Annotated in this window: 62 protein-coding genes, 2 tRNA genes and 2 pseudogenes (2 of these 66 only partly in view); 35 read left to right on the plus strand and 31 right to left on the minus strand. The window is 41.5% G+C overall.

The genetic code is table 11. The annotated features are described in order from the left end of the window. From nrfD to DPV92_RS05300, 3 genes are all read left to right on the plus strand, one after another. A protein-coding gene (gene nrfD / locus DPV92_RS05290) for a cytochrome c nitrite reductase subunit NrfD (RefSeq protein WP_111353987.1) crosses the window boundary here: on the plus strand, positions 1-743 show its 3' portion. The gene continues 223 nt to the left of window position 1, outside the view; only the last 743 of its 966 coding nucleotides appear in the window; its start codon lies off the left edge, out of view; its stop codon occupies positions 741-743. 192 nt (positions 744-935) lie between these two features. Next, on the plus strand, positions 936-2,573 hold the full coding sequence (gene pyrG, locus DPV92_RS05295; protein ID WP_111353988.1) for a glutamine hydrolyzing CTP synthase: 1,638 nt from the start codon (positions 936-938) through the stop codon (positions 2,571-2,573). 195 nt (positions 2,574-2,768) lie between these two features. Further along, positions 2,769-4,724 carry a site-specific recombinase gene (locus DPV92_RS05300; RefSeq protein ID WP_111353989.1) on the plus strand — a complete coding sequence of 652 codons (1,956 nt, stop codon included), beginning with the start codon at positions 2,769-2,771 and terminating at the stop codon, positions 4,722-4,724. Between the two features lie 71 nt (positions 4,725-4,795). On the opposite strand, the gene DPV92_RS05305 is transcribed toward DPV92_RS05300, so the two are convergent. The 9 genes from DPV92_RS05305 to DPV92_RS05345 all read right to left on the minus strand — a co-directional run bounded on the left by DPV92_RS05305 (position 4,796) and on the right by DPV92_RS05345 (position 13,253). Then, positions 4,796-5,536 carry a YebC/PmpR family DNA-binding transcriptional regulator gene (locus tag DPV92_RS05305; RefSeq protein ID WP_111353990.1) on the minus strand — a complete coding sequence of 247 codons (741 nt, stop codon included), beginning with the start codon at positions 5,534-5,536 and terminating at the stop codon, positions 4,796-4,798. A gap of 107 nt (positions 5,537-5,643) precedes the next feature. Further along, the gene (gene nudB, locus DPV92_RS05310) at positions 5,644-6,084 is read right to left on the minus strand and encodes a dihydroneopterin triphosphate diphosphatase (RefSeq protein WP_111353991.1); all 441 of its coding nucleotides are present in this window, start codon (positions 6,082-6,084) and stop codon (positions 5,644-5,646) included. A 110-nt stretch (positions 6,085-6,194) separates the two neighbouring features. Continuing rightward, positions 6,195-7,571 (minus strand): argininosuccinate lyase, encoded by a 1,377-nt coding sequence (gene argH / locus DPV92_RS05315; RefSeq protein ID WP_111353992.1) that lies wholly within the window; start codon positions 7,569-7,571, stop codon positions 6,195-6,197. Between the two features lie 161 nt (positions 7,572-7,732). Further along, positions 7,733-8,362: an MBL fold metallo-hydrolase gene (locus DPV92_RS05320; RefSeq protein WP_111353993.1), complete on the minus strand. Its 630-nt coding sequence runs from the start codon at positions 8,360-8,362 to the stop codon at positions 7,733-7,735. A 29-nt stretch (positions 8,363-8,391) separates the two neighbouring features. Next, positions 8,392-9,081, minus strand: coding sequence for a nicotinamide riboside transporter PnuC (gene pnuC / locus DPV92_RS05325; RefSeq protein ID WP_005707850.1), 690 nt, complete (start codon positions 9,079-9,081; stop codon positions 8,392-8,394). Positions 9,082-9,198: 117 nt separating this feature from the next. Further along, complete coding sequence (locus DPV92_RS05330; RefSeq protein WP_005707854.1) at positions 9,199-9,822, minus strand: YfgM family protein; 624 nt, start codon at positions 9,820-9,822, stop codon at positions 9,199-9,201. 13 nt (positions 9,823-9,835) lie between these two features. Beyond that, positions 9,836-11,107, minus strand: coding sequence for a histidine--tRNA ligase (gene hisS / locus DPV92_RS05335; protein ID WP_111353994.1), 1,272 nt, complete (start codon positions 11,105-11,107; stop codon positions 9,836-9,838). Between the two features lie 33 nt (positions 11,108-11,140). Further along, entirely contained in the window at positions 11,141-12,256 is a 1,116-nt protein-coding gene (gene ispG / locus DPV92_RS05340; RefSeq protein ID WP_111353995.1) for a flavodoxin-dependent (E)-4-hydroxy-3-methylbut-2-enyl-diphosphate synthase, read from the minus strand. A gap of 13 nt (positions 12,257-12,269) precedes the next feature. After that, positions 12,270-13,253, minus strand: coding sequence for a RodZ domain-containing protein (locus DPV92_RS05345; protein WP_111353996.1), 984 nt, complete (start codon positions 13,251-13,253; stop codon positions 12,270-12,272). Between the two features lie 223 nt (positions 13,254-13,476). Between DPV92_RS05345 and DPV92_RS05350 the strand changes: the two genes are divergently transcribed. Next, complete coding sequence (locus DPV92_RS05350) at positions 13,477-15,042, plus strand: SulP family inorganic anion transporter (RefSeq protein ID WP_111353997.1); 1,566 nt, start codon at positions 13,477-13,479, stop codon at positions 15,040-15,042. 40 nt (positions 15,043-15,082) lie between these two features. Here DPV92_RS05350 and DPV92_RS05355 read toward each other — a convergent pair whose 3' ends face one another. Both DPV92_RS05355 and DPV92_RS05360 read right to left on the minus strand, forming a co-directional pair. After that, positions 15,083-15,430 carry a RidA family protein gene (locus DPV92_RS05355; protein ID WP_111353998.1) on the minus strand — a complete coding sequence of 116 codons (348 nt, stop codon included), beginning with the start codon at positions 15,428-15,430 and terminating at the stop codon, positions 15,083-15,085. 77 nt (positions 15,431-15,507) lie between these two features. After that, the gene (locus DPV92_RS05360) at positions 15,508-16,560 is read right to left on the minus strand and encodes a branched-chain amino acid aminotransferase (RefSeq protein WP_263969927.1); all 1,053 of its coding nucleotides are present in this window, start codon (positions 16,558-16,560) and stop codon (positions 15,508-15,510) included. 309 nt (positions 16,561-16,869) lie between these two features. Between DPV92_RS05360 and DPV92_RS05365 the strand changes: the two genes are divergently transcribed. The 5 genes from DPV92_RS05365 (at position 16,870) to DPV92_RS05385 (ending at position 21,273) form a co-directional block, all read left to right on the plus strand. Continuing rightward, positions 16,870-18,030 (plus strand): bifunctional tRNA (adenosine(37)-C2)-methyltransferase TrmG/ribosomal RNA large subunit methyltransferase RlmN, encoded by a 1,161-nt coding sequence (locus tag DPV92_RS05365; RefSeq protein WP_111354000.1) that lies wholly within the window; start codon positions 16,870-16,872, stop codon positions 18,028-18,030. Positions 18,031-18,086: 56 nt separating this feature from the next. Beyond that, positions 18,087-18,626, plus strand: a complete 540-nt coding sequence (gene pilW, locus DPV92_RS05370; protein ID WP_111354001.1) for a type IV pilus biogenesis/stability protein PilW — start codon at positions 18,087-18,089, stop codon at positions 18,624-18,626. Positions 18,627-18,641: 15 nt separating this feature from the next. Next, positions 18,642-20,969: a Tex family protein gene (locus tag DPV92_RS05375; RefSeq protein WP_111354002.1), complete on the plus strand. Its 2,328-nt coding sequence runs from the start codon at positions 18,642-18,644 to the stop codon at positions 20,967-20,969. A gap of 102 nt (positions 20,970-21,071) precedes the next feature. Next, positions 21,072-21,148, plus strand: a tRNA-Asp gene (locus DPV92_RS05380). A gap of 48 nt (positions 21,149-21,196) precedes the next feature. Then, positions 21,197-21,273: transfer RNA gene (locus DPV92_RS05385), tRNA-Asp, on the plus strand. A gap of 96 nt (positions 21,274-21,369) precedes the next feature. Here DPV92_RS05385 and DPV92_RS05390 read toward each other — a convergent pair. After that, the gene (locus DPV92_RS05390; RefSeq protein WP_111354003.1) at positions 21,370-21,744 is read right to left on the minus strand and encodes a SufE family protein; all 375 of its coding nucleotides are present in this window, start codon (positions 21,742-21,744) and stop codon (positions 21,370-21,372) included. A gap of 118 nt (positions 21,745-21,862) precedes the next feature. Between DPV92_RS05390 and clpP the strand changes: the two genes are divergently transcribed. From clpP to DPV92_RS09850, 5 genes are all read left to right on the plus strand, one after another. Next, positions 21,863-22,456, plus strand: a complete 594-nt coding sequence (gene clpP / locus DPV92_RS05395; RefSeq protein ID WP_111354004.1) for an ATP-dependent Clp endopeptidase proteolytic subunit ClpP — start codon at positions 21,863-21,865, stop codon at positions 22,454-22,456. Then, positions 22,456-23,700 (plus strand): ATP-dependent protease ATP-binding subunit ClpX, encoded by a 1,245-nt coding sequence (gene clpX / locus DPV92_RS05400; RefSeq protein WP_111354005.1) that lies wholly within the window; start codon positions 22,456-22,458, stop codon positions 23,698-23,700. Before clpP ends, clpX begins: the two co-directional genes overlap by 1 nt. A 79-nt stretch (positions 23,701-23,779) precedes the next feature. Then, positions 23,780-24,130: a DsrE/DsrF/TusD sulfur relay family protein gene (locus DPV92_RS05405; RefSeq protein WP_111354006.1), complete on the plus strand. Its 351-nt coding sequence runs from the start codon at positions 23,780-23,782 to the stop codon at positions 24,128-24,130. Next, the gene (locus tag DPV92_RS05410) at positions 24,130-25,317 is read left to right on the plus strand and encodes a BaiN/RdsA family NAD(P)/FAD-dependent oxidoreductase (RefSeq protein WP_111354007.1); all 1,188 of its coding nucleotides are present in this window, start codon (positions 24,130-24,132) and stop codon (positions 25,315-25,317) included. Before DPV92_RS05405 ends, DPV92_RS05410 begins: the two co-directional genes overlap by 1 nt. Positions 25,318-25,340: 23 nt before the next feature. Next, a complete protein-coding gene (locus tag DPV92_RS09850; protein ID WP_192574182.1) occupies positions 25,341-25,505 on the plus strand; it encodes a hypothetical protein in 165 nt (54 codons plus the stop codon). Positions 25,506-25,745: 240 nt separating this feature from the next. On the opposite strand, the gene DPV92_RS10000 is transcribed toward DPV92_RS09850, so the two are convergent. From DPV92_RS10000 to DPV92_RS09975, 5 genes are all read right to left on the minus strand, one after another. Further along, positions 25,746-25,856 (minus strand): helix-turn-helix domain-containing protein, encoded by a 111-nt coding sequence (locus DPV92_RS10000; RefSeq protein ID WP_318655605.1) that lies wholly within the window; start codon positions 25,854-25,856, stop codon positions 25,746-25,748. Between the two features lie 8 nt (positions 25,857-25,864). After that, entirely contained in the window at positions 25,865-26,389 is a 525-nt protein-coding gene (locus DPV92_RS05420) for a DUF1523 family protein (RefSeq protein WP_111354008.1), read from the minus strand. Positions 26,390-26,397: 8 nt separating this feature from the next. Next, positions 26,398-27,186, minus strand: coding sequence for a TatD family hydrolase (locus DPV92_RS05425; protein ID WP_111354009.1), 789 nt, complete (start codon positions 27,184-27,186; stop codon positions 26,398-26,400). Between the two features lie 67 nt (positions 27,187-27,253). Next, on the minus strand, positions 27,254-27,754 hold the full coding sequence (gene rraA, locus DPV92_RS05430; protein ID WP_111354010.1) for a ribonuclease E activity regulator RraA: 501 nt from the start codon (positions 27,752-27,754) through the stop codon (positions 27,254-27,256). A 104-nt stretch (positions 27,755-27,858) separates the two neighbouring features. After that, entirely contained in the window at positions 27,859-27,993 is a 135-nt protein-coding gene (locus DPV92_RS09975; RefSeq protein ID WP_263969925.1) for a hypothetical protein, read from the minus strand. 388 nt (positions 27,994-28,381) lie between these two features. Between DPV92_RS09975 and DPV92_RS05440 the strand changes: the two are divergent. Then, positions 28,382-28,654: pseudogene (locus tag DPV92_RS05440) on the plus strand (MerR family DNA-binding protein); the annotation flags it as partial. A gap of 102 nt (positions 28,655-28,756) precedes the next feature. Here DPV92_RS05440 and DPV92_RS10065 read toward each other — a convergent pair. Then, positions 28,757-28,888, minus strand: a pseudogene (locus DPV92_RS10065) (alpha/beta hydrolase); the annotation flags it as partial. Between the two features lie 238 nt (positions 28,889-29,126). Between DPV92_RS10065 and DPV92_RS05450 the strand changes: the two are divergent. The 16 genes from DPV92_RS05450 (at position 29,127) to qseC (ending at position 41,762) form a co-directional block, all read left to right on the plus strand. Then, positions 29,127-29,303 (plus strand): type 2 periplasmic-binding domain-containing protein, encoded by a 177-nt coding sequence (locus DPV92_RS05450; RefSeq protein WP_192574184.1) that lies wholly within the window; start codon positions 29,127-29,129, stop codon positions 29,301-29,303. Between the two features lie 355 nt (positions 29,304-29,658). Next, positions 29,659-31,005: an ATP-dependent RNA helicase SrmB gene (gene srmB, locus DPV92_RS05455; RefSeq protein ID WP_111354013.1), complete on the plus strand. Its 1,347-nt coding sequence runs from the start codon at positions 29,659-29,661 to the stop codon at positions 31,003-31,005. A gap of 42 nt (positions 31,006-31,047) precedes the next feature. Further along, complete coding sequence (locus tag DPV92_RS05460) at positions 31,048-31,617, plus strand: DUF805 domain-containing protein (RefSeq protein ID WP_111354014.1); 570 nt, start codon at positions 31,048-31,050, stop codon at positions 31,615-31,617. Positions 31,618-31,739: 122 nt separating this feature from the next. Continuing rightward, on the plus strand, positions 31,740-32,324 hold the full coding sequence (pth, locus tag DPV92_RS05465; protein ID WP_111354015.1) for an aminoacyl-tRNA hydrolase: 585 nt from the start codon (positions 31,740-31,742) through the stop codon (positions 32,322-32,324). Between the two features lie 87 nt (positions 32,325-32,411). Next, positions 32,412-33,503, plus strand: coding sequence for a redox-regulated ATPase YchF (gene ychF / locus DPV92_RS05470; RefSeq protein WP_005706109.1), 1,092 nt, complete (start codon positions 32,412-32,414; stop codon positions 33,501-33,503). Between the two features lie 143 nt (positions 33,504-33,646). After that, on the plus strand, positions 33,647-34,660 hold the full coding sequence (gene truD, locus DPV92_RS05475) for a tRNA pseudouridine(13) synthase TruD (protein WP_111354016.1): 1,014 nt from the start codon (positions 33,647-33,649) through the stop codon (positions 34,658-34,660). 7 nt (positions 34,661-34,667) lie between these two features. Continuing rightward, positions 34,668-35,444: a 5'/3'-nucleotidase SurE gene (gene surE, locus DPV92_RS05480; RefSeq protein ID WP_111354017.1), complete on the plus strand. Its 777-nt coding sequence runs from the start codon at positions 34,668-34,670 to the stop codon at positions 35,442-35,444. Between the two features lie 27 nt (positions 35,445-35,471). After that, the gene (locus DPV92_RS05485) at positions 35,472-36,056 is read left to right on the plus strand and encodes a YqaA family protein (protein WP_111354018.1); all 585 of its coding nucleotides are present in this window, start codon (positions 35,472-35,474) and stop codon (positions 36,054-36,056) included. 14 nt (positions 36,057-36,070) lie between these two features. Then, a complete protein-coding gene (locus DPV92_RS05490; protein WP_111354019.1) occupies positions 36,071-36,562 on the plus strand; it encodes a LysM peptidoglycan-binding domain-containing protein in 492 nt (163 codons plus the stop codon). Positions 36,563-36,574: 12 nt separating this feature from the next. Further along, a complete protein-coding gene (locus DPV92_RS05495; protein ID WP_404810742.1) occupies positions 36,575-36,772 on the plus strand; it encodes a hypothetical protein in 198 nt (65 codons plus the stop codon). Between the two features lie 32 nt (positions 36,773-36,804). Further along, positions 36,805-38,034 (plus strand): murein hydrolase activator NlpD, encoded by a 1,230-nt coding sequence (gene nlpD / locus DPV92_RS05500; RefSeq protein WP_111354021.1) that lies wholly within the window; start codon positions 36,805-36,807, stop codon positions 38,032-38,034. Positions 38,035-38,114: 80 nt separating this feature from the next. Next, entirely contained in the window at positions 38,115-38,699 is a 585-nt protein-coding gene (locus tag DPV92_RS05505; RefSeq protein ID WP_111354022.1) for a DNA-3-methyladenine glycosylase I, read from the plus strand. A 129-nt stretch (positions 38,700-38,828) separates the two neighbouring features. Next, complete coding sequence (locus DPV92_RS05510) at positions 38,829-39,197, plus strand: YgiW/YdeI family stress tolerance OB fold protein (protein WP_111354023.1); 369 nt, start codon at positions 38,829-38,831, stop codon at positions 39,195-39,197. 80 nt (positions 39,198-39,277) lie between these two features. Further along, positions 39,278-39,646, plus strand: coding sequence for a YgiW/YdeI family stress tolerance OB fold protein (locus tag DPV92_RS05515; protein WP_111354024.1), 369 nt, complete (start codon positions 39,278-39,280; stop codon positions 39,644-39,646). A gap of 69 nt (positions 39,647-39,715) precedes the next feature. Beyond that, the gene (locus DPV92_RS05520; protein WP_111354025.1) at positions 39,716-40,375 is read left to right on the plus strand and encodes a response regulator; all 660 of its coding nucleotides are present in this window, start codon (positions 39,716-39,718) and stop codon (positions 40,373-40,375) included. 31 nt (positions 40,376-40,406) lie between these two features. Further along, complete coding sequence (gene qseC / locus DPV92_RS05525; protein WP_111354086.1) at positions 40,407-41,762, plus strand: quorum sensing histidine kinase QseC; 1,356 nt, start codon at positions 40,407-40,409, stop codon at positions 41,760-41,762. A gap of 45 nt (positions 41,763-41,807) precedes the next feature. Here qseC and yedF read toward each other — a convergent pair whose 3' ends face one another. The 4 genes from yedF to DPV92_RS05545 form a co-directional block, all read right to left on the minus strand. Continuing rightward, a complete protein-coding gene (gene yedF / locus DPV92_RS05530; RefSeq protein WP_111354026.1) occupies positions 41,808-42,077 on the minus strand; it encodes a sulfurtransferase-like selenium metabolism protein YedF in 270 nt (89 codons plus the stop codon). Between the two features lie 33 nt (positions 42,078-42,110). After that, positions 42,111-43,328: a selenium metabolism membrane protein YedE/FdhT gene (gene yedE, locus DPV92_RS05535; protein ID WP_111354027.1), complete on the minus strand. Its 1,218-nt coding sequence runs from the start codon at positions 43,326-43,328 to the stop codon at positions 42,111-42,113. 261 nt (positions 43,329-43,589) lie between these two features. After that, positions 43,590-44,006: a hypothetical protein gene (locus tag DPV92_RS05540; protein ID WP_111354028.1), complete on the minus strand. Its 417-nt coding sequence runs from the start codon at positions 44,004-44,006 to the stop codon at positions 43,590-43,592. 208 nt (positions 44,007-44,214) lie between these two features. Next, positions 44,215-44,433 carry a YdcH family protein gene (locus DPV92_RS05545; protein WP_005708313.1) on the minus strand — a complete coding sequence of 73 codons (219 nt, stop codon included), beginning with the start codon at positions 44,431-44,433 and terminating at the stop codon, positions 44,215-44,217. Between the two features lie 181 nt (positions 44,434-44,614). On the opposite strand from DPV92_RS05545, the gene DPV92_RS05550 reads away from it, so the two are divergent. The 3 genes from DPV92_RS05550 to DPV92_RS05560 are packed head-to-tail and all read left to right on the plus strand — an operon-like array spanning position 44,615 to position 47,528. After that, the gene (locus DPV92_RS05550) at positions 44,615-45,550 is read left to right on the plus strand and encodes a hypothetical protein (protein ID WP_111354029.1); all 936 of its coding nucleotides are present in this window, start codon (positions 44,615-44,617) and stop codon (positions 45,548-45,550) included. A 2-nt stretch (positions 45,551-45,552) separates the two neighbouring features. After that, complete coding sequence (gene proC / locus DPV92_RS05555) at positions 45,553-46,371, plus strand: pyrroline-5-carboxylate reductase (protein ID WP_111354030.1); 819 nt, start codon at positions 45,553-45,555, stop codon at positions 46,369-46,371. After that, positions 46,368-47,528, plus strand: coding sequence for a 3-phenylpropionate MFS transporter (locus DPV92_RS05560; protein WP_111354031.1), 1,161 nt, complete (start codon positions 46,368-46,370; stop codon positions 47,526-47,528). Before proC ends, DPV92_RS05560 begins: the two co-directional genes overlap by 4 nt. On the opposite strand, the gene DPV92_RS05565 is transcribed toward DPV92_RS05560, so the two are convergent. The 8 genes from DPV92_RS05565 to DPV92_RS05600 all read right to left on the minus strand — a co-directional run bounded on the left by DPV92_RS05565 (position 47,525) and on the right by DPV92_RS05600 (position 54,862). Then, positions 47,525-48,115: an anthranilate synthase component II gene (locus DPV92_RS05565; protein ID WP_111354032.1), complete on the minus strand. Its 591-nt coding sequence runs from the start codon at positions 48,113-48,115 to the stop codon at positions 47,525-47,527. The genes DPV92_RS05560 and DPV92_RS05565 overlap by 4 nt on opposite strands. A 60-nt stretch (positions 48,116-48,175) precedes the next feature. Beyond that, positions 48,176-48,970, minus strand: coding sequence for a peptide ABC transporter ATP-binding protein (locus DPV92_RS05570; protein ID WP_111354033.1), 795 nt, complete (start codon positions 48,968-48,970; stop codon positions 48,176-48,178). A gap of 168 nt (positions 48,971-49,138) precedes the next feature. Continuing rightward, positions 49,139-50,215 carry a class II fructose-bisphosphate aldolase gene (gene fbaA / locus DPV92_RS05575; protein ID WP_111354034.1) on the minus strand — a complete coding sequence of 359 codons (1,077 nt, stop codon included), beginning with the start codon at positions 50,213-50,215 and terminating at the stop codon, positions 49,139-49,141. A 77-nt stretch (positions 50,216-50,292) separates the two neighbouring features. Next, positions 50,293-51,468, minus strand: a complete 1,176-nt coding sequence (gene pgk / locus DPV92_RS05580; protein WP_005708302.1) for a phosphoglycerate kinase — start codon at positions 51,466-51,468, stop codon at positions 50,293-50,295. Between the two features lie 203 nt (positions 51,469-51,671). Continuing rightward, positions 51,672-52,109, minus strand: coding sequence for a ribosomal protein S18-alanine N-acetyltransferase (gene rimI, locus DPV92_RS05585; protein ID WP_111354035.1), 438 nt, complete (start codon positions 52,107-52,109; stop codon positions 51,672-51,674). A 90-nt stretch (positions 52,110-52,199) separates the two neighbouring features. Continuing rightward, entirely contained in the window at positions 52,200-53,144 is a 945-nt protein-coding gene (gene arcC, locus DPV92_RS05590; RefSeq protein WP_111354036.1) for a carbamate kinase, read from the minus strand. 11 nt (positions 53,145-53,155) lie between these two features. Further along, positions 53,156-54,160, minus strand: a complete 1,005-nt coding sequence (locus DPV92_RS05595; RefSeq protein ID WP_005708293.1) for an ornithine carbamoyltransferase — start codon at positions 54,158-54,160, stop codon at positions 53,156-53,158. 285 nt (positions 54,161-54,445) lie between these two features. After that, the gene (locus DPV92_RS05600; protein WP_111354037.1) at positions 54,446-54,862 is read right to left on the minus strand and encodes a DoxX family protein; all 417 of its coding nucleotides are present in this window, start codon (positions 54,860-54,862) and stop codon (positions 54,446-54,448) included. A 132-nt stretch (positions 54,863-54,994) separates the two neighbouring features. Between DPV92_RS05600 and DPV92_RS05605 the strand changes: the two genes are divergently transcribed. Continuing rightward, positions 54,995-55,885, plus strand: coding sequence for a LysR family transcriptional regulator (locus DPV92_RS05605; protein WP_111354038.1), 891 nt, complete (start codon positions 54,995-54,997; stop codon positions 55,883-55,885). Here DPV92_RS05605 and DPV92_RS05610 read toward each other — a convergent pair. Beyond that, positions 55,882-56,113: the end of a phosphoribosyltransferase family protein gene (locus DPV92_RS05610; RefSeq protein WP_111354039.1), read on the minus strand. 452 nt of this gene lie beyond the right edge of the window; the window shows 232 of its 684 coding nt (coding positions 453-684); the start codon falls outside the window, past its right edge; its stop codon occupies positions 55,882-55,884. The genes DPV92_RS05605 and DPV92_RS05610 overlap by 4 nt on opposite strands.

Genomic DNA, 56,113 nt, shown 5'->3' on the forward strand with positions numbered 1-56,113 from the left:
TAACCAAACCGTGGACATTCTGGAAGCTGATGTTTAACTACAACGGCACTTCTGTGATGTCAATGGGCGTAATGATGTTCCAAGCCTATATGGCTGTATTGGTAGTCTGGATTGCGATTATGTTTAAAGACTGGATCGCAGTACTTATAAATCGTTACTTCCCCGTGTTTAAATTCGTCTTGCCTTGGATTGATTTCGCAGAACGCAAGTTATTAAAACCGATTGAATTTGTACTATTTACCTTAGCTGCAGTGCTTGGTGCTTATACGGGCTTCTTACTTTCGGCGTTAATCAGCTACCCAATGTTGAATAACCCCGTGCTTCCAGCTTTGTTCTTAGCATCGGGTACTTCATCAGGTATCGCAGCCACTTTCTTGATGATTTTAATTGCGGGTAAACTTTCAGGCGAAAGCCGAGAAATTCACTTTATCCACAAATTTGAAGTGCCGATTATGGTTACTGAATTAGGTTTGTTAGTGGCATTCTTCGTAGGCTTGCATTTTGGTGGGGCAGACAAGCAACTTGCCTTACACAACGCAATGACAGGTTTCTGGGGAATGGTGTTCTGGATTGGGGTATTCTTTATCGGTATCTTAATTCCACTTGTTGCCAACCTATTTGGTAACCACGAAGTGAAACACAGCCCGAAATTCATCATTTTGGTCTCTATCTTCGACTTAATCGGAGTGTTCTGCTTACGTTTCTTTATCCTCTATGCGGGACAGTTAACAGTAGCGAGTTAGTTTAAACTCCTTGCTTTCCAAGCGGTCAATTTTGTTAAATTTTTTGCAAAATCGACCGCTTTCACATTTTCTGATAGCAAAAAACGGCTTTTTGCTGTAAACTGTTATCCCGTCCTGATAGTTGGGATTTCATAAAAATGTCAACTTTTCAATTCATTTCCAACCCAATTTTTCATTACAAAGGCAAATAAAATGGCAACGAATTATATTTTTGTGACAGGCGGTGTTGTTTCTTCTTTAGGTAAGGGGATTGCCGCAGCGTCTTTAGCCTCTATTCTTGAAGCTCGTGGTTTGAATGTAACCATTATGAAGCTTGACCCATACATCAACGTAGACCCCGGCACAATGAGCCCAACTCAGCACGGCGAAGTTTTCGTAACAGCAGATGGTGCAGAAACCGACTTAGACTTAGGTCACTACGAGCGTTTCATTCGTTCAAAAATGAGCAAAGCGAACAACTTCACCAGCGGTAAAATTTACTCTGAAGTATTACGCAAGGAGCGTCGCGGCGACTACTTAGGTGCAACTATCCAAGTAATTCCACACATCACTAACGAAATCAAAGAACGTGTAATCGAAGGTGGTAAAGGTCGTGATGTGGTGATTGTTGAAGTGGGCGGTACAGTGGGCGACATCGAATCACTACCATTCTTGGAAGCATTACGCCAATTAGCGGTAGATGTAGGTCGTGAAAAAACTTTATTTATGCACTTAACTTTAGTGCCATATATTCCAACTGCAGGCGAAGTGAAAACCAAACCAACGCAGCATTCTGTGAAAGAATTGCTTTCAATTGGTATTCAGCCAGATGTGTTGATCTGCCGTTCAGATCGTGCGATTCCTTCAAATGAACGCAAAAAAATCGCCTTATTCTGTAACGTGCCAGAGCGTGCGGTAATTTCATTAAAAGATGTAGATTCAATCTACCGCATTCCAGAATTATTAAAATCACAAGGTTTAGATAGCTTTGTGTGCGACCGTTTCCGCTTAGATTGCCCAGAAGCAGATTTATCTGAATGGGAACAAGTGCTTTACCGCCAAGCGAACCCAACGGGCGAAGTGACCATCGGTATGGTGGGTAAATATGTCGAATTGCCAGATGCGTATAAATCTGTAAATGAAGCATTAAAACACGCTGGTTTAATCAATCGCTTAACCGTGAACATTAAATACATTGATTCGCAAGATGTGGAAACCAAAGGCACTAGCGTGCTTGAAGGTGTTGATGCGATTCTGGTTCCAGGTGGTTTCGGCTATCGTGGCGTTGAAGGTAAAATCCGTACCGCGCAATATGCTCGCGAAAACAAAATCCCATATTTAGGTATCTGCTTAGGGATGCAAATTGCATTAATCGAATATGCTCGTAACGTAGCCGGTTTAACCGAAGCAAACTCAAGCGAATTCGACAAAGATTGTCCACAACCTGTAATCGGTTTAATCACTGAATGGCAAGATAAAGATGGCAATGTTGAAACTCGATCCGATGAGTCGGACTTAGGCGGCACAATGCGTTTAGGTGCACAAAAATGCCACTTAATCGAAGGCTCAAAAGCTCGTGAATTATATGGCGCAGAAACCATCGAAGAACGCCATCGTCACCGTTACGAAGTAAACAATACATTACTTCCGCAAATTGAAGCCGCTGGCTTGAAAGTAACTGGTTTATCAGAAGACCGTAAATTAGTGGAAATCATTGAAGTGCCAAATCACCCTTGGTTTGTGGCAGCTCAATTCCACCCAGAATTTACCTCAACACCGCGTGATGGTCACCCGCTTTTTGCAGGTTTTGTAAAAGCAGCGAAAGAGTACCAAGACTCACATAAAGCATAATCCATCAGGGTTGATAAAATGATTAACAAGCGGTTAAATTTGCAAAAGAGATTGTAAATTTGACCGCTTGTTTTTTCTATAGCTTTTATTGCCTATCGCACTAGGCTACGCATAAATCAGCCCTCTTGGGGCTGTACATTACATATCCTAAAGGGATGTAGCTTATGCTTAACTATTACCTACGGAGGAAGAAATTTGAAGAAAAAAAGATATTTATCCGAACAAGAACTTATCCACTTTATCGAACAAAAACTCGCAGAAGATAATATTTTTGAGCTGCTAAAAGGCTTTTTCCATTGGATTCGTTGCGAAGAAAACCGAGAACTACAACTCAAATTTTTAATCACAACATTAAAGAAAAACAAGCCACTTACGCAAAATTTGTCATCACAACTTTGTCGTTGGTTATGCAGCATGCGACTTTATCCGCTATTGATTTCTAACGGTATTTTAAGCCGTGATGGTTTTAGACGCGAATTTCGCTCACGCTTATATGAAAAATTCAATCCTGCCGTGCCAGATGTAAAAGATCTTCGTGATATTTTCTTCATCTTGTTTAACGATAAACACGATGGCGAATGGCTCAACAGCGTACCGTTGCGATATTGGAGCAGCCTTTTCAAACTACTTAATCGTTATACAAGTGAGGGAGAACGTGATCGTGTGGATGCTCATTTGCGGGCGGAAGGCCTATTTTCGATTAAGATGCTTTCGATTTGGATTGCTGCTGAAGAGATGCAGCCTGAACTGATGCGCTTAGATCCAAGTTTAATTGAGGCGGATAGTCCTTTTGTTGCGTTACAAAATGAGGTGATGCTCTGGATTGAAGCACGCCGTCGCAATGAGCTGTTTGATGATGGGCACTTGCAAGTGATGTTTGCCCAAAGTAAGGCATTAATCGACCGCTTGAAGAAAAAAGGGGCAGCGATGGGCTCTTCAATGGAAGTGGCTTATCTGCTTGAACGCTTGGAGCAGACGCTTGAGCGCCTTGCGATGTTGATGGACGTATTTGCTTCTAATCGATTTTTGCCACGCCGAATTTTGCTTTTGGCGGGAAATTTAGCCATTGCTTCTGCAAATAAACACAGCGTCTCCGCGCTTTGGAAGCAGAGCGTGAGTATGCTTTCACGGAGCATCACACAGAACACTAGCGACCACGGTGAGCATTATATTACTCGCACTAAAAGTGAGTATCTTTCGATGTTCTACTCTGCCGCTGGCGGAGGCGTACTGATTGCGTTAATGGCATTGTTCAAAATTTACCTGGGTGGAGTGATTGAAGATAAGATGCTAAAAGGTATTGCCGAAGGGCTGAATTACGGTATTGGTTTTACCCTGATTTTTATGTTGCACTTTACTGTTGCAACCAAGCAGCCCGCAATGACCGCCGCACGATTTGCTGATTTCGTTGGAAAAAATCCGCAAGGGCGAGCCGTGAATATGAAGCTGGCACAATTGCTGATTGATGTATTCCGCTCCCAAAGTATTGCGGTTATTGGCAATGTGACGGTAGCGGTTGGGATTGCTTCACTCATAGCTTATGGCTACCAATATTTTGAAAGTAAGCCATTGCTCGATCAGGCTCAAATCGCTTACCAATTGCACAGTATTGACCCTCTCGGTGGCACACTTTGGTTTGCATCGATAGCAGGTGTTTGGTTGTTCTGTGCAGGTTTAATTTCAGGCTATGTGGATAATCGTTGCAACTATCTGAATCTACGAATGCGACTGCAACATCATCCGTTGTTGGTGAAAATCATGAGCGAACACAAGCGGTCGGTTTTTGCTAATTATATGCATAACAACTATGGCTCGATTGTGGGTAATCTTACCTTCGGGATGCTACTCGGCTTAACAGGCGTTGTGGGCTCTTTGCTCAATCTTCCGCTTGATATTCGCCATATCGCTTTCTCTTCGGCAAATGTGGGATATGCGGTAATGAGTGGTAATTTAGGTTGGGCAATTTTCTGGCAAAGCCTCGGTTTTGTGTTGCTAATTGGCGTGGTTAATCTAGCGGTAAGTTTCTCGTTTACACTTTCATTAGCACTTCGCTCATTAGGTGCGACAGTCGATAGCTGGGAAAGTATCGCTAAATGTGTATGGCAAATCCTTAAACAAAAACCGCTGAGTTTGATTTTGCCGGTACGATAAACGACATAAATTTTCGTTTTACCAAAAATCCCTTTCATCATTTAATGAAAGGGATTTTTTATTATTACACCTTAAAGAAGTGCAGCGACTTCATCGCTGATTTCGCCGTTGTGATAAACGTTTTGTACATCATCACAATCTTCTAGCATCTCAATTAAACGGAGTAATTTTGGTGCCGTTTCTGCATCTAGATCTACTGAAGTGGATGGAATCATTGTGACTTCCGCTTCTTGAATTTTGAAGCCTGCTTTTTCAATGCCGTCACGTACGTTACCTAAATCTTCCCATGCAGTATAGATTTCAAATGAGCCGTCATCTTGTGGTTGAATATCGTCTGCACCAGCTTCGATTGCTGCTTCCGTTAATGCATCTTCATCCGCTTCAGCAATTAAGATTAAACCTTTTTTGCTGAATAAGTAGCCTACCGAACCTTCAGTCCCTAAATTACCACCACATTTGGTGAAGCTTGGGCGAACTTGTGAAATGGTACGGTTTGCGTTGTCGCTTAAACATTCCACCATTACCGCTGTGCCGCCTGGACCGTAACCTTCGTAGATTTTGGTCTCCATATTGGTATCATCGCCACCGCCCACACCACGCTCAATGGCACGGTTAATGGTATCACGTGTCATATTGTTTGATAACGCTTTATCTACTGCTGAACGTAAACGCGGGTTTGCGCCCACATCGCCACCGCCGATTTTTGCTGCAGTAACTAATTCACGGATTAATTTGGTAAAAATTTTACCGCGTTGCGCATCTTGTGCTGCTTTGCGGTGTTTAATGTTAGCCCACTTACTATGACCTGCCATGTGTTTTCCTTCTTGAATTTAAATATAAATAAACGTAGGTGAGCATTCCTGCCCACCATGATAATTTAATTAATTGGTAGGCAGGAATGCCCAACCTACAATTTGTATCAGTATTGAATAATGAACTTCCCAATTGCCTCCGCATTATTCGGAGAAGCGGTTAAATTCTGTGCCTCTTTTGCATCCAACCATTGAAATGCCAAATGCTCGCTTAATTGTGGTTCCATCTCTTCTGGCAACGCCAACAAAAACCAATGCTCGGTATTATGTGTGACATTTGGTGCGTATTTGTAACGAAATTGCGGAAAAATCTCAAATTTCACTGAATGCTGGCAATCCACCAAGGTTAAATTTTGTTCTAAAATATCAATTCCCGTTTCTTCCTTCACTTCGCGCATCGCTGTTTGCAAAGGTTGCTCGCCTTCCTCTATTGTGCCTGTTACGGATTGCCAAAAACTTGGAGCATCTTGGCGTTGTAACATCAACACTCTACTCGTATTTTGAGCATAAATCACAACCAGAACAGAATAAGGATTTTTATATTTCATAAGCGAGAATGCGTCTTTTCTGTGCAAAAGAATGGCGATTTTAGCAAAAAAATTGAGGTTTGATAATAGAAAAATAGGGCGGACTCAAGTCCGCCCTTTGGGTATAAAAATCAACCACCTAAACTCTCTTTCGCTGTTCGAATAGCTTCCGCCACGCATTCAGGATTTACCCCGCCTTTCGCACAACGTTTTTCTAAGCAAGATTCAAGCGAAAGAATTGGGTAAACATCTTCATCAATTACAGCATGGAATTGTTTAAATTCTGCCACAGATAACGCCTCCAATGGCTCGCGTTTGCTAATGGCATATACTACCGCTTCGCCCACAATGTGATGCGCTTCACGGAATGGAATGCCCTTCGCAACCAAATAATCCGCTAATTCAGTTGCATTTGAGTAACCTTGTTGAGCCGCTTCACGCGTACGTTCTACGTTCACGTTAATATCTTCAAGAACAAGTGCCGCAATTTCTAAACACGCCTGCCAGGTTTCCATCGCATCAAAGATACCTTCTTTGTCTTCTTGCATATCTTTGTTATAGGCAAGTGGTAAGCCTTTAAGTGCTGTTAATAAGCCTGTTAATGAACCAAATACACGACCTGATTTACCACGAATAAGTTCACACGCATCAGGGTTTTTCTTCTGTGGCATCAATGAAGAACCTGATGTCACGCGATCAGAAAGTTCTAAGAACGCTGATTCCCCGCTGTTGAAAAAGATTAAATCTTCAGCAAAACGAGAAAGATGCACCATACTGATTGAGGCACTTGAAAGAAGTTCTAACACGTGGTCGCGATCAGAAACCGAATCTAAACTGTTACGTGTGCCAATGCTAAAACCAAGATCTTTTGCCAATGCATCACGATCTACCGCATAAGCTGTGCCAGCCAACGCACCTGAACCCAGTGGGCAAGTGTACATACGTTTGTACGCATCGGTTAAACGACTGTAGTCGCGTTCTAACATCTCAAAATATGCCATACACCAATGTGCAAAAGTGATTGGTTGTGCACGTTGAAGATGGGTGTACCCAGGCATTACCGCGTGTTGATTCGTTTCTGCAGTCAGCACTAATTTCTCTTGTAAATTGCGGATACGCTCTTGCATCACAATTACTTGAGCTTTACACCACATTTTCATATCTACTGCAACTTGGTCATTACGGCTACGCCCTGTATGTAATTTTTTGCCTAAATCGCCTACTTTTTCAATCAGTTTAGATTCTACCCAACTGTGAATATCTTCCGCATCATCTTTTAAAATGATCTCAATTTTCGGCTCAATTTCTGCACGTAATTCTTTCAGTGCCGCCACTAATTGTTGATGCTCTTCTTCCGTTAATACGCCAACCGAAGTAATCGCTTTCGCCCAACCGATGGAACCATCAATATCTTGCAGAGCTAAACGGTAATCAAAACGTAATGAATCGTTGAAAAATTTGAATTTTTGATCTGCTTCCTGTGTAAAACGTCCGCCCCAAAGTGCCATATGTTATTCCTTAAATCTAAAATGAAATTATACTTATAAAAAAATTGGTTCTATTTTGCATAAATATGCAAAAATATTCAATAATTATTTATCTTAAAATGTAAAAAGCGGTCGAGTTCTGCAAATTTTTTGCAAAATTCAACCGCTTATCTAATCTACAATTACTTCAAAAACGGATTGTGCACTTTTTCACGCCCAATTGTTGTGTATGGTCCGTGTCCTGCAATGATGATGAAATCATCATCTAAATCAAACATTTTGGTACGGATGGTTTCAAGCAGTAGGTCAAGGCTACCCATATAAAGGTCAGTTCGTCCAATGCTGTCTTTGAAAAGTACATCTCCAGAAAAGGCGATTTTATTCTCAAAATCGAAGAAGCCAATGTGGCCTGGTGCGTGCCCTGGTAGATGACGAATATCAAAATTTAAACTACCGACACTGATTTTATCGCCCTCTTCTAACCAATGATCTGGCTGAAAACCTTTTACTGGTGGAATACCAAACATTTCACACATTTGAGGCAGTTGTTCAAAGAGCAATTGATCGGCTTTGTGTGAGCCGTAAACTTCTACGCCAAAATGAGCGCGAACTTTTTCAATTGCCATAATGTGATCAAGATGTCCGTGAGTAATTAGTAGTTTTTCTACCTTTAAGCCTTGTGATTCAACAAACTGAATGATTTTGTCCGCATCATCGCCTGCATCGATAATCGCTGCATTTTTGTTATCATCCCAAATAATTGAGCAGTTTTGTTGAAATGGGCTGACGGGGATAATTTGTAAATTAAACATTGAATTTGGCAATCTAATAGAAATGAAATTTAAACACTTGCTTTTTGCAATTTGCTCCAGTTGTAATAACCGTAAAGCGAGTTAAGTAAGTAAGCTGAATACATCACATACATTGAGGTATTTTCTGCCCAAAGTGCAATAGAGATGATGTTAAGCACAATCCAGAGTAGCCATTGCTCGCGGTAGCGTAACACCATCAAGGCTTGTGCTGCAACCACAATAATAGTACTTAAACCATCTAAGCCTGTTGAGCTACCGCCATAATAATTGAGCACCTCAACGAAAAGTAAGGTGCCAATGACAAGGAAAGCAATTAAGCCAATCCAACCGTTCACTGTTAAGGCTTTGGCAATGACCGCATCACTATTTTGCTCTTTTTGCATATTGGCTTTCCATAAGAAATAGCCGATAAATTGAGCAGGAATATAAACATAAAGCGTGGTGTTCATCTCACCCAAGAAATTCGCACCCAGTGAAATATAGAAATAAGTGTAGGCAAAAATCAAACCGAAGAAGTAGTTACTGATCTTCCCTTTACTGACGAAAACATTGCAAATAATGCCTGAAATGCCGGACACCATCCCTAAAATAGAGTCGGGATTGTAAATATAAATACCGATTTGTGCCGCAATAAAAATCAATAACCAAGCCGCTTCAAAAGGTTTCCAGCCACCAAAAAGCTCTTGTTTGGTTTGTTCAAGTAGTTGATTATAATTCATAAGACCTCCAAAAAAGAAATGTAATTAAAACAGTCCCATTATAAATGAAAAAGATAAGCAACATTTAATTTTATTTTTTTAAAAAAAAGAGAGTGTTTGCACAATCTCCTTTACATCTTATAAATTGTTGATTTTTAACTCAATCAACTCACGCTCTTGTCCTGAAGTTTGGGCTTTGAGCTGCTCATAAGCACTTTTTGCCGCTTCTTTGTCGCCTTTAGCCGCTAAGACATCCGCAGCAAAAAGTTGTTTGCGTGCTTGCCACGCTTTATCTTTAACTTGATCTAACTGAGCTAATGCTGCATCAAACTCTTTTAATTGGAAGTTTACTGCAGCTAAACGGAAACGAATTATTGCTTGTAATGAAGGATCTTTTGCTTCATTTAATGCCGCTTCTAATAGGCTTTTCGCTACTGCAAAATCGGCTTTTGCTACGGCATTTTGGGCTTCTTCAAGTTGCATAAAAATCGCATAGTTTGTGCCTTTCGCTTCATCTAAAAACTTCTGCACAAGCGGTTGATTTTTCACAGGATCTTGCTCATAAGCTTCCATTGTAGCTTGATAAGAAATTGAAGCCTGAATAGCCGATTCGGTTTGATGGCTTTTCCAGAAATTCCAGCCAAAACTGGCTGCGGCAAACACAAAGATCGCTAATAAAATCGGTGTGCTATTTTCTCTAAACCAGCTCTTCGCTTCTTCGAATTGCTGTTCTTCTGTTTTATTGAGGTATTCGCTACTCATTGAAATGTCCTAATTAAAAATATGTTTTTAAGGTTGCGACTAAATCAGCTTGGCTAAGGGTAATTTGCTCTGCACCATTGCGTAAATCTTTCACGACCACAGTTTTCGCTTGCACTTCACTTTCGCCAATCACTAATGCATATTTTGCTTCGATTTTATCTGCACGTTTAAATTGTTTTTGGAATTTACCGCCTGAGCAGTGTGTCATCACACGCACTTGTGGTAATTCGGTGCGTATTTGTTCCGCAATTTGGAAGGCATTTAGCGTTGCGCCTTCGCCTGCATAAACCAGATATAAATCGACCGCTTGTGGTAGTGTAATCTCTTTATTCACTTCTTGCACGAGCAACACTAAACGCTCTAAGCCCATTGCAAAGCCAACGCCTTGGGTTGCATGCCCGCCAAGTTGTTCCACTAAGCCATCATAACGACCACCTCCGCAAACGGTACCTTGTGCCCCTAATGCAGAAGTGACCCATTCAAACACAGTTTTATTGTAATAATCTAAACCACGTACTAATTTTGGATTGATTTCATATTTCACGCCCATTGCATCTAATAAACTGCAAAGTTGGTTAAAATGTTCGCGGCTTTCATCATCTAAATAATCTAATAACTTCGGTGCACCGTTTAGCACTTCTTGAAGGACTTCATTTTTAGTATCTAAGATACGCAGTGGGTTTTTTCCCAAGCGTTCTTTCTCTTCATCACTCATTAAATCTTGATGATTTTCCAAGAATGCTACTAACGCTGAGCGGTAGTTTGCTCGAGCTTCAAGTGAACCAATTGAGTTTAATTGCAATGAAACATGCTGATCGATGCCTAATTCTTTCCAAAGACGCGCAGTTAAAATAATCAATTCAGCATCAATTTCAGGATTTGCAATGCCGAACACTTCCACGCCCGCTTGGTGGAATTGGCGATAACGCCCTTTTTGCGGACGCTCGTGGCGGAACATTGGCCCCATATACCAAAGACGTTGTTCGTTGTTATAAATCCAACCACGTTCAATTGCAGCACGTACGCAGCCCGCTGTGCCTTCTGGTCTGAGTGTTAATTGTTCATCATTATCCCAGAATGTATACATCTCTTTTGACACAACATCGGTGACTTCACCGATCGCACGAGCGAAAAGCGGGGTACTTTCCACGATTGGCATACGCACTTCCGAATAACCATAGCTTGCAAGCACGTGACGCACTTTAGCTTCGATCCATTGCCATAACGGGGATTCTGTTGGAGCGCAATCGTTCATTCCACGAATTGCTTGAATGGTTTTTGCCACAATATTGTCCTTTTAAATAAAAATAATTTTAAATTATGCTGGTGTAATCATAATGCGTTGAGCTTGTTCTGCCACGCGAGCACGAATTTTCGCCTCAAGCTGATCAATCAATTTATCGTTATCGAAACGCTCTTTTTGACGCACACCATCCAAGTAGAAACCGCTCATTTTATTTGAGCCTGTTACGCCTAAATCAGAAACCAACGCTTCGCCTGGTCCATTAACCACACAACCGATAATCGACACATCCATCGGCGTTAAAATGTCTTCTAAACGTTGTTCTAACGCATTCACGGTTGCAATCACATCAATCTCTTGGCGTGAGCAAGTTGGGCAAGCGATAAAGTTAATCCCACGAGAGCGAATGCGGAGCGATTTTAAAATATCAAAGCCGACTTTTACTTCTTCAACAGGATCTGCCGCCAAAGAAATACGTAACGTATCACCAATCCCTTCAGAAAGCAGTAAACCCAAGCCAATGGCTGATTTTACTGAACCAGCACGAGCACCGCCTGCTTCGGTAATGCCTAAATGCAGTGGTTGCACGATCTGTTTTGCAAGCAAGCGGTAAGATTCAACCGCTAGGAAAACATCGGAAGCCTTCACACTCACTTTGAAATTATCAAAGTTGAAGCGGTCTAAAATATCCACGTGGCGTAATGCACTTTCAAGCAAGGCCTGCGGTGTTGGTTCGCCATATTTTTCTTGCAAATCACGCTCAAGCGAGCCTGCATTTACCCCAATACGAATCGGAATGTTTTTATCTTTCGCACAATCCACGACGGCACGAATACGCTCTTCATTGCCGATATTACCTGGGTTGATTCGCAAGCAATCCACGCCATGTTCCGCCACTTTTAAGGCGATGCGGTAATCGAAGTGAATATCTGCCACAAGTGGCACATTCACTTGCTGTTTAATCACTTTGAATGCTTCAGCTGCATCCATGGTTGGTACGGAAACGCGAACGATATCTGCCCCTACTTTTTCAAGTGATTTAATTTGTGCAACGGTTGCTTCAACATCGGTCGTACGGGTATTCGTCATTGATTGCACTGAAATCGGTGCATCGCCCCCCACAGGCACTTTTCCGACCCAAATTTTTTTCGACTCACGACGTTTAATCGGAGAATGTTGTACTGCTGACATCTAGTTGAAATCCTTATTGTGCTAATGGAAGTTTAATGCGTGCAACACGACCATCAATTTTAAGAGGCACTTCTTGCCCTTTATAATAAATTTTTACATTCGCAGGTGCACCAATGGTTAAGCGGTATTGCTCGTTACCATTGAAAGTCAGCACCTCGCCATTGTTGTATAATTTTTCAACCAAGCTTTTTTTGCTCTGATTACCTTTTACCGTAATCCAGCTCTCTTTGCCAGTAATTTCAATGCGTAAATCATCGTTACCGATAGCTGTTTCTGCAGCTGGCATTACACTATTTTGTGTATTGCCCGTCGTAGGTTGAGCCAATACATCCGTTGCAGTCACGGCTATTTGTTGTGCGTTATTTTCAACATTAGCAATAGGTGCTGTAGTTTCAGAGGCTACTTGAGCTTGAGATTCAGTCACAGGTGCAACATTTTCTGCATTTTCGACCGCTTGTGCTGCCGTTTGAGCCGTTGGTTCGGCTAGTGTTTCCACTTGTGGGCTAATCTCAATCGCATTATGCGTTGCAGGAGTGGTTTTAACGGGCACCGCATTATTCAAAAACTGTTCGCGGTTTTCTTGCTCTTGTTGGTAATCTTGCCACCACCAAAGCAACGTCATACCAATCGCAGCCAATAGCACGCAAATAGTGAGATATTTCACCCATAAATTTTGCGATTTTTGCACCACTTTACCCGCTGAGGTTTTATGTAATACCTCTTTTGGAATTTTTACCTCACCGTAGTTTACGCTTGAGGCCAGAACTTCTGGCAAACGTAAAAAGCGTAAATAGTTACGCACATAACCTCGCACAAAGGTGGGGGCGACATTTTGCAAAATAAAAATATCGTTTTCGAGCGATTCAATATGCGATTTTTTAAGATTGGTTTTTTGTGCAACTTCTTCAATCGATAATTGCAATGCTTCGCGCTCTTGCTTGAGTTGCTGTCCTAGCGAAAGAGTATCTGTTGAAGGTGGGATGTGAGATTCAGTCATAGCAAAGTTCTTTTAATTAAACACACAAAAATATCCGGAAGTTTAAAGAGATCATCCCAATTTTGCAAATTTTAACTGATGAATTTGCAAAATTTTGAACAGAAAAAGGGCAATTTCCAAAAATTTTGCCAAAATCTGATATATAGCAAAATTTTTTGCGAAAAGCAGGCGTAAAATGATCACTTGTATTATCACTCTTAACTTCATTTTATACGAGGACGCCATGCCCCAAACTTTGCACCAAGAAAACCTCAAATCCTCACTGTTTAAACAAAATTTTGCCTCTGGATTGGTCGTTTTTCTTGTCGCCTTGCCACTCTGTTTAGGCATTGCACTTGCGTCTGGTGCGCCACCGCTTTCGGGCATTATCTCAGGAATTATTGGCGGAATGATTATAGGCTGGTTAAGTACCTCGCATATCAGCGTAGCAGGCCCCGCTGCGGGCTTAGTGGCAATAGTGTTAGGTGCTATTACGCAACTCGGCAGCTTTGAATTGTTTCTCTGTGCGGGCATTATTGCGGGTGTTATCCAACTCATTTTAGGCATCATTCGAGCAGGTAGTATCACTAACTATATTCCCGTTGCCGTGATTGAAGGAATGCTTGCGGGCATTGGAATTTTAATTATCGTTAAGCAGCTACCTTATACAATTGGCACAGATAAACTTGTTTTTGATGGTACCGCATCTTTTATCAATATCCATTTAGGCGCACTCATTATTACCCTACTTTCAATGCTGATTATACTTGGCTGGGATCGCTCCACTAAACTCAAAAAGATAAAACTTCTCCCTTCCGCGTTGATTGCGGTAATTGTTAGCATCTTGCTAAATAATCTTTTTATTGATTTGGATAGCCATTTAGCCGTGCCAGAAAATCAGTTGGTGCACTTACCCGTCCTCTCTTCTTGGCAAGATTTAAAAGATTTTGTGATTTTCCCTGATTTTAGTGGATTTACCAATCCGTTTATTTGGGTAACAGGTGCAACGATTGCGATTGTGGCATCCATTGAAACCTTGCTTTCCATTGAAGCGGCTGATCGCTTAGATGCAAAACGCCGCCTTACTGATTCCAATCAAGAATTACGGGCTCAAGGCGTGGGCAACATTGTTTCTTCTCTGCTCGGTGGATTGCCTATTACCGCGGTTATTGTTCGCTCATCGGCAAACGCCAACGCAGGAGCTACGCATAAACTTTCTGCCATTATTCACGGCGTATTATTACTCATTTGTGTGCTGGCTATCCCTGCTTTACTGAACCAAATTCCGCTTGCAACACTTGCCGCTGTACTTATTTTAGTCGGCTATAAACTTGCTCGCCCAAGCGTATTCAAGCATTTCTGGCATAAAGGAATTTATCAATTTATCCCCTTTATCATCACTATGGTTGCGGTAGTGCTTTTCGACCTACTCAAAGGTGTGGGGCTTGGCTTGATTATCAGCATTCTATTTATTTTGCACGGCAATATGAAACGTGCTTATTATTTAAGCCGCGAAGAACTGGCTGATGCCTCACAAATCCGCCTTAATTTAGCCGAAGAGGTTTCATTCCTCAATAAAGCCGCAATCAAGAAAACGCTTAAAAATATTCAACCGAATTCAATGGTGATTATTAACGCAGAACATACTGCTTACATCGCTTATGATGTATTAGAACTGATTGAAGATTTTGCCACCATTTATGCCAAAGAGAATAATATCCGCGTAGTTTTAAAGGGCTTTAAATCGGATTATGACAGCCACATAGATCAACATTCGAACATAAAAGTGGAGCATCATCGAGGGATTTAATAGTAAAAAAACTCGATTTTTATCAAGGTTTCACTAATGACTATTTTACTGCTGCTGTAGCAACAATCTCCACTTTCCAATTCGGATCGGCAAGCCTCGCCTCAATTGCGGCACGAGGTGGTGCATTATTCTCTGCCACCCACTCATCCCATGCTCGGTTCATTTCTGCATAATCAGCCATATTTGCCAGATAAACGATTGCCATTAAAATTTGGCTTTTATCTGTACCCGCTTTCGCAAGAAATTTATCAATTTCGCCTAACACTTGTTGAGTTTGTTCATAAGCATTTTTTGTGGCATCCGTTGGCACTTGACCTGCTAAATAAGCAACACCATTATAAACTGCCACTTCTGAAAAACGGTGGCTGACATCAATGCGTTTAATCATATTTTTATCCTTATATAAAATGAAAGCGGTCGAATTCGCAAAATCTTTTACAAATTCGACCGCTTGAAAACAATAGATTACTCTACTTTCACAATCCAGCCTTCAGGGGCTTCAATGTCACCGAACTGAATACCTGTTAATTCGTTGTAAAGTTTACGTGTTGTAGGGCCTACTTCGGTTTCTGAATAGAAAACATGGAAGTTGCCTTTGTGTTGGATGCCGCCAACAGGGGTGATCACTGCAGCGGTACCGCACGCACCTGCTTCTGCGAATTTGTCAAGTTGATCGATATAAACATCGCCTTCGATGGTTTCCATACCTAAACGCTCTTTTGCGATATGTAAAAGAGAATATTTAGTGATACTTGGTAAAATAGATTCTGATTTTGGCGTGATGAATTTATTGTCTTTTGTGATCCCAAAGAAGTTTGCAGCTCCGACTTCTTCAATTTTGGTGTGAGTTTTTGGATCTAAATAAATAGCATCAGCAAATTTACGTTCCGGCGTACCTTGCTCTGCGGCTAATTCGTGCGGAAGTAAACTCGCCGCATAGTTACCACCCACTTTCACACCGCCTGTTCCCATTGGAGCTGCGCGGTCGTAATCTGTGGTGATGAAGTTTGATGGGGCTAAACCACCTTTGAAGTACGCCCCCACTGGACAGCAAAATACCGAGAAAATAAACTCTGGTGCAGCCTTCACACCGATATTTTCGCCCACGCCGATTAAGAATGGGCGTAAGTATAAGGTTGCACCAGAGCCGTAAGGCCCCAACCAATCTTGGTTAGCTTTAACCACTTCTTTACACGCACGCACGAATAATTCAGTTGGTACGCGTGGCATTAAAAGACGGTCTGCGGTACGTTGCATACGCTCTGCATTTGCTTGCGGGCGGAATAAGTTGATTGAACCATCTTTGCAGCGGTAGGCCTTTAAGCCTTCGAAACATTGCTGACCGTAGTGAAGTGCAGTTGAGCCCTCGTGGATGTGAAGTGTGCTGTCGGTAGTAAGTTTACCTTCATCCCATTTGCCCTCTTTCCAATATGCGATGAAGCGATATTCTGTTTTGATATATGAAAAACCTAAATTTGCCCAGTCTAAATCTTTTAAAGCCATTGTTGTGTCCTTTATTTTTGTGAGTGAAAATTTAATATGTTCTGCATTGTAAGATAAAAAAGATGAGGAATGTAGAGGCAAGCGGTAGATTTTTTCGTAAATTTTGTTAAATCCATCAATAATTTTACTTTCTAAAACAAATTTTGCGATCTTGCTCGAAAATTTGACCGCTTGTGCTTTTCAAATTTTGTAAAAATCGCTAGCCTTACGCGGGAGAGATCAGTAAAATTCGCTTCTTTATTTAATCTTGCAAAACTAATCCTTTTGCCATAATGGTTCCCTTTCATAAAAGAACGGGAACACGTGTAATAACGAGGCTTTTTAATGTCAGATCAAATTCAAGCTACCAACATTGCGGTGGCTCATCCTAAATCCGAAAAAGTAAATTTAATGAATATGACGCGTCCACAGATGCGTGAATTTTTGGCAAGTCTGGGCGAAAAGCCGTTTCGTGCCGATCAGCTCATGAAATGGATTTATCATTTTGGAGAAGATAATTTCGATAATATGAGCAATATCAACAAGGTATTGCGTGAAAAATTAAAACAAGTCGCAGAAATTAAAGCCCCTGAAGTGGCAATAGAACAACGCTCAGCCGATGGTACGATTAAATGGGCGATGCAAGTAGGCGAGCAACAAATCGAAACCGTGTATATTCCAGAAGCAGACCGTGCGACCCTTTGTGTCTCTTCACAAGTGGGCTGTGCTTTGGCGTGTACGTTTTGTTCAACAGCTCAACAAGGTTTTAACCGCAACTTAAACGTGGCAGAGATTATCGGGCAAGTGTGGCGTGCTTCAAAAATCATTGGTAACTTTGGCGTAACAGGCGTTCGACCGATTACTAACGTGGTGATGATGGGAATGGGCGAGCCACTGTTAAACGTAAACAACGTAGTGCCAGCAATGGAAATTATGTTGGATGATTTTGCGTATGGCTTATCAAAACGTCGTGTTACACTTTCAACTTCGGGGGTTGTGCCAGCACTTGATGCTTTACGGGATAAAATCGATGTGGCATTGGCAATTTCTCTGCACGCACCGAATGATGAAATTCGTGATGAAATCGTGCCGATCAACAAAAAATATAACATCGAAATGTTGATTAATTCTGTGAATAAATATCTCGAAGTTTCGAATGCAAACCACGGCAAAGTCACGATTGAGTATGTGATGTTGGATCACGTGAATGATGAGGTAGATCACGCTCATCAATTAGCGAAAGTGTTGAAAAATACGCCGTGTAAAATTAACTTAATTCCGTGGAACCCGTTCCCAGAAGCCCCTTATGCTAAAAGCTCGAATTCTCGTGTAGATCGCTTCCAAAAAGCATTGATGGAATATGGCTTTACGGTTACCATTCGTAAAACGCGTGGTGATGATATTGATGCCGCATGCGGTCAGTTGGCTGGCGACGTCATCGACCGTACCAAGCGAACGTTAGAAAAACGCCGATTTGGTGAAGGGATTGCGGTGAAGGCACAATAGGAAAACAACTTTCTCTCCTACAACAGGAGAGAGTGAATCTTTAAAAAGGATCATTTATGAAATTCGCAATCTTTTCAAAAATTTTAACCGCTTGTGCTGTGCTATTTTTAGCAGGTTGCGTTTCCTCCCAAATTGATCCTGAATTTAACCGCTCAGAAGCCTTAAAAGCTCGAATCAATCTTGCTCTTGCCTATTTAGAACAACAGGATTACCCAAAAGCCAAGGAAAATATCGATAAAGCGATTGCTCACGATAGAAACGATTACCTGCCTTATTCAGTGCTGGCGTATTATTATCAACAAACAGGCGATGTAGCCAACAGTCAGAAAGCCTATCAAAAAGCATTGAAACTCAGCCAAAATCGCCCTGATGTGCTCAATAATTACGGCACTTTTTTGTGTAAGCAAGGTCAATTCCAACAAGCTTATTCACAGTTTGAACAAGCCCTCCAAAGCAAGCACGCTTACTATCATCAAGCCGATACGCTTGAAAATATCATTCTCTGTGCAAAATCAGAGCCCAATTCGCAAAAATTTAATGAAGCATTCGCCCAGTTGGAAAAATTAGATAAAATAAGGGCAGATAAGTTCCGTTAATTCTTAGGAAAGATTATGTCAAATTTAAACCAGACCATTAGCCAAGTGATTGCTGGCGAGTTAAATGTGAACCCACAACAAATTTTGGCGGCAATGAATTTATTAGATGAGGGAAACACGATTCCGTTTATCGCACGTTATCGCAAAGAGGTCACGGGCGGATTGGATGACACCCAACTCCGTCACTTTGAAACGCGTTTGATCTACCTACGTGAGTTGGATGATCGTCGTCAAACCATTTTAAAATCAATTGATGAGCAAGGCAAATTAAGCGATGAGTTGCGTGAGAAAATCTTTGCTACGGAAAGCAAAACTGAGCTTGAAGATCTCTATTTGCCGTATAAACCCAAACGCAGAACGCGTGGGCAAATTGCGATTGAAGCAGGGCTTGAGCCATTGGCAGAGCAACTCTGGCAAGATCCAAGACTCACACCTGAATCGATGGCTGAGCAATTTATTTCTTCCGATAAAGGCGTAGCAGACAGCAAAGCAGCTCTTGATGGTGCACGTTATATTTTAATGGAACGATTTGCCGAAGATGCGGAACTACTTGCAAAACTTCGCCAATATTTGACCGCTAATGCGACGATTGAAGCAAAGGTCATTGAAGGTAAAGAGCAAGAGGGCGAGAAATTCCGCGATTATTTTGCTCATAGCGAGCCACTCCAAAATGTGCCTTCGCACCGAGCCTTGGCAATGTTTCGTGGGCGTAATGAGGGTGTGTTATCGCTTTCCATTAATGCTGATCCACTTGCAGAAGAGGGGGCAAAATCCAGCCAGTGCGAAGAGATTATTCGCGAACATTTGGGTGTGATTTTCAACAATCAGCCAGCCGATAAATGGCGTGAGCAAGTGATAGCGTGGACTTGGAAAGTCAAAGCATTACTACATCTTGAAACTGAGTTGATGGCAAACTTACGTGAAAAAGCGGAAGAAGAAGCGATTGATGTGTTCGCTCGCAATTTGTCTGCACTCTTGATGGCTGCTCCTGCGGGAGCAAGAAATACCATGGGTTTAGACCCTGGTTTGCGTACAGGCGTGAAAGTTGCCGTTGTAGATAATACTGGGAAACTACTGGCAACTGATACGATTTACCCTCACACCACAGGCAAAGCAGCGGCGGAAGTTTCGCTGTATAAATTGATTAAACAACACAATGTTGAGCTTATTGCGATTGGTAACGGCACGGCTTCGCGTGAAACTGAGCGTTTTGCTAAAGATGTGTTGAAGCAAATTAAAACCAGCAAGCCTGATATGCTGATTCCGCAAACGGTAGTGGTAAGTGAAGCGGGAGCATCGGTTTACTCTGCTTCTGAATTGGCGGCAAATGAGTTCCCTGATTTGGATGTTTCATTGCGTGGTGCAGTGTCGATTGCACGCCGTTTGCAAGATCCGCTGGCAGAGCTAGTAAAAATTGAGCCAAAAGCGATTGGTGTAGGGCAGTATCAGCACGATGTAAACCAAACGCAACTTGCCCGTAAACTTGATGCGGTGGTGGAAGATTGTGTAAATGCGGTTGGTGTGGATTTGAATACCGCTTCTGCTCCATTGCTTGCTCGTGTGGCAGGAATGAGCAAAACATTGGCACAAAATATTGTAGCTTATCGTGATGAAAACGGGCGTTTTAACAGCCGTTCGGATCTGAAAAAAGTACCACGTTTAGGACCAAAAGCCTTTGAGCAATGTGCAGGCTTTATGCGTATTTTAAACGGCAAAAATCCGCTTGATGCCTCAAGTGTTCACCCAGAAGCTTACCCTATTGTGGAAAAAATCTTGCAAGCGACTCAAGCAACGCTTGCAGAATTGATGAGTAATGAGAGCAAAATTCATCAGCTTAATGCGAAAGATTTTGTTGATGAGCAATTTGGCTTGCCAACGGTAAACGATATCTTCAAAGAGTTAGAAAAACCAGGACGCGATCCGCGTGGTGAGTTCAAAACGGCAACGTTCGTGGATGGCGTAGAAGAAATTAAAGATCTACAAGTAGGGATGATTTTGGAAGGTACAGTCACGAATGTGGCAAACTTCGGGGCATTTGTTGATATTGGCGTGCATCAAGATGGTTTAGTGCATATTTCAATGCTTTCAAACAGCTTTGTGGACGATCCGCATAAAGTGGTGAAAGTCGGCGATGTAGTCAAAGTAAAAGTGCTTGAAGTGGATGTCACTCGCAAACGTATTGCGTTAAGTATGCGTTTGGATGAAAAACCGACCGAACGTTCGGAAGAAAAATCGGCTGTTCGCAAAAGCTCGGAAAAATCTGACCACTCAAAAAGAAATAATGGGCGCAATCAGTTCACAAATAATGCTTTTGCGAATGCATTAAAAGGTTGGAAAAAGTAGTATAAATCGCCATTTTGATTATTTTAAAGTCAAATAACATTTTACACTTAAAAAAGATTTGCCGATAAGATAAGAAATAGGTATTATACGCAAACCAAATGCGGAGTGGTAGTTCAGCTGGTTAGAATACCTGCCTGTCACGCAGGGGGTCGCGGGTTCGAGTCCCGTCCATTCCGCCAATTTATTCCCATTATAAATTTAGCTTAAACCTAAATTTATAATTTTGCGGAGCGGTAGTTCAGCTGGTTAGAATACCTGCCTGTCACGCAGGGGGTCGCGGGTTCGAGTCCCGTCCGTTCCGCCACTTATTTTGAAACGTCATAATATACCTCCTATGCGTTAATGGAAAAAACCTCTGAGCAATCAGAGGTTTTTTCTATATTTATTCAGCGATTTTCTGCTATTTAATCAATCCCTGAATTTGTTGTAAACCATTTAACCTTGTGCTAGTCAAATTTGGGGTAATTTTCAACTCATCAAACATCTGTTGCAAGTTAAAATCAGCTAACTCTTCGTCTGATTTCTCAAGTAAAGCAATTTGGATAATCATTAAAATCCCTTGCATTAAGCGAGCATCACTGTATGCAATGACTTTTCTTGGCGATTTTTGGAAAGCGAACCATAAACGGCTTTCGCAGCCGTGAATTTCAGGTACATTTTGCAACTCGGCTTCACTTAATTTAGGCAATTGTCGGCTAAGTTGGATAAGCAAGCGGTATCTTTCTTCCCAAGATTTGCAAAGGGCAAATTTTTCGTAAATTTCTGCAAGATTCATTGTTTTTCCTCAATAAAATTTGCAAAAGATTGTAACAATCTGACCGCTTGTTGTTAATGATTTTATGAAAATTTGCTAAAATAGCCCCATTCCACCAAATTTAATAAGGATAAAATTTATGTCATTGGTTCCTATGGTTGTTGAGCAAACCCCGAAGGGTGAACGTTCATACGATATTTTTTCACGCTTGTTAAAAGAGCGTATTATTTTCTTAAATGGTCAAGTTGAAGACAATATGGCGAACTTGATTGTGGCTCAACTGCTCTTCTTAGAAGCAGAAGATCCTGAAAAAGATATTTATCTTTATATCAATAGTCCAGGTGGTGTGGTGACGGCAGGCTTAGCGATTTACGATACTATGAACTTCATAAAACCAGATGTAGCGACTCTTTGCACGGGACAAGCTTGCTCAATGGGTGCATTCTTGCTTTCAGGCGGGGCGAAAGGGAAGCGTTTTGCGTTACCAAATGCACGCGTAATGATTCACCAACCGCTTGGTGGTGCACGAGGTCAGGCAACCGATATTCAAATTCAAGCTCAAGAGATCTTAAAACTCAAAGAGATTCTTACCCGTAAAATGGCAGAACATAGTGGTCAGTCATTTGAAAAAGTGGCGGCAGATACTGAGCGTGATAACTTTATGTCCGCACAGGAAGCTATGGAATATGGCTTGATTGATAAAGTGTTAACTTCTCGTGGTGAGGTGGCATAATGGCATTTGAAAAAGAACCTCACTGCAGTTTCTGCGGTAAAAAACGTTCAGAGGTCGATCAGTTAATTGAAGGTAGTGAAGGATTTATTTGCAATGATTGTATCGAGGAGTCTTACGCTTTGTTGAACGGCGAGGAAGAACCGTTAATTGATGAAACGCAAGATGAAGCTAAATTCTTCGATAATGTGCCAACACCGCATGAATTACATGCTCATTTAAACGACTATGTGATTGGTCAAGAACATGCGAAAAAGGTGTTATCAGTCGCAGTTTACAACCATTACAAACGCTTAAAAAGTGCCCTTTCAAACCACGAAGTAACTAATGGTGTGGAACTTGGTAAAAGTAATATTTTGTTAATCGGTCCAACAGGAAGTGGTAAAACATTGTTAGCTGAAACCTTGGCTCGTCGTTTAAATGTACCATTCGCAGTGGCTGATGCCACAACGCTCACCCAAGCAGGCTATGTGGGCGAAGACGTAGAAAATGTGATCCAAAAATTACTGATGAAATGTGATTTTGATGCAGAGCAAGCCGAACGAGGGATCGTCTTTATCGATGAGATCGACAAAATCACCCGTAAATCAGAAAGCGCTTCCATAACGCGTGACGTTTCGGGCGAAGGCGTGCAACAAGCATTGTTAAAATTGCTTGAAGGTACGGTAGCGAATATCAATCCACAAGGATCTCGTAAACATCCAAAAGGCGAAACCATTCCTGTAGATACTTCGAAAATCCTCTTTATCTGTGGCGGTGCGTTTGCGGGCTTAGATAAAATCGTGGAAGCACGCACCAATAAACAAGGTGGCATCGGCTTTGCAGCTGAGTTAAAAAACGACAAAGATCGCCAAGATTTAACCGAGTTATTCAAACAAGTTGAACCTGAAGATTTAGTGCGTTTTGGTTTAATTCCAGAGTTAATCGGTCGTTTGCCTGTGGTCACCCCATTGCAAGAGCTTGATGAACACGCATTGATTCAAATCCTAACCGAACCGAAAAATGCGATCATCCGCCAATATCAAGCACTATTCCAAATGGAAAATGTAGAACTTGAGTTTACTAAAGAGGCTTTAGTTGCGATTGCGAAAAAAGCGATTACTCGTAAAACAGGAGCTCGCGGCTTACGATCTATCGTAGAAAACTTATTGCTTGATACGATGTTTGATTTACCAACACTGAAAGCGAAGAAAGTCACTGTAGGTCAAGCGTGTATTGAAAGTGGTGAGAAGCCTGTGATTGAGTAATTTCTCGTAGAAGCATAAAATACCTAAGGTTAAAACCTTAGGTATTTACTTTTATAGGAACAAGAAAGGAGAAACTTCTATGCAAAAACTACTCTTTATCATCAACTCAGCCCCTTATGGCAACGAATCCTGTTTTAGTGGTTTACGTTTAGCTTTACAAATTCAAGAACAGCACAAAGCAGAAATCAAACTTTTTTTGATGTCGGATGCAGTCATTGCAGGGCTTGCGAAACAAAATCCAGCTGAGGGATATCACGTGCAACAGATGCTGGAAATCCTTACCTCGCAAGGCGCAATGGTAAAACTCTGTAAAACTTGCACCAATGCACGTGGCATTACCGAGCTTCCGCTTGCGGATGGCGTAGAAATCGGCACACTCGTTGAACTTGCTGATTGGACGATGGAAGCTGATAAGGTACTTAATTTCTAATGAAAAAAGCAGATGTGGTTGTTATTGGGGCTGGGGCTTCAGGCTTGTTTTGTGCTTCGCAATTAGGGCAAGCAGGCAAAAATGTCGTAGTACTGGATAGCGGTAAAAAAATTGGGCGTAAGATTTTGATGTCGGGCGGTGGCTTTTGCAACTTCAGCAATTTAGATGTAACGCCACAGCATTACTTAAGCCAAAATCGCCATTTTGTGAAGTCAGCTCTAGCTCGCTACACCAACTGGGATTTTATCGGCTTAGTCGCTCAATATGGCATTGCCTACCACGAAAAAGAGTTAGGGCAGCTCTTCTGTGATGAAGGTGCGGAACAGATCGTAAAAATGCTGCAAAGTGAATGCGATAAAGGCAAAGTCGATATTCAGCTTCGACAAGCGGCCGTTTCTGTGGAAAAAATTGCAAAAGGTTTTAAAATTGATACCGCTTGTAAGACTTATCAAACCGAAAATCTGGTCATTGCCACAGGAGGACTTTCAATGCCAGCCTTAGGCGCAAGTCCATTCGGCTACAAAATTGCCGAACAATTTGGCATTCCTGTCATTGCACCAAGAGCAAGTCTCGTCCCTTTTACATGGAAAGAGAGCGATAAACCCTTCGCCTCGCTTTCAGGCATTGCGTTGCCTGTTACAGTCAGCAACGAGCGGATCAGCTTTAGCAATCAAATGCTATTTACACATCGTGGGCTTTCAGGCCCCGCGATTTTGCAGATTTCGAATTATTGGCAAATAGGCGAAGCAGTTGAAATTGATCTTTTACCTGCTGAGAATATTCTCGAGATTTTGCAAGAACTGCGTCAATCTTCGCCAAAATTACAGCTAAAAACGGTATTAAGCCGTTATCTGCCGAAAAAACTGGTTGAGCTTTGGTTCGAGCAACACTTGCTAAAAGACGAAGTCATTGCTCAACTCAGCAAAAATACGCTAGAACAGCTTGAGCAATTTATCCATCATTGGCAATATATCCCCAATGGCACAGAGGGCTACCGCACCGCAGAAGTCACGATGGGGGGCATTGATACTGATCATATTTCTTCTAAAACTATGGAAGCAAAAGCCGTTCCAGGGCTTTACTTTATTGGCGAAGTGCTTGATGTGACAGGCTGGCTTGGTGGTTACAATTTCCAATGGGCGTGGTCATCTGCTTTTGCTTGTGCGGAAGGGATTATTCAAGCTTAATTAGTGTAGTAGACAAAAGTGATATGGTAGAGAAAAGTATTGATTTGGATTATTTTCCTGTAATCCTTGCCAACACTTTTGTTTACTATGCCAAATTGAAGCTAATTAAATTTGGTGCAAAGTGCTGTAAAACCATGTTTTGTCCAATGTATGCAAGCGGTTGGGCAAGCTGGCAACAATATTGGTAGCCAGCTTCAATATCCAACTTCGTTAAAGCGAAATTAGGAATAAGTTGGTGCTGTTCGCAGAAAAATGGGCGTGATCTGTTATTGATAAAGGGCGGTTAAAATTGCTCGTAAGGTTTGCGATTCACCACTGGAATTGAGCTTAGAAACGATAATGCCGACCACAGGTTCTGCAGCCCCTCGCATTGCACGGGCAGAGCGATTGGGATGAAAACCAATTTAATCGATAATAGATTGGATCTTTTAGCGGGTTTCTTCGCTGACTTTCGGATCGTGATTGAGCACACAAGAAATGGTAGATTTGCCGACCCCACAGAGATCGGCGATATCTTTAATAGTATAATTTTTGGGCATCTTGTCAGTTATTCATCACGGAAAATGCCACGAATAAATTGGATAGAAAGGAAGAATAAGAAAGCAAGTACGGCATATAACACATAACTTACAATCGGTTTGGCAAGCGTTTCGCCTTCAGCAAGTGGTTGGATGGAAACTACGTTGCGGAACTCATTCATCCAGTTAATACGCCAACCGTAATATTTGATTTGCACGCGTTGATGCTCGTTCGCATAGGCTTGGGCTTTCGCTTGCACATCAGCAGAGCTGAATTTAAAGTATAGCGGCAAGCCCCAGCCTGTATCTTCGTTACGATAAACCATCGTTTTTTTGCTGTCTGGATTTTCGGTGAACAAGAAATATACATCGCGTACTTCGCCATCTGCTGGATTCGATTTGCTGATGACGCCATCTTTGTCCATTCGGCGCACTTCCATTCCTGTTACTACGGTTTCATCATAGCTTGGCATAACGTAATTTACCGTGCCAGTGATCACAATGAAAAAAGAGAGCGAAACGAGAAATAAGAAATATTTGAGGATTGATTTCATACTAAGTCCTACAGGTTAATTTTAAATAAATTCTGCACATTTTGTGTCGTAATGTGCGCCAATTCTTCGGTTGAAACGCCTTTTAACGTTGCCAAATATTCGCACGTTTCACGCACATAAGCAGGCTGATTCGGCTTGCCGCGGTAAGGTATTGGTGTAAGATACGGTGAATCGGTTTCCACCAATAGGCGATCAAGCGGTAGTTTTCTGACGACATCTCGCAATTCTTCTGCATTGCGGAAGGTAATAATACCCGAAATCGAAATATAAAAGCCAATATCCAATGCACGTTTTGCCATCGCATAATCTTCGGTAAAACAATGTAATACACCGCCACATTGTTCTGCACCGCCTTGCTCAAGCATATTCATGGTATCTTCGCGTGCTGAACGAGTGTGAATAATCAGCGGTTTATTGACCTTTTTCGCTACATCAATTTGAGCAGAAAATTGTTCCTGCTGAAGCATTTTGGTTTCAGGCGTGTAGTGATAATCTAAGCCTGTTTCGCCAATGGCAACCACTTTATTATCTTGAGCGTAAGCCAAGAGTTTGCCGTAATCGAAAGGTTCTTCATCTACATTAAGCGGATGCACACCGCAGCTCAGTGAGACATCATTGCGGTGAGCGGTAAGCTGTTTCATCGCCTCAAAACGTCCAAGTGTAGTGCAAACAGAAACAATATGTCCCACACCACGTGCTTTGGCTTTTTCGATCACTTCATCCACGCTTTTATGTTGCGTTTGATAGTCTAAGCCATCAAGGTGGCAGTGGGAGTCAATAATAAATAAGTCGTTCAAATTTAGTTCCTACTTTACGATAAAAAATGCAAGCATAACGCTTGCATCTTCAATGAAAAAAGCAAAATTACTCTTCTTCTAATTCGTTTAAATCCAATGCTTCAGGCGAAAGAATAATGCCCGTTAAGTCCGCATACACGTAATCTTCTGGGAAGAATGTTACGCCACCGAAATTCACAGGTGTATCAATTTCGCCAATTTCGGTATTGTCCGCACCAACAGGGATCGGGGCTAAAGCATGAATGCCAATATTTAAGGTTTCCAACACATCTAACTGACGCACCGCACCATAAACAATAATGCCTTCCCAGCCGTTATCGACCGCTAATTGTGCTAACTCCGCATCAATTAACGCACGGCGCACTGCACCACCGCCATCAACAAGTAGCACACGACCGTTACCCTCTTCTTCCAAAACTTTTTCAATTAAACCGTTACTTTCAAAGCATTTTACGGTCGTAATTTGACCATTGAAAGAAGACGCACCGCCAAAGCTTGAGAAGATTGGCTCAACCACATCAACTTGGTCTGAATAAATATCGCAAAGTGCTGAGGTATCAATACGCATAATAGGCTCCGTTTTTATTTTTGTATTGCGACAAGTATAAACCTAAGTGGGCAATTTGCAAAATTTTTGCAGCCCCCAATATCTTACCAAACTATTTAGCTAAGCTAACAGCACTCAAAACTCTCCACTTCGTTCTCATTACCGCCGATATTCGCCACTTTCGGATAAGCACAAATTGGCATTTGTTTGTTCGAGTAGGTTTTACTTTTCGCAAGCAGACTTGGTGGTTGTCGTACCATTGTTCAAGCGCGGTTAATGGATCGAAACCGTCCAAGCCGTTACCACCACCGCAGTGGGTTAAGCCTGGGGCAACGAAAAGTCAGGAAAGTTCGCCAGCACTTTGGGTATCTTTTTGCAAATCGTTGAACCACACCACTTGGTTTTTAGCGGAGAATACTGGATCTGATTCACCTGTCAGCACAATTAATTTCATCAGCATAAATTGCTGAAACTTGGCTTTAGCCCGTAGCAATAATAAAAGTGAGATATTCTGCGATGGAAGATCGAATAATATCTGAGGTCATAAGCGCTCCTTAATCTGGTACACCTTAGCGATTAAGACGTGGATTTTCGAGCGTGGAACGCGAATTTTTCGATACGGAGCACAAAAAATATTTTTTGCCATACTTGCAATGGTTGAGTTTATTACAATGTTTGAAAAATACAGGAATGAGCTTAAAAGACATCAAACGCTTCTCTGAATGTACCGCCATTGGCGACGATACCATTGACGAACGCCTTGCATTATTTGAAAGCCAAACGGAAAACGTCAAACAACAGATTGCCGAATTGCAACGCTACTTAGGCTTATTGGAATATAAATTAGTGTTTTATCAACATGCGAAATATCTTGGTTCGGTGAAAGCGGTAGAATTGCCTAAAATTCCGGAAACTGACTAGGGTTGAGGATTCATTTTGCAAAATCTTGATGAAAAACAACCACTCTTTCGAACGGTCTATAGTTAAGTCATTTATGAAAAAAACTTGCTGCTTAGTCGTTGATTATTTCAAATTCTCTTTAAAAAATTCCTCAAATTTATCAAACAGAATTTTTCCCGATTTGTTATCCTATAAATCAACATGAGTTGCATCTGGTACGATGTATAACTCTTTATTTTTGCTACCGAGTGATTGATACGCTTCTTTCATTTTATAACGCCTTCTACATCTAAGCCCGGTTTACGATTGTAAGTACCTTGTTCGTTTGGTGTGAAGTCAATTTCATAGCAGTCTGCCATTGATGATGTTGCGAAAGTTGCAGAAAGTGTAGTGGCAAGTACATTTAACGGATTTTGGAGAAATCATTGACCAACTTGCACCTTATCCTGATTTAGTGATCGACTGGCACGATGATATAAGCAAGCTGGATTCCATGAACCACCGCATTAATATGGGCTTGCGCATTGGTTTGGAAGCAGACTCAAAATTTATCGTGCGAAAAATTACTGAAATTGGCGATGTGCTGGTCGCTGCCCCAAGCTTACTTGAACGTTTGGGTAAACCAACATCGTTAGAAGATCTGGAACACAGCTATCCTTTCGGAGCATAAATCAACGTTGCCACAGAGCGAACTTAGCATCTTCCGCTTAATAGCGAACAATCGCTCAAGCAGCGCAACATCGGCTTTCAAAGCACCAGCGTATATAGCAACTCGCAAGGCAAGGTGGTGGGAATGTTGAGCGATTATCTCGTTCGCCCTTATGAAACCATCATCCCGCCTAGGACGTTGAGAGTATTTGAAATTTTGGAAAGCGTTTTGAAAGAAACATTAGAGTAATTTTTCCTATTTTGCCATGACATATTTAAATGATGCCCTGACTTTGTACGATTTATACAAAAGGGCATCCCCCTTTATGCTATACTTGCAAAGATTTAGCAAAATTTAACCGCTAGTAAGGATTAGCATGACAACGGAAACCCCGATTTTAACCACATTTGAAGAGCTTGATCTCTCCCCCCAATTACTCAAAGCCTTGAACGAAAAAGGTTATAAACGTCCAACTTCAGTACAAGCTCAAACCATTCCATTCGCGTTAGATGGACGTGATTTGTTAGGTTCAGCTCCAACAGGCACGGGCAAAACGGCTGCGTTTTTACTACCTGCTATTCAACATTTATTAGACTATCCTCGCCGTAAACCTGGTGCACCACGTATTTTGATATTAACACCAACCCGAGAATTGGCAATGCAAGTAGCAGAACAAGCAGAAGCATTAGCGAAATTTACAAAACTCAGTATTGCCACTATTACAGGCGGTGTGGCGTATCAAAATCATGGTGAGATTTTCAACAGCAATCAAGATATTGTTGTCGCAACGCCTGGTCGTTTAATGCAATACATCAAAGAAGAAAACTTTAACTGCCGTGCAGTAGAAATTCTTATTTTTGATGAAGCCGATCGAATGTTGCAAATGGGCTTTGGGCAAGATGCGGAAAAAATCGCGGCGGAAACCCGTTGGCGTAAACATACTTGGTTGTTCTCAGCAACGCTTGAGGGTGAATTATTGACCGATTTTGCGGAACGTTTATTAAACGATCCTGTGCAAATCGAAGCCGAACCAAGCCGCCGCGAACGTAAGAAAATCCAGCAATGGTACTATCATTCCGATAATGTTGAGCATAAAACGAAACAGCTTGCCCGCTTAATTAGCGAATTAGCAATGGAAAAAGCGATAGTATTTGTTCGCCGTCGTGAAGATGTGCGGGAACTGAGTGAAACCTTGCGTAAACGTGGCATTCGTTCGACCTATTTGGAGGGCGAAATGGCACAAACCCAACGTAATCAGGCAATTTCTCGCTTAAAAGAGGGTGTTGTGAATGTGTTGGTTTCAACCGATGTTGCCGCTCGCGGAATTGATATTGATGATGTCGATTTTGTGATTAACTTTGATTTGCCTTACAGTGCAGATACTTATCTTCACCGTATCGGTCGTACCGCACGTGCAGGCAAAAAAGGCTCAGCAATTTCGCTGGTGGAAGCCCACGATTACAAGCTATTAGGTAAAATTAAACGCTACACCGATGAGCCATTAAAACCACGCGTAATTGAAGGCTTAGAACCGCGAACAAAAGCCCCGAAAGATGGCGAAGCAAGTACCACAACCAAGAAAGAAAAAGCTCGAATTAAAAAACGCAAAGAGGCGAAAAAAGAAGCCGCAAAAGCGAAGGTAAAAGTGCGTCATAAAGATACCAAAAATATTGGCAAACGCAGAAAGCCGAGTGGTGATAAAGCATTAGGAAATAAAGCGTAAGCGGTAAAATTCTCTCCATAAATTGCAAACAGCGAGGTCTATATGAACTGGTTTATCCAAGCACTCAAAAAAACATTTACCTATCGCGGACGAGCACGTCGGGCGGAATTTGGTTGGTTTAACTTGATTTCATTTTTAATCAGCTTAGCTCTTATTATTGTTCCTGCAGTAGTATTCGATTTAGGTGGAAATCTTTTAGCGGCAACCTACCAATCTGAAGCAATCAACATAATTACCAATGCAGGCACTTTGATTTTTGAACTTGCTTATTCTCTTTTTAGCTTGGTAACAACGCTCGCCCATTTTAGCCTTTCGGCTCGTCGCCTGCACGATTTAGGCTTCTCGGGCTGGTGGCAACTTACGGTTTATTTAGGTTTGCCAATTATAGTATTTTTATCTTTTATCATTATGGATATCAATGAAGCAAATCCGAGCATCATTCCAGGTCTTGTGGTGCCTCTCGTATTATTGATGTACGCTATCTATCTCGGTGTTTTGTTATTTATGGATGGACAACGTTTTACCAACAAATATGGCAAAGATCCAAAAGCAGAGCCCCAAACAGAGCCTGTTGAACAAACATCCATTAGTGTATTAGTGGATAAACCATAATTTCAAGCGGTGAAATTTGTAAAAGATTTTGTAGATCTCACCGCTTGCTTTTTACCTTGAGAAATCTACCCGAATTGCCTACAATATCGCCTTTTATTTAACAGCCAATAGAAGCCAAAATTATGTCGCAAATTAAATTGATTGTTGGGCTTGCCAACCCAGGTGCAAAATACGAAGGCACACGCCACAATGCAGGTGAATGGCTTGTAAATGAACTTGCCAGAATGTATAACACTTCGCTCAAAGAGGAAGCAAAATACTTTGGCAAAGTAGCCAAAATCAATACTGAACAGGACGAAGTTCGTTTGCTTGTACCCACTACTTTTATGAATTTAAGTGGAAAAGCCGTGGGTGCATTAGCGAATTTTTATCGTATTAAACCAGAAGAAATTTTGGTTGCTCACGATGAATTAGATCTTCCTCCTGGTGTGGCGAAAATCAAACAAGGTGGTGGACACGGTGGTCATAACGGCTTGAAAGATATTATTGCAAGCCTTGGTAACAACAATAATTTCTACCGCGTGCGTATTGGCATTGGGCATCCAGGTCATCGCGATTTAGTAGCAGGTTATGTATTGGGTAAACCTGCTCCACAAGACCAAGAGAAAATTGATGCCGCAGTCGATGAAGCCAGTCGCTGTGTAGAAGTGCTGTTTAAAGAAGGTATTGTGAAGGCAACAAACCGATTGAATGGGTTTAGGGCATAACTAATTTATTATTTTATTCGTAATTTGCCCCCCTCTTTAGAAAAGAGGGGAAATGTAAGGCGGAAGTATACTTATAAGGAACAAAACATGGGATTCAAATGTGGTATCGTGGGTTTACCAAACGTTGGTAAATCAACTCTTTTTAATGCATTAACCAAAGCAGGTATTGAAGCGGCGAACTATCCGTTCTGTACCATTGAACCAAACACAGGTGTGGTACCAATGCCTGATCCACGTTTAGATGCATTAGCAGAAATCGTCAAGCCTGAGCGCGTATTACCAACTACGATGGAGTTTGTAGATATTGCAGGTTTAGTGGCAGGTGCAAGCAAAGGCGAAGGCTTGGGTAACAAATTCTTAGCTAACATTCGCGAAACGGATGCGATTGGTCACGTTGTGCGTTGTTTTGAGAACGATGACATCGTGCACGTTGCAGGTAAAATTGACCCACTTGATGACATTGAAACTATCAACACTGAATTAGCGTTAGCAGATTTAGATAGCTGCGAGCGTGCGATCCAACGTTTACAAAAACGTGCAAAAGGTGGTGATAAAGAAGCGAAATTCGAGCTTTCCGTAATGGAAAAAATCTTACCTGTGCTTGAAAATGCAGGAATGATCCGTTCAGTCAATTTAGACAAAGACGAATTGTTGGCAATCAAAGGCTACAATTTCTTAACCTTAAAACCAACGATGTACATCGCCAACGTAAACGAAGATGGTTTTGAAAATAATCCATACTTAGACAAAGTGCGTGAATTTGCGGCAAAAGAAGGTTCAGTGGTTGTGCCTGTGTGTGCAGCGATTGAAGCGGAAATTGCAGAATTAGACGACGATGAAAAAACTGAATTCCTGCAAGACTTAGGCATTGAAGAACCTGGTTTGAACCGTGTAATCCGTGCGGGCTATGCGTTGTTAAATCTGCAAACTTACTTCACCGCAGGCGTGAAAGAAGTACGTGCATGGACGGTTTCAGTTGGAGCAACAGCACCCAAAGCAGCTGCGGTTATCCATACTGATTTCGAGAAAGGATTTATTCGTGCGGAAGTGATTGCTTATGACGATTTCATCCAATTCAAGGGCGAAAACGGTGCGAAAGAAGCGGGTAAATGGCGTTTAGAAGGGAAAGATTACATCGTGCAAGATGGCGATGTGATGCACTTCCGCTTTAACGTGTAATTGCAAAAAATCTAAGAAAAACAGCCGCTTGTAGCAATGCAAACGGCTGTTTTACATCATATAAAATGTAGCGTGGGATTTATCCCACCGTTAAACCTTAATATCATTAAATGGTGGGATAAATCCCATCCTACAGACAAAAAATGAAACTCAATTATCTATTAGGCACACCACAACAAACAGGCAGATTAAAAGCTGAATTTGCAGATTTTATCGTGCGAGAAGAACTTGGCTATCCGCTCGCAGGCGAAGGCGAATTTGTGGCTGTGAAAGTGCGAAAAACCAATGCCAATACCCTTTTTGTGGGCGAACAATTAGCAAAATTTTTAGGCATTTCCGCCAAAAATATGAGCTATGCGGGCTTGAAAGATCGCCACGCAGTGACGGAACAATGGTTTTGCCTTCATTTAGCGGGCAAAGAAACGCCTGATTTTTCCACCTTTGAATGTGAAGGCGTGGAAATTCTAGAAGTCACCCGTCACAACCGTAAAATCCGTACGGGGGCTTTGGAAGGCAACCATTTCGAGCTTTTACTGCGTGATGTGGTGGAAACCAATGAGCTCAAACAACGCTTGAATCAATTACAAGCGGTCGGTTTCCCTAATTATTTTACCGAACAACGTTTTGGGCGTGATGGGCACAATTTAACCCAAGTACAACGCTGGGCAAGCGGTGAAATTTCGGTAAAAGATCGCAAAAAACGCAGTTTTTACCTTTCTGCTGCTCGTTCGGAAGTGTTTAATTTAGTGATTTCGCAACGGATTGCCGATCAGCAAATGCAAACAGTGTTATTAGGCGATTATCTGCAGTTGGCTGGCTCAAACAGCTTTTTTGAAGTGAAAGCGGAAGATTTAATGCAATCACAGCAACGTTTAGATGAAAACGATGTCTTACTCACCGCGCCATTGATTGGCGAAAATTCGCTCGAACAAAATGGCAATGAGCGTGAAAAAGCGATTGTTGCACAGCACGAAAATTTAATCAGCTTGATGAAAAAAGAGCGAATGAATACCGCTCGCCGTGCGATGTTGTGTAAACCGCAAGATCTCCGTTGGCAGTTTGAACCTGAAGGATTACGTTTAAAATTCTTTTTGAATTCAGGCAGTTACGCAACGGGATTGGTGCGTGAGCTTATTACATTAAACGAGGAAGAATAAGGACATTATGAATATTTTAATGAGCAACGATGATGGCTTTCATGCAGAGGGCATTCAAACTCTCGCACGCATATTACGTGAAGCGGGTCATCGTGTCACCATTATTGCTCCCGATCGCAACCGTTCAGCGGCTTCTAGCTGCTTAACGCTCACGGAGCCGTTGCGTGTACAAAAATTTGACGAATTTAACTATGCAGTGACTTCGGGCACGCCTGCGGATTGCGTGCATTTAGCCTTAAATGGTTTGCTAGAAAATGACTTTGATTTGGTTATTTCGGGTATCAATCACGGGGCGAATTTGGGCGATGATATTATCTATTCAGGCACAGTAGCAGCCGCTATTGAAGGGCGCCATCTGCCATTACCTTGCTTGGCGGTCTCGCTTGTGGGTAAAAAAGGAGCGGATAAACATCACGGACATCTGTTTGGCTCGAACCATTTTGAAACGGCTTCTCGTGTAGTATTGGAACTCTTACCAAAACTTAAACCCGAGATGATTACCCATCGTGAAGTGCTGAATATTAACGTACCTGATCTCCCATATGAGGCACTTAAAGGCACAATGATTACCCGCCAAGGAAAGCGTTCACAAGCAGCGGAAATTGTGAAAACAGAAGATCCGCGAGGTGGCACAATCTACTGGCTAGGAGCAAACGGCACAGCTGTGGATGAAATCGAAGGCACCGATTTTTATGCCATCAATCAAGATTGCGTGTCGATTACTCCACTACAAGTGGATATGACCGCACATCATTCACTGACTGATTTACAAAAAATTCTCTAACAAATCTTTTAAAGGCTAACAAATTTTATGCAATTATTTGGTACAATCTACGACAAAACGATGGCGTGGTCGAAGCACACTTACGCGGCTTATTGGCTCAGCTTCGTGAGCTTTATTGAAGCGATTTTCTTCCCAATTCCGCCCGATGTGATGTTAATTCCCATGTCAATGGCAAAACCGCAAAATGCATTTAAATACGCGGTTTACACCACCGTAGCCTCCGTGCTTGGCGGAATGATTGGCTACTTTATTGGACTTTATGCGTTCGAGTGGGTGCAATCGTTAATCGCAGATTGGGGAATGCAAGCCAGTTTTGACCAAGCAAAAGCGTGGTTTGAAGTTTGGGGCGTAGCAGTGGTTTTCTTGGCAGGTTTCTCTCCTATTCCGTATAAAGTATTCACCATTTGTGCGGGCGTAATGCAAATGGTGTTCTTCCCGTTTGTGATTACTGCCGCTGTTTCCCGCTTTGCTCGCTTTATTTTAGTGGCGAAGCTCTCCGCGTGGGGCGGTGAAAAATATGCGGATAAAATCCGTCGTTCGATCGAATTGATTGGCTGGGGTACAATTGCCTTGGCTGTAGTCGCTTATACTATTTATCAGTTAACTAAATAAAACAGGATTCCAATATGAAAAAATCATTCCTTTTATTACCGTTTGTAGCAGCATTTGCATTAACGGCTTGTAGTTCAAATAATTCAGCAGAAGTTAGCGAAAGTTCATCAGATACCCTGCCAAATGGTGGCACTTGGCAACCAGCAGATATTCAACCAACTTCAATGCCAAACGGAATGAACCAACCAATTTCACAACCGAGCTACACACCAGCACCTGTAACGGCAAAACCTGTAGCAACAGCGCCAAGCTATAACAATAACGCAAGTTACGGTTCATCAGACAGCATCGGCAACTGTCAAGTGGTTCGCGATGCAGCAGGCACACCGATTTATGCTCAAATGACCAAAGGCTGCTACACGGATAGCACCATTACCGTTGGCCCGCAAGATACGCTCTATTTCGTTTCTTTCCTTGCAGGTAAAACCCCAGCTGAGATTGCCGCATTAAATAATATTAGTACGACGACGAAATTAAAAGTTGGTCAAACGCTACGAGTGCGTTAATAGGATTTTATGATGAAAAAAGTGATGTTATTTGCACTTTCTTGTGCATTCTTAACCGCTTGCAGCGCGGAAAAAGTGACTGATCCGAATGAATTATCACCAGGTTTAATGCAACCTGTGGATGGCTCAGGTGCAACGAACGGCAGCTTTAGCTGGGGCGATTTTCAAACAGCACCGATGCCTGACTCGATGAAAGCGACAGCAAAATAAACATAAATAAGAATAAAGAAAAAGGATTGATAATGAAAAAGCATTTTTTACTTTTGCCACTTACCGCAAGCATTTTGACCGCTTGTTCGTCTAATTCTCCAGCCCCAGTAGTCAATGCTTCTGGCAGCAGTGAGCTTTCGCCAGGGGTAATGCAACCTGTAGCTGGCACTGGTGCAAATAATAATATGGGTTGGCAAGCGGCAGATATTCAACCGGTCAATATGCCAAGCACAATGAGTACCCCGACAGTTTCGACACCAAGCTATCAACCAGCAGCGGTGCAAAACCCTGTTATTACAGCACAGCCTGAGCAGCCAAAAACAACCACAAAAGTGGTAAAAAAAACCAAAACGGTTGAGAAAAAAGTCGATCAAAACTTTGAGATCCCACGCGATGCGAACAATGCTCCCATTTACAGCCAAATCCAAAAAGGCTTTTATGACGGCTCAACTTATACCGTTCGCAAAGGTGATACCATGTTCTTAATTGCTTATGTAGTCGGTAAAGATGTTAAAGAGATCGCGACACTTAACAATATGAGTGAGCCATATCAATTGACCGTTGGACAAAAACTCAAAACAGGTAAAGCAAGTACGGAAACTGTGACTGTTGAAGAAACCGTAACCGTGCCAGTTCAACCAAAAGTAACCTACCAACAAGGGGCGAATGGCACAGTTTATTCCTCTGAAGGTGAAATTACAGGACCTGTAAAAGCGGGTGTAGGCTCTGCAAATACAGCTGTAAAACCGACTATTCAAGCTTCTGCAGGAAATGTTACTAGCTCTACTCCTACTGTTGTAGCAACAACAGCAACAGTTGAACAACAAGCTCAGCCGCAAGTTAGAGCAACTACCGCAAGCACACAAAGCACGGTGGCAGCACCAGCATCATCAATTAGATGGGTTTCACCAACTGCAGGGCGTATTGTTCAAGGCTTTTCAAACTCTGAAGGTGGTAATAAAGGGATCGATATTGCAGGGCAAAAAGGGCAGGATGTTCGCTCAGCAGCGGATGGTAAAGTCGTTTATGCAGGTAACGCATTGGAAGGTTACGGTAACTTAATTATCATCAAACATAATGATGACTTCTTAAGTGCATATGCTCATAACGACCGCATCTTGGTGGATGAGCAAGATAATGTGAAAGCAGGTCAAAAAATCGCAACAATGGGTAGCACAGGCACAAGCTCAAACAAACTTCACTTTGAAATTCGTTACAAAGGGAAGTCTATCGACCCAACACGTTATTTGCCAAGACAGTAACAAAAAATTTTATGAATATGACCGCTTGCTCAAGCGGTCAATTTTTATCAACACTTTACTTAAAGAATAAAAGATAAAAAATGGATCATTCTCAAGTAATTCGTTGTGATTGGGTTGATGGTAGCGAAATTTACACTCACTACCACGATACCGAATGGGGGAAACCTGAATTTGACAGCCAAAAGCTATTTGAAAAACTTTGCCTAGAAGGGCAACAAGCAGGACTTTCGTGGATCACTGTATTAAAGAAGCGGGAAAATTATCGCCAAGCCTTTTTCAACTTTGATCCGCATAAAATCGCTCAGATGCAAGCAGTAGATATTGATAAATTAATGGAAAATAGCGGTTTAATCCGCCATCGTAAAAAGCTTGAAGCAATTGTAAAAAATGCTCGAGCTTATATTGAGATGAAAGCGAGTGGAGAAGATTTCAGCCAATTTATCTGGTCATTTGTAGATGGAAAACCGCAAATTAACGATGTGCCAAATTCAGCGAGCATTCCCGCTAAAACCGCAACATCATTTGCAATGTCAAAAGCACTTAAGAAAAAAAACTTTGTGTTTGTAGGAGAAACCATCTGCTATGCTTTTATGCAATCCATGGGATTAGTCGATGATCATTTAAATGCGTGTTGGTGTAAATCTACTTCTTCTTGTTCAAGATAGTAATAAAACGTAGTTTGGTAAAAAATTTAAAAAATTAACAGCTTCTTAACTTTTTCTTAAGATTTCTTTGGTTTAATACACACATCAAAGCAATACTGCTTGAGAAAATAACTTAAAAAGGAAAACATTATGAAAAAATTCGCATTAGCAACCTTATTCGCTTTAACAACTGCTTCCGCATTCGCCGACTTTAATAGCAATAACACACAAACAGGCGGTTTCCAACAAGCTGCACCTGCAGCAATTAGCGTAAAACAAGCCATGTCTGCAGCAGATAATTCGATGATTACCTTAGTGGGTAACATTACACAACAAATCGATGATGATGAGTTCTGGTTTACTGATGGTACTGGTCAAATCAAAGTTGAAATCGAACGTCAGGTGTGGAACGGTTTAAACGTAGGTCCGAATGATAAAATTCGCATTTTTGGTAAACTAGATAACGAGATGTTTGATAGAGCAGAACTTGAAGTGTTACGCATCGAAAAAGCAAACTAATTTTATATAACCAATTATATTCTTAATCACTAAACTAAACATGCCACCGTCTATAGGTGGTTAAACAAAGGAAAAACATTATGAAAAAATTCGCATTAGCAACTATTTTAGCTTTATCTACAACTTCAGCTTTTGCTGGCTTTAATGGTAACACGACACCAAATGGTGGCTTCCAATCAGGCACTCAATCAGCAATTAGCGTAAAACAAGCATTACAAGCTGCTGATAACTCAATGATTACCTTAGTGGGTAACATCACACAACAAATCGATGACGATGAGTTCGTATTTACTGACGGCACAGCACAAATTAAAGTGGAAATTAAACGTCGTGCTTGGAATGGCTTAAATGTAGGCCCGAATGATAAAATCCGTATTAGCGGTAAATTAGACAACGAAGCTTTCGAGAAAGCTGAACTTGAAGTTTATCGTGTTGAAAAAGCAAGATAATTTACTCAAAAAATAGCGAGCTCAGCTCGCTGTTTTTGTTTTTTAACTATAAAAGAGCGGTCAATTTCTATGAGAATTTTACTAATTGAAGACGATAGCCTGATCGGCAATGGTTTACAGATTGGCTTAACCCAACTTGGCTTTGCGGTGGATTGGTTTACTGATGGCAAAACTGGGCTGGATGCGCTGACTTCTGCGCCTTACGATGCCGTGGTGCTAGATCTTACCTTGCCCAAATTAGATGGCTTAGACGTGCTTCAACAATGGAGAGTGAACAATCAAGATGTGCCCGTGCTAATTTTAACCGCTCGCGACACTTTGGATGAACGTGTAAAAGGCTTGCAACACGGAGCAGATGATTATCTCTGCAAACCTTTTGCATTGGCGGAAGTAGCAGCACGCTTGCAGGCGTTAATTCGTCGTCGTTATGGACATCACAACCCTGTGATTGAACACGCAGGAGTGAAGCTCGATCCCAATCAACGAGCGGTTTCGCTTAACGATCAGGTAATTTCACTCACCACGCGAGAATATAAATTACTGGAGCTTTTTATGCTCAATAAAGATCGCGTGCTCTCACGTGCTGCGATTGAAGAAAAACTCTCGTCTTGGGATGAAGAAATCAGCAGCAGTGCCTTAGATGTGCATATTTACAATCTTCGCCAAAAGCTTGGTAAGCAGTTTATCCGCACCGTACACGGCGTAGGATATGCGTTAGGACAAGCATAGCAACCACAAGCGGTCAAAAATGGAAAATAAAATGCAAAACAAACGCCTAACCCTTCGCTTAATTTACGTTCTTTCTTTTACCGCACTTTTTGTCTGGCTTATTTCCACCGCTGTCGCTTGGTGGCAAGTGCGTAATGAAGTAAATGACGTATTTGATGTCCAACAAATTCTGTTTGCCGAGCGTCTTGCCAACTCCGATTTAAGCCATATTCTGCTTGAGCACGCCGAAGATATAAACAAAATCCAAACGCATTCATTTAAGAAAAATTATGATGATGATGCCCTTGCCTTTGCGATTTTTTCCAAACAAGGCAAGCGGCTTCTGACCGATGGACGTAATGGCGATAATTTTGTGTTCGATAACGAAATCGGCTTCGCCAAAGGCTATATGCTTAATGATGACGATGAATGGCGGATTTTCTGGCAGCCTGTGTCAAATGGCGATCTGATTATCGCCGTTGGGCAAGAGCTGGAATATCGAGAAGATCTGATTAACGAAATGATTTTCGGGCAGATGTGGATCTGGTTTGCCAGCCTGCCGATTTTAATTATTGTGCTTGCGTGGCTCATTCACAAAGAATTGCAACCAATTAAACGCTTAAGCCAAGAAGTGCAGGGCAGAAAATCGGGCGATGTTTCACTGCTCAATACACAATCTTTGCCTCTGGAAATTCTACCACTGGTACAAAATTTAAACCAATTTTTTGACCGCACTTCGACAATGTTGCAACGCGAGCGCCGTTTTACGTCTGATGCCGCCCACGAATTGCGTAGCCCCTTAGCCGCTCTTCGTATTCAAGCTGAAGTGGCACAACTAGCAGGTGATAATGCTCAGCTCCGCGAGCAAGCACTTTCCAACTTAACGCAAGGCATTGACCGAGCATCCCAACTTATCGAGCAGCTGCTTACCCTTTCCAAGCTTGATAATTTGCAAGAGTTGGAAGAAATTCAATCGCTTGATTGGGAAGGTATTATCCAATCGCTGATTGCCGAACGCTATTTTGTGGCGAAAAAACGCCAAATATCGCTGGCTTTTGAAAAAGAATCGGAGTTGAAAGAAAAACAAGGGCAGCCGATTTTAATTTCCTTAATGCTCAGAAACTTGCTCGATAACGCCATCAAATATTGCCCTGAAGGTACAAAAATCTCAGTAAAAATGACAGCTTGCCAAATTATTGTGGAAGACAACGGTGGCGGCGTTGAGCCTGATGATTTGAAAAAACTCGGACAACGTTTCTACCGCCCCGCAGGACAAAATGAAAAAGGCAGCGGCTTAGGGCTTTCGATTGTAATGCGCATTGCAGAATTGCACGGATTGAAAGTACGGTTGGAAAATGTGATGGAAAGCGAGGAAAGAATAGGATTACGAGCGATAATTTTAGTTTAAAAATAAGGTGAGCTCTGGCAAATCCAAAGCTCGCCTTTTATATCATTATCGCTGAATCAAATAACGCAACTGCGTACCATCTTGCTCAACGCTTAACAACGTATAACCATGGTTTTTAGTGTCCACAGGAATATTGTTAATCGATTGAGCGCAGTCGCTTAATAGCTCTAAAATCTCGCCTTTTTTCAATTCTGGCATCGTTTCAAGCATTACGATTGCAGGGTATGGGCAAGGTTCGCCTAAGGTATCCAACGTGTAATCTGGGGTGATGTCTTTCGGATCTTTATCCAATTTTTGCACGACAGTAAATGCCATAATGTTCTCCTGATATTTGAAGTTGTGTATTGATTAGTTACATCCACAAGAAGCCGCAGCTACTTTCGCTTTAGCTTTGGCAAGGAAGCGTTTTTCCCACCAAACGACTGCAACCAAGCAAGCGATTAATAAGCCATAGTTAACGAGCAAGCCGCCAACAGGACCAAACTCTTTGAGTAAGTTAAGTTTGTCGTAATCTAAGGCGAGTGCTGGTGCGATATCGTCCCATACGTAAGCAAGATAGGTTGAGCCGATAACGTTACCCACACCAACCCACATAAAGTGTACTTGCCCTTCCATAGAGCGATACATCCAACCCGTTTCGCAGCCACCTGCTAATACGATACCAAAACCGAATAATAAACCGCCGATAATCGCATTTGGGCCTGCCCACATAATTTTAGGAGAAACGCCTAATTGAACGTAAGAAAAGACGCCTATAGTGCCCACAATAATCCCGAAGATAATCGCTTTTGCCATATAAGCGCGCCCTGTTACCCATAAATCGCGGAATGCAGAGGTAAAGCAGATTTGTGCACGTTCAATCAATAAACCGAAGATTAAGCCACAAAGCATTGCAAAGCCGAGCTTGATGGAAGATTGCATCACATAGAGGGAAGCGGTCAAATATGCTAAAAAGATTACCATTCCAATGCGGAAGCGGCGTGTGGCTTGTTTTGGATCGGTTTCTTGGATTTTTGCTGCCCCTTTTTTGAGCTGCAATTTTACACGAAACATTGGAAGTAGAGTGACTTTTACCCCAAAGTAAGTCCCGATTGCAGTGGCAATAGTAAAGAACCACGCATGAACGGAGAATTGTGGAATCCCGGTGAAAAGTGAGGCTAAGTTACAGCCCATCGCCAAGCGCGCGCCGAAGCCCGCTAATGCACCGCCAATTAAGGCTTGAACAATACGGCGTTTATGCGGTTGGTTACGCCATTTTACGTTATTCGCCCAAAGTGCAGCAGAAATACAGCCTGCGAACATGCCCAAAATCATCACGCCATCAATACGAGTGAAAATAGTGCCTTGCATTCCAATGATTTTGTAATAGCTCCACTCGGAAACATCGACGCCAAGCGCTTGCAATGCGTGTCCGCCCCAGCGAGTGAATTCCCCTGTGACAGCCCAATATGTGCCTGTTACGCCGAAATAGTAAGCTGAAAGTAAGCCTGCTGCGATCACCGCTGCCACAGGGTTCCAATATTTAATCAGATAATCTTGTTTAAATTGTTGCCAAATTTCTAACATTCCTTAAATCCTAAAAAAGTTGATGATTGGAGAGTTAATGATTGGCAAGAGAGGTATAACGATGAAAAATAGAATTGAGAAACACAATTGGCTTTCTTCACTTCCTATACACAAACTTGCGATATATGAATGAATTGCCGTTGAGGCGGTAAAATTATAATCAAAAAATAGAGAGAAAACAAACAAGATTGATGGAGGCAGATAAAATAAAACCTCAAGTCAAATGACTTAAGGTTCTATTTTTACTAAATTGGCAAAAAATTATTTAGATTCAACCGCTTCTTTTACGGCATCAACTTTCTCGCTAACTTTGTTCATCATCTCTGATGCTTTTTCAGTCGCTTTATCTGCCATTGCATCTGTAGCTTGTTTTACTTCTTCTGCTTTATCTGCTACTACAGCTTTGGTTTCTTCAACTTTAGCTGCCGCGGTATCTTTTACATCAGCTGCTTTTTCAGTTACAGCTGCTTTCACCTCGTCAACTTTAGCTGCTGCTGCATCTTTTACTTCTGCCGCTTTTTGAACTGCGGTCTCTTTAACTTCAGTTGCTTTTTCTGTTGCAGTTTGTTTCATTTCTGTCGCGGCTGCTTGAGCTTTTTCAGCTGTTTTTTGAGCTTGATCACAAGCAGTTAACGCTAATGCTGAACCTAAAACAAGGGCTAATAATGATTTTTTCATAAGAACTCCATAAAGTTAATTTTGCATAAATTGCTTACACTTAGTATATGTTTCTAATAAAAAGTTCATTTCTTTTACTCAAATGGTTAAATTTTATTTCGTTCTGGTCATAAAGTATTTCGATTTGAAAGTATAAAAACAAAGCTATCATCAAAAATTAAAGGGCTGAATATTTGATATTCAACCCTTTCAACGTTCAATTAACAACCTATTTCGCAGAATATTGTCTCAAAATTGCATAAAGCTCATCTTTAATTTTCAATTTTTCTTTTTTAAGAGTTTCAACTTCCTGTTGAGTGGCGAGTTCAATATTCGCTTCTTGGTTTTTAATTTTTTGGTCGATTTCATTATGTTTATCAAATAAACGAGCGAAATGAGCATCTTCGTTTTTCAATTTAGTAATCAAATCACGATATTCAGGAAACATAGTAAACTCCTTAAATTAGGTTATTAATAGATTCAATTTCATCCTACTCCTTTTGGCTTAACTTGGTAGTGAAATATCACAAAAATTTGAACTAGATCACAAAATTTTTACCTACTTCTACTACGACAAGCCGAAAATTTAACGGTATAATGCAAACTCAACTATTCAAGAGGCAATAAGAATGCGCTACAAAGCTCTCTTTACTTTGTTATTTACCCTATTAAGTGGCAATGCTCTGTCTGATTGGAAGAAAATCAATGATTTAGATTACACGTGGGGCCCTTTTAAAATTTACAACATCTCTCTTTTCACTGAAACGGGCGAATATCAACCCAATATTCGTCCGCTTATGTTGAGCCTAAAATATGATAAGCCTGTGGATGGACGCGATTTTGCTATTTCTATCGCACGTTCTTGGGCACGTTTAGAGATCAAACTTTCCAACCAAGAGGTGATAATCGACCGCTTGCGTAAAACATTACCCGATTTAAAACCAGGCGATATGCTTTATTATGTTGCATTGGCTGATCGCGGTTATTTTATTGTGAATAATCAAGTGATTACGGGCGAATTTGATAAAGCGACTAATGATGCTATTTTAGCCATTTGGCTTGATCCGAAAGTAGATTTAAGCCATAAATTAATTGTGAAGAAAACCAATGGTTCACAAAATATCCATATTGCTGAGTACGATCCCGAAGATTCGGATGAAATCAATGTTGTTTCACCATTACTAGAAGAAAAAAACAGCAAACCAAGTCCTGAGCTTTCAGATAAAACTGCTACAACGGAACAAGCGGTCGATCTTGAGCCAGAAAATGTAAACGAAAAAGTAAAAATGCACAAACAACCCGTGGTTGGCGTGCCTGATAAAGCTATTGTTGAGCCTGTAAAAGTAGAATCAACGCCAGAAACAAAAAATGCACAAGCGGTTGAAAATGTAGCAGAAGTCGCAACCGAAGAAGCAGAAAAGCAACCTGCTCAAGATGCCCGTAAAGCCCAACAAGATGAGCTAAAACTAGAGCAAAAATCAGAAGATAAGGTGGATCCTGAAAATCCAGAAATCGACATTCGCCCGATTGAAGATCCAATGCCTGACAATATTCGTGCGAGTTGATTATGCAACACCCAAAACTTACCTTCATTGGCACAGGCAATATGGCTTGGGCAATCATTCAAGGCTTATTAAAAAGCGGTTATCCCGCGAGCCAAATCATCGCTTGCAACAAGAGCAATAAAACGCGTCGCAATGAATTACAAGAGATGGGTATTGCGACACAATTTACCAATCGTGAAGCCGTTGAGTTGGCTGAAGTCCTGATCTTAACCGTAAAACCACAAATGATGGCGGAAGTTTGCACTGAATTTGTGGATATTGATTTCTCACAAAAGACCGTGATTTCAGTGGCTGCTGGCATTTCTATTGCTCGCCTTGAACAGCTTTTATCGACCGCTAAAAACATCGTTCGCACTATGCCAAATACGCCTGCATTAATTGGCGAAGGTCTAACGGGCTTATTTGCAAAATCGTCGGTTAATCCGACCGCTTGCAAATTGGCGGAGCAGTTAATGTCTGCCGTTGGGCAATGTTATTGGGTGGATGAAGAGCATAAAATCAATCAGATTATTGCACTTACAGGTTCTAGTCCTGCGTACTTTTTCCGCTTTATGGAAGCAATGCAACACTCTGCAGAAAAAATGGGGTTTTCTGCTCAAGATGCTCGTTTTTTGGTGCAACAAGCCGCGCTTGGTGCCGCAAAATTGGTGCAAGCTAATCCCGATATTCCTCTTTCACAATTGCGTGAAAATGTGACTTCAAAGGGCGGCACAACCGAAAAAGCATTAGACATTTTCGAACAACAACATTTGGCTGAAACCATTGAGCAAGCAATGCAAGCGGCTATTTCACGTGCTACCGAAATGGAGCAATCATTATGATGAAACTTTCTCCGTTTAACTGGGCATCTTTCAACTTTTTTGGCTATTTCTGTGCTTATGGTGTGATGTTGCCGTTTTTGCCTGTTTGGCTCAAACATTACGGATATGGTGCGGAAATGATCGGTTTAATCGCCTCCGTGGGGTATATTTTTCGCTTTTTAGGTGGTGTGCTCGCCTCACAACGGGTAAAACACGTCGATCATCTCATTCCAACCGCTCGTGGCTTAACTTGGCTAAATTTAGCCGTTATTCCGTTCATTTTTCTCTTTGCGGATAATATTTGGCTACTCTTCCCGTTGTTAATGCTTTTCCACGCATTCAATGCGGGGGCGATTCCGATTGCAGATAGCATTGCTTCCATCTGGCAGCAACAGGTTGGGTTAGATTATGGCAAATCGCGTTTGTTTGGCTCAATCGCCTTTGTGGTGGGCTCGCTGAGTTGCGGCTATTTGGTCGGCTTTTTAGGTGAAAGCTCGGTGCTTTTCATTTTCGCTGGCTTTATGTTATTGCTCGCCTTTGGACAATCACTCAAGCCTTTAATTGCGTTACAACAAAACAGTGAACATCACGCAACAAATTCACCAAGCTCTTGGGAAATTTTCAAAGAACCGACCGCTTGCCGAATGCTGATTACCGTTTCGCTCATTCTGGGCTCGCACGCTGCCTACTACACTTACAGCACGCTATATTGGTCATCGCTTGGGATTTCAACGGAGATGATCAGTCTACTTTGGGGCATTGCAGTTGTAGCTGAAATCTGTATGTTCTTCCTTGCTAAACGTTTTTTAGGCAAGGTTAAAATTCGCTATTTGATGATGATTGCCGCAGCGGTCACCATTTCTCGTTGGATTTTACTGGCAAACATTAGCGATCCGACGCTGTTTATTTTTGAGCAATGTTTGCACTCATTTAGCTTCGCGATGACCCACTTTGCGATGATCCGCTACATTTCAAGCCAAGAAGTCGAGAAAATCGCCAAACTGCAAGGGCTCTATTTTGGCTTATCAAACTGCGCCATTGTTGCCATTTTCACTTTTATTTCAGGCTTGCTTTATCAATATAATCCAAGCTATATGTTTATTTTGATGGCAATAACTGTCGTACCAGCCTTTTTCTTAGTACCACAAGTAGCACCTAAAATAATATCTAAGCATTAACGCATAAGCCAGTTACGTAGCATTTCCTTGCCATACTCGGTAATAAAAGATTCGGGGTGGAACTGCACCCCGTAAATTGGCAGAGTTGCGTGTTTGAATGCCATTAACACCGCTTGATCGCAAACTGAAGTTGCCACAAGCGGTGTTTTTTCAAGAGACTTTTGTGAAATCGCCCACGAGTGATAGAGCCCGATATTGAAGGTTTTAGGCAAACCATTAAACAGCGGATTCTCTTCAAGCTGGTTTAATGGACGCTGTTGCCCGTGCCGAACCTCAGCAAGGTTATATAGCTCGCCACCAAAAAATTCCGCAATGGTTTGATGCCCTAAGCAAACACCTAAAATAGATTTACGTTGAGAATAACGTTCTAACATCGCAAAATTATTTGGATAAGCCCGCGGCACATCAGGTCCTGGCGAAATCAGAATATCGCTAAAATTGTCTACTTCATCCAAATCCAATTCCTCGCTAAACACAATCTGCATCGGAATATTGAGTTCACGACAAAGCGGGCGAAGTAGATCGACGAGGTTGAAAGTAAAAGAGTCGTGGTTGTCGATGATAAGGAGATTTTTTGAATCAAACATTCTATTCTGTATCCAGTTATCTTTTAAGCAAAGGTCGTTAAGTATATCAAAATCTTAAGATTACTCCGCCCATGCTTCCATCGTTAATTTCTTTCCAAAGTGGCTTTCAATAAGGCGTTCGGTAATCGCGTGCTGTGGGTGTAACAATACCTCTTTGGTTGTGCCATATTCTAAAATCTCACCTTCGTGCATCACGAGTAATTTGTCGCTGATGTGTTTGATCAAGCCGAGATGCTGCCCAATGTAGATAAACGAAAGGGCGAGACGTTGTTGAAGCTCAAGCATTAAGTTGATCATTTGGGTTTTGACTGAGAAATCCAAAGTGCTAGAGGTATCATCAATAATCAGGATTTCTGGTTCTAAAATAAGGGCTCGTGCAAGAGCAACACGCTGTTTTTGACTGTTGGAGGCCAGTGAAATGGGGGTTAGCACGTGATCTTTATAAAGCCCAACTAATTTGAGCGTTTGGAAAATGCGTTCATTACGTGCCTCTTCAGATAGCTGAGTTGCCATTCGAAGCGGGGCATCTAAAATCTGTCCGATGTTGTGATTGGGATCAAACGCATCATTCGGATCTTGAAACACCATTCGGATATGTTGGGCTCGGAAAGCGTAATCACCAAAAGCAAGCGGTTTATTTCGGAATAAGATTTGCCCAGAAGTCGGCTCAACCTGCCCAATGATCATTTTGGCAAGCGTGGATTTTCCTGAACCATTTTCACCGATAATTGCAAGGGTTTCACGGCGATTTAGGGTAAAGGAAGCATCTTTTACCGCATAGAAATCGTACTTGTGGAAAAGGCTGCTACGTTCGATAAAGCGTTTGCTTAAGTTTTGAATGTCTAGTAATGCCATAATTGATAATCAAATTTGCATTCATTAAAAACATTCGTAGGGGCACTCTTTCTAGAAAGAAGAATCGGGCGTGTGCAACATGCCCCTACGAAAGAAAATAATGGTGCTTCGAAAACTATAAAAAAGACCGCTTTTGCAAGCGGTCTAAATTTGCGAAAAGTTGACAAATTATAATACGTTTACGCAGTTTAAGTCTTCGAAAGATTGCTCTAAGCGTTTAGACATAGATTCTTCCATTTTACGTAACCAAACGCGTGGGTCGTAGTATTTTTTGTTTGGTGAATCAGGGCCTTCTGGGTTACCTAATTGGCCTTGTAGGTATGCTTCGTTCGCTTTGTAGAAGTTTAAGATACCGTTCCAAGATGCCCATTGTGTATCAGTATCGATGTTCATTTTGATTGCACCGTAGCTGATCGCTTCGCGGATTTCTTCGCGAGATGAGCCTGAACCACCGTGGAATACGAAGTTGATTGATTTTGCAGGTAAGTTACGTTCTTTAGAAACGAACTCTTGTGAAGCACCTAAGATAGATGGTTTTAATTTTACGTTACCTGGTTTATAAACACCGTGTACGTTGCCGAATGCTGCTGCAACGGTGAAACGTGGGCTTACAGGGTTTAATTGGTCGTAAACGTATAAAACATCTGCTGGCTGAGTGTATAAACGTGATTCATCAACATCTGAGTTATCTACGCCATCTTCTTCGCCACCTGTGATACCGATTTCGATTTCAAGGGTCATTCCCATTTTGTCCATACGAGCAAGGTATTCACGGCAGATAGCCATATTTTCTTCCATGGGCTCTTCAGATAAGTCGATCATATGTGAAGAGAATAATGGACGACCTGTTTCTGCGAAGTGTTTTTCGCCTGCATCTAATAAACCATCGATCCAAGGTAATAATTTTTTCGCTGCATGGTCTGTATGCAGGATAACAGGCACACCGTACTCTTGTGCAAGAGCGTGAACGTGTTTAGCCCCTGCGATTGCACCTAAAACATCTGAACGTGCACCTGAAGTTGGTTTGATACCTTTACCTGCATAGAATGATGCACCACCATTTGAGAATTGAACGATAACTGGTGCTTTAACACGCGCAGCTGTTTCTAATACTGCATTTACAGAGTCAGAACCTACACAGTTTACCGCTGGAATTGCAAAGTTATGTTCTTTTGCATAAGCGAAGATTTTTTGAACATCGTCACCTGTAACCACACCTGGTTTAACAATATCTAATAAACCCATTTTTTGTTTCCTCTAAATGTTAAAAATTTGATTTTTGATCCCCCCTCTTTAGCAAAGAAGGGAGATTAAATTAGAAATTAACCTTTCGCACGTTGTTCTAAAATTTCAACTGCTGGTAATACTTTGCCTTCTACAAATTCTAAGAAGGCACCACCACCAGTTGAGATGTAAGAGATTTTATCTGCAATACCGAACATATCAATTGCCGCTAAAGTATCACCACCACCAGCAATTGAGAATGCACCGTTTGCAGTTGCATCAACGATTGCTTGAGCTACAATTTCTGTCCCTTTACGGAAGTTAGGGAACTCAAATACGCCCACTGGACCATTCCAAAGAATAGTTTTCGCACTGCGGATAATGGCTGCTAATTCTTCTGCTGATTTATCACCGATGTCGAAGATTGACTCATTTTCAGCCACTTCATTTACCGCTTTTTCAACTGCAAATGCAGTTTCAGAGAATTCTGTACCTACACGCACATCAACTGGCACTGGAATATTCGTTGCTTTTGATAAGCTCTGTGCTTCAGGGATTAAATCTGCTTCGTATAAAGATTTACCTACATTGTGACCTTCAGCCGCAATGAAAGTATTTGCGATACCGCCACCCACAATAAGTTGGTCAGCTACTTTTGATAAGCTGTCTAAAACAGTTAATTTGGTAGAAACTTTTGAACCACCTACAATTGCCAACATTGGACGTTGTGGTTCTTTTAATGCTTTGCCTAATGCGTCTAATTCAGCCGCTAATAATGGACCTGCACAAGCAACAGGTGCAAATTGTGCTACGCCGTGAGTTGAAGCTTGAGCACGATGGGCCGAGCCGAATGCGTCCATTACAAATACGTCACAAAGTGCTGCGTATTTTTTAGATAATTCTTCTTCGTTTTTCTTCTCACCTTTGTTCACGCGTACGTTTTCAAGCACAACGATTTCGCCGTCTTTTACATCCACGCCATCTAAGTAGTCGCGCACTAAACGTACTGGCACACCTAAATCTGATGCATTTAAGTAATCAACGACAGGTTGTAGAGAATCTTTCTCTTCAAACACGCCTTCAGTTGGACGCCCTAAGTGTGAAGTTACCATCACTTTAGCACCTTTTTCTAACGCTAATTTTAATGTAGGGATAGTTGCACGAATACGTGCATCTGAAGTAACTTTGCCCTCTTTAACTGGAACGTTTAAATCCGCACGGATAAATACGCGTTTACCTGCTAAATCAAGGTCTGCCATTTTGATAACTGACATAGTGAGTTCCTCTTTTTAATCAAATTTTAAAATATAAAAACGGCTTGATTATACCATTTTTTGATTAGATTTTATGAATATAGATCAAATAATGCTTTATTTTCTTCGATAAAAGAAAATAATTTGACTACTCAACTCGTAAAATATTTTACTTTTTCGACTGCTTGAATAGAAAATTGTTCTTACTTTATACGCCAAATTGGTTATAAATACAACGCCATCACGATGGCATTCTCTTTTTTTCCATCGGGCAATGGGTAATAGTTTTTACGAACAGTGACCTCATTAAAGCCTAATTTCGTATAAAACTGTTGAGCTTTAGTATTGGATTCCCGCACCTCAAGCCAAAGCGTGAGCACACCTTTTTTGCCTAATTCTTCAATTAACCCTTGCAATAATACTTTGCCATAGCCTTTACCTTGCTCGGTGGGATCGACTGCAATATTAAATAGCGTAGCTTCATCCAACACGACATTACAAATGGCAAAACCAACAATTTTGCCTTGTTCAAGCAATTTTAGGTTTAAATAACGCTCACCTTGGTTATTCAACAACGTGCCTTTTGACCAAGGTATAATATGTGCTTGTTGTTCAATTTCGAATAAACGATCGAAGTCAGTTTCGATAATATGTTCAATCATAGTCTTTTTCTATAAAAAATAAGCGGTTAAATTTTATGTAAATTTTGCAAAATCTACAATAAATTCAACCGCTTTATGAACGCTTAGCAATTAGTAAAACTCTACGCCTTCAACACACTTTGTCACGCGAGTTCCCGCTTTGCCTGCTACAATATCTTGAATCTGGGCAAGTGAGCCGATCGCCGCATCTTTGCCTGTCGCTTTAACGAAGTTGATTACTGCCTGTACTTTTGGTCCCATTGAACCTGGGGCGAATTCGGAAGCTAAGGCTTCAAGTGCCTCTGGGCTGCCTTTAGCAATTTTGCGTTGGGTCGGTTTTTGGAAATCAACACAAACAGCATCCACATCGGTGGCAATAATAAATAAATCAGCATTCAAGTTTTCTGAAATTACGGCGGTCGCTAAGTCTTTATCAACCACAGCTTCCACGCCTTGTAATTCGCCTTTTTCATTGCGGAAACTTGGCACACCACCACCTCCGCCACAAATCACGATTTGATCTTGTGCGAGTAATGCTTTCACCGCTTCAATGCCAGTCACACCGACAGGTTTCGGGCTTGGTACAGCACGGCGGAAATATTGTCCGTCAGCCATTACCGTCCAGCCTTTTTCCGCAGCTAATTTTTCCGCTTCCGCTTGGCTATACACCTGGCCAATCGGTTTACTTGGTTTAGTAAACGCAGGATCGTGTTTATCAACAATCACTTGAGTCACGAAGGTTTGCGTTGGGTGTTGAGGAATTAGGTTGGTTAATTCTTGTTGTAACATATAACCAATCATTCCCACGGTTTGTGAAACTAAAATATCTAACGGATAGGGCTCAATTTTCGCATCTTGAGCGTAATAAGCTGCGTGTTGTAACGCAAGTAACCCCACTTGTGGCCCGTTGCCATGTGAAATCACAAGCTCATTATTGGATTTGATTTTAGCAAGCTGTTCTGCTGCGACGCGAATATTCGCTGCTTGATTTTGTGCCGTCATCGGCTCGCCACGTTTTAATAATGCATTGCCACCTAGAGCAACTACGATTTTCATTTTTCTTCCCCTTACGCCAAACTCGCCACCATCACCGCTTTAATTGTATGCATACGGTTTTCTGCTTGTTCGAATGCCACATTTGCTGGTGATTCAAACACATCTTCTGTTACTTCAATACCATTTGCCAAAGCGGGGTATTTTTCTGCAATTTGCTTACCAATTTTGGTTTCGCTATTGTGGAACGCAGGCAAGCAGTGCATAAATTTCACTTTCGGGTTGCCCGTACGTTTCATCAACTCAGGGGTCACTTGATAAGGCATCAACATATCAATACGTTTGCCCCACGTTTCTAACGGCTCACCCATTGAAACCCACACATCAGTATGCACGAAATCCACACCTTTCACTGCTGTATCAATATCGTCGGTTACCGTAATTCGAGCGCCCGATTCTGCCGCAAATTTTTGACACATTTCAACCAGCGAATCTTCTGGTAACAATGCTTTTGGTGCACAGATACGCACATCCATCCCGAGTTTCGCCCCAATTAACAAGAGTGAATTCCCCACATTGTTACGTGCATCACCGATATAGACGTAGCTAATTTGGCTCAATGGTTTTTCGCAGTTTTCAATCATTGTTAGCACATCGGCAAGCATTTGTGTTGGGTGGAATTCATCAGTTAAGCCATTGAATACTGGTACGCCCGCATATTCTGCTAACTCATTGACAACTGATTGTTTAAAGCCACGATATTCAATCGCATCATACATTCTACCCAATACGCGAGCGGTATCTTTCATCGATTCTTTATGCCCAATTTGTGAAGACGTTGGGTCGATGTAAGTCACGTGTGCACCTTGATCGTAAGCTGCCACCTCAAATGCACAGCGAGTACGGGTGGAGGTTTTCTCAAAAATTAACGCAATATTTTTACCTTTTAAACGAGGCTGCTCTGTGCCAGCATATTTCGCACGTTTTAAATCGCGTGATAAATCTAACAAATACTTAATTTCACGTTCGGTGTGGTTTACTAAACTGAGTAAATGTCTGTTTTTGAGATTAAATGCCATAATGTGTACTCCTACTGTTGTGAGTTGAAAAATTAAGCTATTCTAGCAAAGCAAACGGTTGCCTTCAAATAACACTTTCTTATAAAGAAATTTTAATATTGAAAAATTATGCATTTATTTTTCATTTTTATTCACTTTAATACAAGAGGGATTTTAATGAAATTATAAAGAAAGGAAGAGTTTATTTTTTACTCTCTCATCTTGTGAGGAAACAGGAGAAGTTGAGAACGAAGAAACGTATAAAAAAACGCTCCCTTTCGGAAGCGTCTGTTTATTACAAGCGGTCTATTTATTCGCTAATTTTGCATCTAATGATAAAGAACCTGCACCTTTCACTAAGAAAAGTAAGAATGCCATACAATACATAATTGCTATTTCGCCTTTGTTTGATAACGGATCTAATACCGTTTCTGGTGTCATATGCATAAAGAAATATGCATATGCCATTTGACCTGCTAACAAGAATGAAATGGGGCGAGTGAATAAGCCTAATGCTAATAATAAGCCGCCGCCGATTTCTAAGATGCCGCCTACCCCATACATTGAGAACAGAGGAACACTACCGTTTCCTCCTGTCATTGAGAAGGGAAATTCAAAGAATTTCGCTGTACCGTGTAATAAGAACATATAGCCGATAACCACTCGTGCTAATAAAAATACTACTGGGCTAAGTTTTTCGAATTTTTCAAATGCTTGATTCATCATTTTTCCTATCTAAAGTTAAAGAAATGTAACAAAAATATGGCGTACATTGTAATTGAATCTTTCTGCTTGATCATTCCACTTTTTCTAAATAAACTTTTTAGCTCAGCTTAATAATATAAAATACGTAAGATGAATGATTTTAAAGCGATGTCGGTTTTTGTGACCGTGATTGAACAAGGTTCAATGCAAGCTGCAGCAGAAAAGTTGGCGATGACCCCATCTGCAATTACCCAGTCGATCCAAAAGCTAGAACAGCAACTCAAAATTAAATTATTAAATCGCACCACCCGCAAAATATCGCTTACAGAAGCAGGTGAAGCCTTTTATCAACATGCCAGCCAAATGCATAAAAGTGCTGAAAATGCGATGAAAAGCGTCGAACTGTTGCGATCTTCTCCGATAGGTACGCTCAGAATTTCTTGCCCTTCAGGTTTAACCCGTTCTCCGTTTATTCAAGCCTTAAAATTAATTCTGGAAGAACATGCTGATTTCAACATGGATCTTTCTTTTAAGGATGAAGCGGTTGATTTAATTGAAGAAAGGATAGACATCGCCTTACGTATCGGCACGCGTTCATTGGAAGACAATATGATCGCTCGCCATATTTATGATGTGAAATTGGCTATCGTGGCACATAAAGATTACCTCAAAAAGCATTTTTTGCCACAAACGCCCGATGAGCTGTATCAATTGGATTGGATTTATTTTGCTTCACTTGATCCCGACTATTTACAATTTTCTAGCCCTTTAGGCAAAGCTCATATTAAACCTAACTATCGTATTAAAACCAATACACTTTTGGCAAGCCGAGACTTAACGCTACAAGGCTTAGGAATTTCCATTCAGCCTATCCTTGAGATAGAAAAAGAGCTTGCTGATGGCACGTTGGTACAACTTCTGCCCGAATGGGAATTGCCGAAGAATCCGATGTATTTAGTGACACTTCAGCGGGTGCAGTCGGAAAAAGTGAGAATAGCGGTGGAAGCGATTGTAGATTATTTTGAGAGGTTGAAAAGCTAGGCTCTTGCTAACGTCCAAACTTGGACTTCTTTCACGCCTGCACGTTTAATCTCGCGACAAATCGCATTGAGCGTTGAGCCTGTGGTCACGACATCATCCACGATTGCAATTCGCTCGTAAAAAGTGCCCGCTTGTGGCTTAAAACAAAAGGCGTTTTTCAGGTTCAAACGCCGTTCTTGTGCAGTCAATTCACGCTGTGAAGCGGTATGCCGAATACGGCTAAGGCTT

This window comes from Pseudohaemophilus paraphrohaemolyticus (assembly GCF_003253115.1).
Taxonomy (GTDB): Bacteria; Pseudomonadota; Gammaproteobacteria; order Enterobacterales; family Pasteurellaceae; genus Haemophilus_A; species Haemophilus_A paraphrohaemolyticus_A.

What these genes read in the sequence shown, in the direction of transcription:
- pyrG (WP_111353988.1), top strand. Translation starts at nt 936, where the DNA reads ATGGCAACGAATTATATTTTTGTGACAGGCGGTGTTGTTTCTTCTTTA.
- DPV92_RS05305 (WP_111353990.1), bottom strand. Translation starts at nt 5,536, where the DNA reads ATGGCAGGTCATAGTAAGTGGGCTAACATTAAACACCGCAAAGCAGCA.
- nudB (WP_111353991.1), bottom strand. Translation starts at nt 6,084, where the DNA reads ATGAAATATAAAAATCCTTATTCTGTTCTGGTTGTGATTTATGCTCAA.
- argH (WP_111353992.1), bottom strand. Translation starts at nt 7,571, where the DNA reads ATGGCACTTTGGGGCGGACGTTTTACACAGGAAGCAGATCAAAAATTC.
- DPV92_RS05320 (WP_111353993.1), bottom strand. Translation starts at nt 8,362, where the DNA reads ATGTTTAATTTACAAATTATCCCCGTCAGCCCATTTCAACAAAACTGC.
- pnuC (WP_005707850.1), bottom strand. Translation starts at nt 9,081, where the DNA reads ATGAATTATAATCAACTACTTGAACAAACCAAACAAGAGCTTTTTGGT.
- DPV92_RS05330 (WP_005707854.1), bottom strand. Translation starts at nt 9,822, where the DNA reads ATGAGTAGCGAATACCTCAATAAAACAGAAGAACAGCAATTCGAAGAA.
- ispG (WP_111353995.1), bottom strand. Translation starts at nt 12,256, where the DNA reads ATGTCAGCAGTACAACATTCTCCGATTAAACGTCGTGAGTCGAAAAAA.
- DPV92_RS05345 (WP_111353996.1), bottom strand. Translation starts at nt 13,253, where the DNA reads ATGACTGAATCTCACATCCCACCTTCAACAGATACTCTTTCGCTAGGA.
- DPV92_RS05350 (WP_111353997.1), top strand. Translation starts at nt 13,477, where the DNA reads ATGCCCCAAACTTTGCACCAAGAAAACCTCAAATCCTCACTGTTTAAA.
- DPV92_RS05355 (WP_111353998.1), bottom strand. Translation starts at nt 15,430, where the DNA reads ATGATTAAACGCATTGATGTCAGCCACCGTTTTTCAGAAGTGGCAGTT.
- DPV92_RS05365 (WP_111354000.1), top strand. Translation starts at nt 16,870, where the DNA reads ATGTCAGATCAAATTCAAGCTACCAACATTGCGGTGGCTCATCCTAAA.
- pilW (WP_111354001.1), top strand. Translation starts at nt 18,087, where the DNA reads ATGAAATTCGCAATCTTTTCAAAAATTTTAACCGCTTGTGCTGTGCTA.
- DPV92_RS05375 (WP_111354002.1), top strand. Translation starts at nt 18,642, where the DNA reads ATGTCAAATTTAAACCAGACCATTAGCCAAGTGATTGCTGGCGAGTTA.
- DPV92_RS05390 (WP_111354003.1), bottom strand. Translation starts at nt 21,744, where the DNA reads ATGAATCTTGCAGAAATTTACGAAAAATTTGCCCTTTGCAAATCTTGG.
- clpP (WP_111354004.1), top strand. Translation starts at nt 21,863, where the DNA reads ATGTCATTGGTTCCTATGGTTGTTGAGCAAACCCCGAAGGGTGAACGT.
- clpX (WP_111354005.1), top strand. Translation starts at nt 22,456, where the DNA reads ATGGCATTTGAAAAAGAACCTCACTGCAGTTTCTGCGGTAAAAAACGT.
- DPV92_RS05405 (WP_111354006.1), top strand. Translation starts at nt 23,780, where the DNA reads ATGCAAAAACTACTCTTTATCATCAACTCAGCCCCTTATGGCAACGAA.
- DPV92_RS05410 (WP_111354007.1), top strand. Translation starts at nt 24,130, where the DNA reads ATGAAAAAAGCAGATGTGGTTGTTATTGGGGCTGGGGCTTCAGGCTTG.
- DPV92_RS09850 (WP_192574182.1), top strand. Translation starts at nt 25,341, where the DNA reads ATGGTAGAGAAAAGTATTGATTTGGATTATTTTCCTGTAATCCTTGCC.
- DPV92_RS10000 (WP_318655605.1), bottom strand. Translation starts at nt 25,856, where the DNA reads ATGCCCAAAAATTATACTATTAAAGATATCGCCGATCTCTGTGGGGTC.
- DPV92_RS05420 (WP_111354008.1), bottom strand. Translation starts at nt 26,389, where the DNA reads ATGAAATCAATCCTCAAATATTTCTTATTTCTCGTTTCGCTCTCTTTT.
- rraA (WP_111354010.1), bottom strand. Translation starts at nt 27,754, where the DNA reads ATGCGTATTGATACCTCAGCACTTTGCGATATTTATTCAGACCAAGTT.
- DPV92_RS09975 (WP_263969925.1), bottom strand. Translation starts at nt 27,993, where the DNA reads ATGGTACGACAACCACCAAGTCTGCTTGCGAAAAGTAAAACCTACTCG.
- DPV92_RS05450 (WP_192574184.1), top strand. Translation starts at nt 29,127, where the DNA reads ATGAACCACCGCATTAATATGGGCTTGCGCATTGGTTTGGAAGCAGAC.
- srmB (WP_111354013.1), top strand. Translation starts at nt 29,659, where the DNA reads ATGACAACGGAAACCCCGATTTTAACCACATTTGAAGAGCTTGATCTC.
- DPV92_RS05460 (WP_111354014.1), top strand. Translation starts at nt 31,048, where the DNA reads ATGAACTGGTTTATCCAAGCACTCAAAAAAACATTTACCTATCGCGGA.
- pth (WP_111354015.1), top strand. Translation starts at nt 31,740, where the DNA reads ATGTCGCAAATTAAATTGATTGTTGGGCTTGCCAACCCAGGTGCAAAA.
- ychF (WP_005706109.1), top strand. Translation starts at nt 32,412, where the DNA reads ATGGGATTCAAATGTGGTATCGTGGGTTTACCAAACGTTGGTAAATCA.
- truD (WP_111354016.1), top strand. Translation starts at nt 33,647, where the DNA reads ATGAAACTCAATTATCTATTAGGCACACCACAACAAACAGGCAGATTA.
- surE (WP_111354017.1), top strand. Translation starts at nt 34,668, where the DNA reads ATGAATATTTTAATGAGCAACGATGATGGCTTTCATGCAGAGGGCATT.
- DPV92_RS05485 (WP_111354018.1), top strand. Translation starts at nt 35,472, where the DNA reads ATGCAATTATTTGGTACAATCTACGACAAAACGATGGCGTGGTCGAAG.
- DPV92_RS05490 (WP_111354019.1), top strand. Translation starts at nt 36,071, where the DNA reads ATGAAAAAATCATTCCTTTTATTACCGTTTGTAGCAGCATTTGCATTA.
- DPV92_RS05495 (WP_404810742.1), top strand. Translation starts at nt 36,575, where the DNA reads ATGAAAAAAGTGATGTTATTTGCACTTTCTTGTGCATTCTTAACCGCT.
- nlpD (WP_111354021.1), top strand. Translation starts at nt 36,805, where the DNA reads ATGAAAAAGCATTTTTTACTTTTGCCACTTACCGCAAGCATTTTGACC.
- DPV92_RS05505 (WP_111354022.1), top strand. Translation starts at nt 38,115, where the DNA reads ATGGATCATTCTCAAGTAATTCGTTGTGATTGGGTTGATGGTAGCGAA.
- DPV92_RS05510 (WP_111354023.1), top strand. Translation starts at nt 38,829, where the DNA reads ATGAAAAAATTCGCATTAGCAACCTTATTCGCTTTAACAACTGCTTCC.
- DPV92_RS05515 (WP_111354024.1), top strand. Translation starts at nt 39,278, where the DNA reads ATGAAAAAATTCGCATTAGCAACTATTTTAGCTTTATCTACAACTTCA.
- DPV92_RS05520 (WP_111354025.1), top strand. Translation starts at nt 39,716, where the DNA reads ATGAGAATTTTACTAATTGAAGACGATAGCCTGATCGGCAATGGTTTA.
- qseC (WP_111354086.1), top strand. Translation starts at nt 40,407, where the DNA reads ATGCAAAACAAACGCCTAACCCTTCGCTTAATTTACGTTCTTTCTTTT.
- yedF (WP_111354026.1), bottom strand. Translation starts at nt 42,077, where the DNA reads ATGGCATTTACTGTCGTGCAAAAATTGGATAAAGATCCGAAAGACATC.
- yedE (WP_111354027.1), bottom strand. Translation starts at nt 43,328, where the DNA reads ATGTTAGAAATTTGGCAACAATTTAAACAAGATTATCTGATTAAATAT.
- DPV92_RS05540 (WP_111354028.1), bottom strand. Translation starts at nt 44,006, where the DNA reads ATGAAAAAATCATTATTAGCCCTTGTTTTAGGTTCAGCATTAGCGTTA.
- DPV92_RS05545 (WP_005708313.1), bottom strand. Translation starts at nt 44,433, where the DNA reads ATGTTTCCTGAATATCGTGATTTGATTACTAAATTGAAAAACGAAGAT.
- DPV92_RS05550 (WP_111354029.1), top strand. Translation starts at nt 44,615, where the DNA reads ATGCGCTACAAAGCTCTCTTTACTTTGTTATTTACCCTATTAAGTGGC.
- proC (WP_111354030.1), top strand. Translation starts at nt 45,553, where the DNA reads ATGCAACACCCAAAACTTACCTTCATTGGCACAGGCAATATGGCTTGG.
- DPV92_RS05560 (WP_111354031.1), top strand. Translation starts at nt 46,368, where the DNA reads ATGATGAAACTTTCTCCGTTTAACTGGGCATCTTTCAACTTTTTTGGC.
- DPV92_RS05565 (WP_111354032.1), bottom strand. Translation starts at nt 48,115, where the DNA reads ATGTTTGATTCAAAAAATCTCCTTATCATCGACAACCACGACTCTTTT.
- DPV92_RS05570 (WP_111354033.1), bottom strand. Translation starts at nt 48,970, where the DNA reads ATGGCATTACTAGACATTCAAAACTTAAGCAAACGCTTTATCGAACGT.
- fbaA (WP_111354034.1), bottom strand. Translation starts at nt 50,215, where the DNA reads ATGGGTTTATTAGATATTGTTAAACCAGGTGTGGTTACAGGTGACGAT.
- pgk (WP_005708302.1), bottom strand. Translation starts at nt 51,468, where the DNA reads ATGTCAGTTATCAAAATGGCAGACCTTGATTTAGCAGGTAAACGCGTA.
- rimI (WP_111354035.1), bottom strand. Translation starts at nt 52,109, where the DNA reads ATGATTGAACATATTATCGAAACTGACTTCGATCGTTTATTCGAAATT.
- arcC (WP_111354036.1), bottom strand. Translation starts at nt 53,144, where the DNA reads ATGAAAATCGTAGTTGCTCTAGGTGGCAATGCATTATTAAAACGTGGC.
- DPV92_RS05595 (WP_005708293.1), bottom strand. Translation starts at nt 54,160, where the DNA reads ATGGCATTTAATCTCAAAAACAGACATTTACTCAGTTTAGTAAACCAC.
- DPV92_RS05600 (WP_111354037.1), bottom strand. Translation starts at nt 54,862, where the DNA reads ATGAATCAAGCATTTGAAAAATTCGAAAAACTTAGCCCAGTAGTATTT.
- DPV92_RS05605 (WP_111354038.1), top strand. Translation starts at nt 54,995, where the DNA reads ATGAATGATTTTAAAGCGATGTCGGTTTTTGTGACCGTGATTGAACAA.